Genomic DNA, 56,351 nt, shown 5'->3' with positions numbered 1-56,351 from the left:
CGCTTGACCCCATGTCCGTGTTAGAGGCGCTTGGCACGTGTGGATTAACCCGCGTCTATTGCGAAGGGGGCGGAAGTCTGGCGGCCTCGCTTCTGTTGGCGCATGTGGTGGACGAGCTTGTGGGCTATACCGCCGGGGTGGCGCTTGGGGCCGAAGGGCGGCCGTCACTGGCAGCGATGGGGATTGGTCGGCTGTCTGATGCCCCGCGCTTTGATCTGGTTGAGACACGCGCCATCGGCGGTGACATTCTGCACCGTTGGCGTCAGCGCCAGAGATAGGCGTAGCTGGCGAAAAACCCCTGCAGTTTTGCCAAGAGCCGGGTGCCAAATGTTGCGTTTGAACGTGTGCCAGAAGCCAGACGGTCCACCACCACCTCGACCGGGCAAGCCGTTCCGGTCACCGGGTCGTGGTAGCGTGGATAGTCGATCATGACGGCATGGGTCAGCGCGATCAGATCAGGCCGCGCGGTGCGGCGGTCGGGGATGTCGCCCAGATCGATGGTCAGCCCCCAACCCGCATAGAACGGCGTGCCAAGACAGGTGACTTTTCGCCCGCGCAAAAGGGCTTCGAACCCAAGTGTCGAAGTCATGGTCCAGACCTCGTCCACCGCTTCGATCAGGCCGATAGGGTCGGCATCATCCGCTACCAGATCGGCAAGGGCGCGCGCGTCGTCGGGCGCGATCACGCCTGCGCGCAGTCCTGCTTCGACGTCCGGATGGGGTTTGTAGATAATCACGGCATCTGGATTGTCGGCACGCGCGCGCTGCAACAACGCAAGGTTCGTCGCGATCGCGTCGGTGCCCAAGCGGATCGAGGCGTCGTCTTCAACCTGACCGGGCACCAATATCCGGTGGCCATTGGGCAGGTTTGAAAGCGCAGCGGGCAGGGGGCGGTCGAGGTTGTACTTACCCAAACCCAACTCGGTAATTCGGGCGATCAGACGTTCCGCCCTTGCGCGGGCATAATCGGGCAGAGTGGTCGCATCTGAAATCAATCGTTCCAGCCGACTTTCGCGGGTCGGGTCGTAATAGATGCCCAAATCATCGCGCACCAGCGATAGCGGCGGCACGAGCTCGGCCCCCAACCCGCGCGACCGCAGGAACCCGTCCTCGATCCGCAACAGGGGGGCGTGGGGCAGGTGTTCGGGCTGTGCTTTACCTGCCCACACCATCAAAGGTCGTCCGACATCGGTGGCTCCCTTAGCGGCGCGCGCTGCATTGTCGTCGAAGATCATCGCCGGACCCGCAGCAAAGAAATCCGACAAGGGGCGGCGTTTCCACAGGCGCATCCCGCTGGCGACATAGCCCCTGTGATCCTCGCGCCAAGCGCGGGCGCGGGCTTCCAACGTATCAAGCACTGTCTCAATCTCGCACAGTGTATCGCGAAAGGGGTCGTACCATGTTGGATACAGGATCATCGCACCCGCAAACAATTGCGCGCGGGTCAGCGTGCGTTGGCGGCGATCCACCGGGCGGTCATCCACGGTCAGTCCCCAACCCGCATAGAAGGGCTGGCCGAATACGTTGGGCTTGTGGCCCGCCAAGATGGCTTCGAACCCAAGGCCAGAGCTGACGGTATAAACCGCCTGCGCGCCTTCAAGTAGCGCCCAAGGGCTGACAGGGTTCGCGATCAGCAGCACCTGATCGTTCTCATCCTCTACCCCGTAATGGCCTTCGCGATGGCCCAGCGTGGTTTCGGGGTGGGTTTTGATCAGGATGCGCGCGTCGGGGTGGTTCAGCCGTGCGGCGACCAGCATTTCGCGAAACGTGTTTTCGGACGCGCCTGCATGGGTGATCGAGGCGTCGCCGCGTGTCTGGTCAATCACCAGCACATAAGGCGCGTCGGGCACGGGCAGGGCCGGGTCAAAAGCGTTGTATTTCGACAGATGTGCGCGGCGCATCCTGTCCATCGCATCGCGCGCCCGGCGCAAAATGTCGCTGTTGTCCAAGGGATCCGTCGCCAGAATGTGTTCCAGACGCGATGGCTGCGCGCTGTCGAAATGAACCCCCATATCGTCGATCAAAAGGCCCAACGGCGGCTCGCCCGAGCGGCCGGGCTGGATGGATCGCAGGAACGCATCCTCCACCCGGATGACAGGTGCATCGCGGCGGCTGGCAACGGCCTCGCCCCGCCCGGAGGTTGGGCTTTTGCCCCATGTGCCGACATGTTCGCCCTCTTTCGGCAGGCCGACGCGGACGTCCCAACCCGCCAGCGCAAGAATGCGGCGGATGCGCGATTGGGTCAGAAAACCACCATTGTAAACGTAAAGCCGCCGAAGGGGTGACCCTTCAGCGGCTTTCACGATGTCTTGCGATTGGGCCATACTGCCCTCGGGATTAATTGCTGGACCCGGACACGGCTTGGTTCAGCGACGCGATCGAGCCTGCTGTTGCCAACGACCCGGTCAGTGCGGACAGTAGCTTTGTCCATTGCGTATAGGGCGCTTCGGTCACATAAACCGTATCACCGTCACGGATGATGAAATCACGAGCGGTGAACATGCCGTTGGGTTCAGTCAGGTTCAGCACATAGACCATGCGCTGTGTTCCCCTTAGGTCATTGCGCCCCAGAACATTATTGGCAATGTCGGCGGTTTCGTCACGCAAGATAAACACGCCTTTGGGGTCGGCGGCTGCCGATGAAAGGCCGCCCACTTGTGCAATCGCCTCCATCGCCGACAAGGTTTGTGTCTCAAACCGGACGCGGCTTTGGCCGCCAGTCGCGCCCAATGCGGTGTAAGAGCGTGTGTCTTCTTCGACCAGAATGCGGTCACCGCCGCGCAGGGCGATATTGGTTTGCGGGTGATCGAACAGATCCTGGAACCACACTTCGCCGGTTTGGTTGCCACGGTTGACCTTGATCTTTGCAATCTCGGGTGAAATCGCTACGCCACCAGCCTTGGCCAGCATGGCGTTCAGCGTACGGGTCGGGCGTTCGATCGGATAGACGCCTTGGCCGCCGACAGCGCCTGTGATGGTGACGGTGGAGCCGTCACCGGCAAGGCGTCGCACCAAAACCTGCGGGTCGGGTGTCTGCTCAGCCAGTTTGCGGGTAATGATCCGGCGGATCGCCTCAGGCGAATTGCCTGAGGCTTTGATGCGGCCAGCATAGGGAATGAAAATGAAGCCAGAGCCGTCGACTTGCACCTCTTCCAGCGACGCAGGCGCGCCTGCGGTGGTCAGGATGCCATTGTCCACGTTTTCCCAGATCGAGATGCCCAGCGTGTCGCCCGCCTGAATCGTATCGGATCCGACCAGCGGTGCGTCGGCGAAATTTTTGCTGAAACCCAGTTGCGGAACAACAGCTGTTGCGCGGTTGACGTGATCATTTACCAATACGGTGATGGCGTCATTTGTTCCCTGGTCTGATCCAGCGATCAATTCAGCCCTGTTCGGACCGGTTCGGGGCAATCCACATGCACCGAGCGATACAACCAACGCACAAAGGACCGCTGTGCGGACCCATCTCTTGCCAACGATGTTCACTGCTCGGGCTCCTTCTTTACGTGATGCCTCGATTTATACTCCGCGAACCTACGGGTCAGCGACTTGTGAATCCAGTATTTCCTAGCTGAAGTCCTAATTTACGACGCGCAACTGTTGCCGAGGTGCCGCTGTCCCACGCTTAAGCGCCTGATAGGGATCATCGGCCGCCAGCATCATATCAACCACCTGTCGCAGAAGTTGACGCCGCCCGCGCGACGCGTAATAGCCGCCGGTAACCTGACTGGTTTCCAGCAGATAGTGGCGATAGTCGCGATAGGCGCGGCTGTCAGGGCGGGTCGGCAGGGCGAAGAATTCCTCGATCGGTTGCGTTGAAATAAATTCGGGTTTGTCATAGACGGCAGCGCCAAACACCTTCAACGGCAGACCGCGCCACAACACCTGTTGCGCGGCGGTCGAATTCACCGTCACTGCCGACCGCGCGCCATCCAGCAGCTTCGCCAACTTGCCACCGCGCACATAATGCACACGGTCGCTGACGCCGTATTGCAGTGCTATGCGGCGGATTTCCTTGCGCTGAGGCACGCGCCCATCTTCCAGCGGGTGGGCTTTGAACACAAGGTGATGATGGGTCGGCGCGCCGTTGGCGAATCCTTCAATAACCACTTCAAGAAAGTCAGACATAGTATTGAAAGGGCTGTGCTTTTGAAAGCTCGAGTCATGCTCTAGCTGGAGCAGCGCAAGATGATATGGAAAGCCGCCATACTTGATGCGTAACGTCGCGGCGATACGGTCTGCGGCAATAAATGGCATTAACAAAAGTCGCATCAAATATAGGTTCAGTTCGTGCCCGACGCCAAGCGCCCTGTGCGGGCGGAAGTGGCGATAACGGCGATTCGCAAACATCACGAACCAATGATACAGTGCGCCATAGAAGACATGGTGGCGCATGTCGCCCCAATGGGCAGGCGCTTCCGGGATATCAAGTTCTGCATTGGCCAACGTTTCGCGCATCTGCTCCACGCTCATCTGCATAAGATGCGAATTGCCGTTCGAGCCTTCACGCTCATAGGTGACCCAATAGGGGCGCAGGTAGCCTTCTTCAAACACATGAATGCCCAGCCCGCGCGCGCGCGCAATCTCGACCGCTTGCGCGTGGATTGGGCGGGTGTCGCCGTAAAGGACGATATCGGTGATGGCGTGCTGATCCAGAAGTTCGGCAAACCGGTCAGGCCATGCTGCAGGCGGGTCACGGAAGGGAAGGAAGGTGGCGCGGTCCCGCCAAAACACCTCGTCCCCTTTGTTAAAGCCGACGCGCCACACTTTGGCACCGGCCGCGCGCAGCATTCGTCCCAATTGCCAAAAGAACGGCCCATGCGGACCCTGCAGGAACAGGAAACGTCGTTCTTGGCCGGTGATCATGCTCATCTGGTGTCCATGTGTCTGCTTCATGCCATCTGCCCCGGTTGTCCAAGGGTTAACCCTTTTTTGGACTGCCTTGCCTTTTATTGGAAGGGGAACCTTTCAGTTCTGTTAACCATCCCTTTGGGCGATATTATGGCCGGGCATAGATGTGGCGCACGCGCGCGCAGTGCGAACCGCTTGGCAAGACCGCCGGGGCGCGCTAGGTCAAAGACAACACATGCCGATGGCAAGGAGAGATCATGTTCACAGGCATCATCACCGATATTGGCCGCATCGCCGCGCTGGAGCAAGCGGGCGACATGCGCGCGCGCATCGAAACTGCCTATGACACAAGCGGCATCGACATTGGTGCGTCCATTGCCTCGGACGGGGTGTGCCTGACGGTCGTGGCGCAGGGCGATACTTGGTATGACGTTGAAATATCGGCAGAAACCGTGTCGAAAACCAATCTGGGTGATTGGGCCGTCGGGCATAAGGTAAACCTTGAGCGCGCGCTGAAAGTGGGCGACGAGCTTGGCGGGCATATCGTGTCGGGCCATGTGGATGGCGTGGCCGAGATCACCGCGATGACCGACGAAGGCGACAGCACCCGTGTGCGGTTCCGCGCGCCGTCCGATCTGGCGCGGTTCATTGCGCCCAAGGGGTCTGTGGCACTGAACGGTACGTCTCTGACCGTGAACGAGGTTGAGGGCGACGACTTTGGCGTGAACCTGATTTCACATACGAAAGAGGTGACAAATTGGGGGCAGGCGAAGGTCGGCGACCGGGTGAACCTGGAGATTGACACGCTGGCGCGCTACGTTGCGCGGCTCGCGGACTGCGGGTAACCGGACGCGGTTCTCTTTGACATATTCGGATGCAGGCATATGATCGGCTGAACGCCTGACCCAAGACGGAGCCATCCATGACCCTGATCCGCCCGACCCGCCGTGACCTTCTGCGCTTAGCCGCCATCGCACCCGCCTTCGCCATGCCCGCCACCGCGCGCGCCATGTTGGGGGCGCCGACCGCTGGCAACCCGGCACATTTCAGCTTCACGCTGGGCGACGCGCGACTGACCGTGGTGTCGGATGGCTATTTCTCGCTGCCCGGCAGCGGGCTTGCGATCAACGCGCCCGAGGATGAAAAGATTGCGTTTCTGAAGGATCATTACCTTGATCCCGAACGTGGCTATTCCCACACCAACCACCTTTATATCGAAACTGGCGAGGCACGGGTGCTGATCGATGTCGGCTCTGGCACCCGTTGGTTTGACACGACCGGGCGGTTGATGGGCAACTTGGAAACCGCCGGGATCGACCCAATGGGGATCACCCATGTGGTGATCACTCACGCGCACCCGGACCATATCTGGGGCATTCGCGACGACTTCGACGAACCAATTATCCCCGACGCCGAATACATCATCGGCGAGGCCGAGCGCGCCTATTGGCTGCAGGACGGTCTGGTGGATCAGGTCAGCGCCGAACGCCAGCAATTCGTGGTGGGCGCGGTCAACTCGATCAACGCGGAAGGTGTGGAATGGACTTTGGCAGGTGACGGGACCGAGGTCGTGCCGGGCGTGCGACTGCTCGACAGCCCCGGCCACACGCCGGGCCATCTGTCGGTCATGATCGACAGCGGCGGGCAGCAATTGATCGCCACCGGCGACGCGCTGACCAACGCCTACACCAATTTCGCCCATCCCGACTGGTATAACGAGACGGATGACGACGGCGACATGACGGTGACCAGCCGCCGCAAGATCCTCGACATGGCGGCGTCTGACCGGATTGCTGTGCTGGGCTATCACTTCCCATTCCCCGGCGTGGGCCATGTGCGCCGCGTGGGCGAGGCGTTCCAGTTCGTTCCGGCGCTTTGGCAGTTTTAACTTCCGGCTTGATTTTTCTCTCGTCACACATAACTCTCCCCTTGATTGAGTGGAGAGTTGTTTATGTTCGAGAATGGTTTAGCGCCGAAAACCGACCTGCCAAAAGTCGCGTTGCTGATTGATGGTGAAAATATTTCAAGCGCCTTGGCGGGCAAGATCATTGTCGAGTCCGGCAAGCTGGGCGAATTGCGGCTTCGGCGTGTTTACGGGAATGCCACACTGGTCAAGGGCTGGGACACGGCAACCGGGATAAGGTTGGTGCATTCCGGCACTGGGAAAAATGCAGCCGATATTGTTCTGGCTTTGGACGCCATGGAGCTGAGCTACGAAAGCAAAATAGATGTGTTCGCTCTTGTCAGTTCTGACGGGGATTTCATGCATCTGGCCGATCGGCTGAGGGAGCGCGGTTTTAAGGTGGTTGGGATCGGTGAGAAAAAAGCACCAGATTGTTTTAGGAAATCGTGTAGCTCTTGGGTGACGCTTGCGGCCCCTGTCGCCCCTAAAGCGAATGGTATTTCGGCTACCAAAACAGCAGTCACAAAGACAACGGCAGCGAAACGTCCCACCGATGACAAGGTGGCGAGTAAGGCAGGTGTTAGTTGCTGGGCAGCGATTAGCCCAAACAACCCCGTTGCTCCCTCGTTTGATGATGAAGTGCAGCGGATTGTCCGCGCCCATCCGGAAGGGATCACCATGTCTGGTGTAAACATACAAATACGTTCCGGTCTTTCGGGAAGGATTTCGGATCAGAAGCAGAAAACGTGGGAATCCTATTTCAAAGCTCGTCCAGGCCAATACGCAATCGACAGGTCAGCCTCTCCAAGCCTAATCCGGGACGTTTCCCATGCGGATTCGCGCATTGCGGCCTGTATTGAAGGCCACCCCGATGGCTTGTTGATCGGTCAAATAAACACGCAGATGGTAAAAAACGCTGACGTAAGGCTTGCAGATGTGATGGAAAATACATGGCGGCAGTATTTTAAAGCGCGGCCAAACCTTTATTCGGTGAAAGGTACTGGTCAGGATACTCGGATCAGGCTGAACAAAGCGTGACGTGATACTTTCCCGATTATGGCTTTCCACTGGCAAACGCATCCCGCCTGCGCTAGTCACGGGCGCGAACCTGAGGGGAATGCGCCATGTCTGATCGTAGCACATATGAAACGCCCGGCCCGGTCGAGGCCAGCTTGTCGGATGCCATCTCGTCCGCAGAAGAGATCATCGAAGACGCGCGGGCGGGTCGGATGTATATTCTTGTCGATCACGAAGATCGCGAGAACGAGGGCGATTTCGTCATTCCCGCCGATGCCTGCACCGCCGACGCCATCAATTTCATGGCCACTTACGGGCGCGGGCTGATCTGCCTGCCGATGGAGGCCGCGCGGATCGAAGCGCTGGGCCTGCCGATGATGTCGATGCATAACTCCTCGCGCCACGAAACCGCGTTCACCACCTCGATCGAGGCCCGCGAAGGCGTGAGCACAGGTATCTCCGCCGCTGACCGCGCGTTGACAGTGTCAGTTGCCATCGACCCCGAAAACGGCCCAGCCGAAATCGCGACCCCCGGTCACGTTTTCCCCCTGCGCGCCCGCAATGGTGGCGTGTTGGTGCGGGCAGGGCATACCGAGGCCGCGGTGGATATCTCGCGTCTGGCCGGGCGCACCCCTGCCGGTGTGATCTGCGAGATCATGAACGAAGACGGGACGATGGCACGGCTGCCGGAACTGGTGGACATCGCCCAAAAACATGGGTTGAAGATCGGCACCATTTCGGACCTGATCGCTTATCGCCGCCGTCACGACAATCTGGTGCGCGAGACCTCGCGCGAAAACGTCACCTCGCAATATGGTGGTGACTGGGAGATGCGGATTTTCACCGACCTGACCCACGACATCGAACATGTGGTGCTGATCAAGGGCGACATCACCACGCCGGACCCGGTTCTGGTGCGGACCCATGCGCTGCAGGAAGCGCAGGATGTGCTGGGCCTTGGCCCACGCCCCGCAGATGAGTTGCCCCGCGCCATGCAGATCATCGCGGACGAGGCCAGGGGCGTGGTCTGCCTGTTCCGTGAACCCCGCAAGACATTGCATGCCAATGACGATGATGACGGCCCGCGCACGGTGCGTCAGATCGGGCTTGGCTCGCAAATCCTGTCAGCCCTCGGTCTGCATGATATGGTGCTTCTGACCGACAGCCCTGATACCCGCTATGTGGGGTTGGATGCCTATGGCCTGACCATCACCGGCACTCGCCCTATTCAGAAGGATTGACCCATGGCCAAAGCTGAACAGCATTACGTTCTCGACCGTCCGAGCTTCGATAAGCCGGTGAAACTTCTGATCGTCGTGGCGCCTTACTACAAAGACATTGCCGACAATCTGGTCGCCGGTGCGAAGGCCGAAATCGAAGCCGCAGGCGGTACATGGGATCTGGTCGAGGTGCCCGGTGCACTGGAAGTGCCCACCGCGATAGCGATGGCCGATCGTCTGTCGAATTTCGATGGCTACGTGGCGCTGGGCTGTGTGATCCGGGGCGAAACCACCCATTACGACACGGTCTGCAATGACAGCTCGCGCGCGATCCAGATGATGGGGCTGCAAGGGCTGTGCATCGGCAATGGCATCCTGACGGTGGAAAACCGAAAGCAGGCCGAGGTGCGCGCGGACACCAAAGATCAAAATAAAGGCGGCGGGGCGGCGGCTGCGGCCTTGCATCTGGTCGCGCTTTCGCGCAAATGGGCCGGCGCAAGCAAAGGTATCGGGTTCAAGTCGATCTCGGACTCGATCAAGCTTGCCGGTGACACGAAGGATACCCCAACCGCATGACGCTTTCCGGCAATCAGAAACGCCAGATGAAATCCGCCGCCCGCTTTTTCGCGGTGCAGGCGCTGTTCCAGATGGAAGCCTCGGGGCAAACGGCCGACCGGGTGATGGTTGAGTTCGAAAACCACCGCTTCGGCGAGGAATTCGACGACTATGCGATGGTCGAAGGCGACAGCCGCCTGTTTCGAAAACTGGTCGAGGATGCGCTGACCCATCAGGCGAAAATCGACCAAATGACCGATCGGGCGCTGGTGGCGAAATGGCCGCTGGGGCGTATCGACCCGACCCTGCGCGCCTTGTTCCGTGCGGCAGGCGCCGAGTTAATCCAAGGCGAAGCGCCCCCAAAAGTGGTGATCACCGAGTTCGTGGACATCGCCAAAGCCTTCTTCCCGGAAAGCGACGAGGGCAAATTTGCCAACGCCGTGCTGGATCATATGGCCCGCGAGGCAAAGCCCGAAGCGTTTTAACGCCAAGAGCCAATACCGAACAGGTTAAAGTTCTGAGCGTCCGCCCGCCGACCTTGACCCCTGCGACGCCATGCCTCTTTCGCTTTGGCGCGGCTGCGCTACATTATTATTGGTGCAGCGAAAGGGATTGTCATGCCAAAACTCGTCCGCCTTTACATCAAACAAGTGCTAATCGGGTTTGGCCTGTCTGCAACCTTCGTCGCGTTGCTGCTTTACACAAATGTCGGTAACCTTTGGCACCTCGTCTCAACTTCTGACATCGGTTGGATCGCCGTATTGATGTTGTTCATGTTCAATGGCATCGTCTTTGCGGGCGTCCAGTTTGCCATTGTGATCATGCGGATGGAGCATGACGACACGCCCAAGGGCGGCAAGCGTGAGCCTGTTGCCACGACGATACCAGTGCGCATCGAAGCGCGAGCGCGGCAGCAGTAGATATCGTTTTCCAACATACCCCTGTGACTTTTGACCCAGCAGCTTTTGGGCCGACTCACTGTGATGAATTCGCAGTCTATCGTGAATGAGGTTTCTTATCGCGCCACTTCTGGCGTCTCTGCCAACGCTCTGTGCCGGTCAAACAACCGCACCGCCACCGGCCTCGTGTCTTGTCCCTGAGAAAGAGGTCGCGACCACAGCAGATCAAAAGCAGATCGCCCAACTCTATGCGGCGATTGCGCCCGTTCTCGACACGGTTTTCCGGGGCTTGGGAACGTCGCCCGACAATATGCCAAATATCTGCCTTACTGATCATTCTGGTTCGTCCTTGGGGGAGTATTTTGGGGCAGCGCACACCGTCGTGTTGCACCGTGACATACCCACTTCGCTAAAACAGGGAATTTTGCTTCATGAACTGCGCCACGCTGATCAGTTTCGACGCGGATTTTGCCCTTCAAACGACATCTCAATGGAAGCCAACGCGCGTGCCGTCGCAGCGATGGAGGCCGATGCCAGTGCGATCAGTTTGCTGGCCGCGTGGGAGTTGTCTGGTAAGGGTAATCCGCAGATATGGGAGGCACTTTTGTCTTGGCCCATGCAAAGCGACATCGCCGCACGTTTCGCCCAAGAGATGAAAGCATCGGGGAACACAACCACCGCCGTAACGATGGCGTTTGCACAATGGTATGATCTGGAACTGCGTTGGCATTCATACTATGTCGCCAGCTGCAGTGACTTTCTTGACCGTCAGGACGAAAGCCACCTCTTGCCCAGCTACAACGCTTTGCCCCAGAGCTTCCTGAACGATTTGTGCGTGATGTCTGATGGCACGCCTTATCCGTGCGACGATACGAACAGGCGTGCCAGATCGCGATAGATGCGTCGGCCACCGTGCAGGGCTTGCCCCGAAAAGAAAGCCCTAGGATCACATCTTCTGGATTGACTGGATATAGAACACCAGCTCTAGAATGCGAGCGCGTATCACCTGTTCGCCACCATATGGCCCGTAGGTGTCTCCGATATCCTCAGAATAGCGCGCGCCCCAAATTGGCATCGCTTCTCCTCCATGGCCTCGGACCTGTTGGCGTCCGTCGATGATCTGAAAAACTTTGAGTAACGGAAATACGCCATCGTTCTCTTTTGAGATCAGCGTCAGATTTGTAGGCGGGACGTTCAGGTGCATAGCCATTTCACCGCCGCCAAGGCCGTCAGATCCGTGACACGACTGACAGGAAATGCTGTATTCTTTGGCGCCTATCTCGTGCCCGTCCCCCATCGCGGGTGACAATCCCGCCAATAAGGTAAGTCCGCCGACCATTGCGATAGCCGTTGCTGCTTTGGTGAAATGTGAAATAACATTCATAGAAACTCTCCTCCCTTTCTGCGCCTGCGAAACCTTGCAAAGCGCGGTTGATACGAAAGAACCGATTTGGGAATAAAATGTGTCAGCGAAATCTCAGTCCTTTCCCGTGAACACATCTATTATAAGCCTCGCAGAAATCAGCGCTGTGATCTGGCTCATTGCAGCTAGGGGTGCCGAGGCCTAATTTAATAATTGATAGACAGACTTACTTGCGAGGACACGACCCTATGAGACAATTGATTCAGGCGGGCTTTTGTTTGGCTGCAGCCTTTTTGCCATGTGCGATGCAGGCGCAACCCACAGAGGAGCGGATCATTTGCATCGGAGAGGCAGGCGATACCGTCACGGTCGCGCTTTGGACCCCATCGCAATTTGACCAGCCCCTTCATTGTATCCGCGCCGACTATACGCCCGAAGATGCAGTGTGTGCGCCGAACGGTGGCTGGGGGTTAAGCAGCGACGCCGATGTGCCTGAGTTGGTTGACATCACCAGCGATTGGAAAACTGCCCACACGCATCTTGCTGGGAAAGTCACGGCGATATCCGGGCCGAAAGCCGTTCTGTTTAATGCGCAGCACGGCGTCGGTATCGGAAGCAACCTTAGCTATGAGTGGAAGTTCACCTTGGATAGACGGACGGGCAGTGCAACTTGGTTCACCAAGGATGGCGACAAGTTTGTGTATGCCTGCAACGTCCAAAGCTGAGTTGAAAGCCGTTTCCTAAGGCTTTTCCAGTCGCAACAACCGCCCACCGGACTTATCCTCCAACACCCACAGCGCGCCGTTGGGGCCTTGCTCGACGTCGCGCACGCGTTTGTTCCAGCTGAACCGCTCGGCCTCTTGCGCATTGGTGCCGTCGATCTGAACCCGGATCAGGGCTTTGCTGACAAGGCCGCCGATGAAGGCGTTGCCTTTCCAGTCAGGGAACATCTCGCCGGAATAAATCGCCAGACCCGAGGGCGCGATGCTGGGCACCCAGAACGCGTTCGGGGCAGCAAATTCGGGGCGGGTGTCGTGATCGGGAATGGTTTTGCCGCTGTAATTGTCACCCATCGACACGACCGGCCAACCATAGTTCAAGCCCGGCTGGATCAGGTTCAACTCGTCCCCGTGGCGCGGTCCCATTTCGTGGGTCCAAAGTCGGTCTTCCGCATCAAACGCGATACCCAATAGGTTGCGATGGCCCAACGTCCAGAAGCTTTTCGCAAGCTCGCCCTGATCCTGAAACGGGTTGTCGGACGGGATCGTGCCGTCATCGTTTAGCCGGATGACCTTGCCAAGCGCCATGTCCCAGCGTTGCGCCGGGGTCTGTTCCTGCCGGTCGCCCGAGGTGATGAACAGCTTGCCATCCTGCGCCGACCCATTCGGGCCAAAGGCGATCTTGTGCGAGAAATGGCCCGCACCCGAGCGGTAAGGATACTGGCTCCAAATCCTTTCGATGTCGGACAAGGCAGGCTGATCGCCCAGCGAAAGCGTCCCACGCACCACGACAGCCCCGCGTGTGGCACCGTCATCCTGGCTTTCGATATAGGACAGGTAGATCAAGCTGTTGGTGGCAAATTCCGGGTGCGGCACCACATCGCCTAACCCACCTTGACCGCCCACCACCGGGGTAGGGACGCCGCTGACGGGGCGCGTGGTGCCATCTGTGGACACCAGCCACAATTTGCCCGGTTTTGTTGTCACCAACATTTGCGTGTCGCTGATGAAGCTCATCGCCCAGGGGCTGTCGAAACTGGCGACCGGCGTGGCGATCAACGTGCCGCCTGCTGATCCCTCGACAGTGAACGCATCAGCGGCTTGCGCTGATCCCCAAAAAGCGGTCAGGCTGAACAACAGGGCGACGGCCAGCTTTTTCATGGAATCCTCCGGCAGGTATGATTGCATTGTCGCGAGTAGTTTAGGGCAAAAAAACCAACCCTTGCGAACAAAAGGGCGTGAGGCCACGCTGGCCAGCGTGCGCCATCAGGCGCGGCCGTTTTGAAGAAGGGAAAAGGTGGCGGAACCGCACGCATCCGTCGGGGTCTGAATTCCCGAGGACCTGTATATACAGGTGGGCGCCGGGTAACCGAACCAGGGTCCGGACAGAGCCAGCTCCCTCGGAATTGCTTAAGGCCACTGGAATTGTACCCACGTGGGACGAGAAGGGCAGAAGCCGCCAAAGCCTAGATAGGCTGCGCGGCGGGCCGTTACAAGGGGAGAGATTTGGCACGCCAGCGCCCCCCATTGACATTTTGTTCACCAATTGTTCATGTTGAACCTATGGAGATGCCAAACCAAACCCTGATGCCCGGCCAGTTGCTGGCGCGCGGCGTGTGTCGCCACATGTTAAGCCATGGTTTCGTCACGGTCGAAGAACTGGTGCCGGCGCGTGGTCTGCGGGTCGATGTGATGGCGCTTGGCCCGAAAGGCGAGATTTGGGTGATCGAATGCAAATCTTCGCGCGTTGATTTCACGTCGGACCAGAAATGGCAGGGTTATCTGGAATGGTGCGACCGCTATTTCTGGGCTGTTGACGGCGATTTCCCGACCGAGCTTTTGCCGGACGCCACCGGGTTGATCATTGCAGACAGCTATGACGCCGAAATCATTCGCATGGCACCAGAGGACAAGCTTGCGCCCGCACGCCGCAAGGTGATGGTACAGAAATTCGCCACCCACGCGGCGCGACGTCTGCATGGGTTTCGCGATCCGGGGGTGGCGGGGTTGGTCAATGTGTAAGGGGGCAGGGGCGTTGCCCCTCTGCGCTGCGCGCATTCACCCCAGGATATTTCCGGCCAGAAGAAACAGGTTATTTCTTTTTTGATTTGTCACTGTCGGCCAGGGCGCGGGCCTGTTGGGCGGCGACGCGCAGTTCTTCGGCGATTTCCTCGGCCTCTTCCGGCTCGAAATCCATTGGCAGTTCGACGCCGCCACCTTCGACGTAAAGGCGCACCATCCCAAGCGAAGTTGGTCCGATCTGAAGGTTTGCGTCGATGTTGCTTTCGTCGTTGATGCCCATGTCTGGCCTCCTGAAACTATCACCTTGGGGTTAGAGGCCTTTCGTGCATTTTTCAAGCGGCGACCTCTTGCAATGCCCGCGCGTGGCAGGTAAATGCATCCAGCGTGCCGACATAGCTCAGTAGGTTAGAGCGCTTGATTGTGGATCAAGAGGTCCCCCGTTCGAGCCGGGGTGTCGGTACCATTTCAACCTTTTAAGATATGTGACTTGTGAGGCTGCTCAACGCACCTGAATGCGCTTGATCAGATCGCCAGTGTCTTGATCAAAGATCAGGACTTCATTGCCAGATACAACCGCATACCAGTCTGGCCCGAACGTTATGGCGTCTGCCGTGACACCATCAGGCAGGGTAATCTGGTCGGGCAGGGCAGGTGCAGACATTTGATCGGGCGATGTTTGCGAGAAACGCATGACAACCACGCCCACCAGCACTACAAGGCCCACAATCGTGGTGAGGGTCATGGCCGTCACCAGAGTTTTCAGATAGCGCACGGTGCCGTGGCCCACAGAAGCCTCTAGCGCTGCGTCCAGATCCTGTTCAGGAGTGTCGTTCATGTCGTCCTCGCACCGTATCGTCGCGATCATCATCGCAGAAAACCCGCCCAAGCGCCTTGATAAGGCGATTGCCCGCGATGTGCCAGAGGAAGCAAGCCTGTCGCGGTCGCGGCTGTCGCGTCTGATCGCAAGCGGGGCCGTAATGCGGGATGGGGCCGTCGTGGATGACCCGCGCGCCAAGGTCGCGGAAGGCGAGGTGTTTGAGATCCGCGTGCCGGAAGCCGAAGAAAGCCATATTGGACCTGAGGATATCCCGCTGGATATCGTTTATGAAGATGCCGACCTGATTGTGGTCAACAAACCCGCCGGCATGGTGGTGCATCCCGCGCCCGGCACGCCCACAGGCACGCTGGTCAACGCGCTTTTACACCATTTTGGCGGAGAATTGTCCGGTGTGGGGGGCGAAAAACGCCCCGGCATCGTGCACCGGATCGACAAGGACACATCTGGGCTGCTGGTTGTGGCCAAATCGGATGCGGCCCATCACGGGTTGGCCAAACAATTCGAGGCCCACAGCGTAGAGCGCCATTATCGCGCCGTTACTCATGGTGCCCCCGACAAGGCCGACCCGCGTCTGGGCGGGATCAAAGGGACGAGCTTTGAAAAGGGCAATATCCTGAAAATCACAACCCAGCTCGCGCGCCACAAGACAGATCGGCAAAAACAGGCGGTGCTGTTTTCTGGTGGGCGTCACGCGGTGACCCGCGCACGCACGGTTGAGGTGTTCGGCACCCCCGCCCAAGCCGCGCTGATCGAATGCTGGCTGGAAACCGGGCGCACGCACCAAATCCGCGTGCATATGGCCCATGCGGGTCATGGGCTGATCGGCGATCCGACCTATGGTGGGCGACGCAAGCTGAACGCCAAGGTCATTGGCGAGGCAGGGGTCGAGGCCGCGCGCACTTTTCCGCGCCAAGCGCTGCACGCTGCAACGCTTGGGTTCCAGCATCCGGTCTCGGGCGAAAACTTGAGCTTTGAAGCCCCGATGCCCGCGGATATGGTGGCCCTGATCGAAACATTGCGGGCGGGCATTACAACGACCTGAACGCGGCGGGGCAAAAAAACCTTATGACAGACCTTTCCTGGGGATCTTGGGGTGCAATCTGGGCCGTCCTGCTGTTCATGCTGGACCTTGCAACCATTGCCCGTGCCGTGACGCGTGAACATCGATCAACCGCATCGCGATTGGCATGGAGCGTGGTGATCATGACCCTGCCATTGGTCGGTGTGATTGCGTATTTCTTCCTTGGCGATACCAGCGCGGATCGAAAATCTGAAAAGAAACTCAAATATTTACGCCGCGAACTTCCCAAACTTCCGGCGGGCAATCTGCCGCGCGCCGAGCTTCCGTTGCTGTACCGGCAAGCCTTTGCGCGCGCGGCGTCGGTGAATGGGTTTCAACCGGTGTCGGGAAACCATGCGACCACGACCACCGACAGCAATGAAAGCATCGACTGGTTGGTCGCCGATATCGACGCGGCGACCGATCACGTGCACATGCTGTTCTATATCTGGCTTGCCGATAACAACGGCACCAAGGTTGCCGAGGCCTTGATCCGCGCTGTCGGACGTGGGGTAAAGGTGCGGGTGATCGTTGACGGTCTTGGATCGCGGCGGCTGTTATACGACCCGCTCTGGGCCCGGATGAAGGAGTGCGGTGTTGAGACGGTCGTCGCGTTTGCCTTCCGCTTCCCGTTGATCTCGGCCTTCATACGCAGGTTGGATATTCGCAACCACCGCAAGATTGTGGTGATTGACCATACCATTACCTATGTCGGCAGCCAGAACTGCGCGGACGCGGCGTTTCGGGTAAAGCCCAAATTTGCACCATGGGTCGATATCATGCTGCGCGTCACAGGGCCGGTCGCGTGGCAGGCACAACGCCTTTTTGTGACCGATTGGATGGTTCATGGTGGCGACGACATCGCCGAATGTCTGGATCACACGCCCACCATGGCCGAAGGTGGCTTTCCAGCTGTCATGGCGGGGACGGGGCCTACGGAAAGTGTGCAGGCGGTTCCTGACATGATGCAAATGCTGCTGGCGTCGGCCCAGCATGAGGTGATCATCACCACACCCTACTATGTGCCCTCCGAAGCGCTGCACCAGCAGATTTGCGCGGCTGCCCTGCGCGGCGTCCATGTGCGCCTGAATGTGCCGGCCACCAATGACAGCCTGATCGTCGCGTTTGCGTCGCGCAGCTTCTATCCATCAATGCTGAATGCTGGCGTGGAAATACACGAGTTTCAGCCGGGTCTGCTGCACGCAAAGGTGCTGAGCGTCGACGGAACAGCAGCGCTTGTCGGGTCGCCCAATCTTGATCAACGCAGTTTCGATTTGAACTATGAAAACAGTATGATGCTGGTCGATAAGACCGTCGTGGGTGACATCCGCACTAAGCAAGAGGCGTTCTTTGCCATGTCGGTCCCGGTTCAGCGCGCCGCCGTTGCCGAATGGACCGTGCCCCGGCGCATTTTGATCAACAGCATCGGCATGCTATCGCCGCTTTTGTAATAGGTTTGCAACTTACCGCACGAGGCTGTGAGGTTTCATGTCATCCCCTTCACTTTCGCGGGGTAGGGGTTCATATGTTGTTCACGATATTCGACGACATATCACTTGAATTCGTCAGGCGGGGTCTTATCTCAATGTTAAGCCCCGCAACATTGACGGGACAAGTGGGAGAGAGATCGCCAAGATGAGCAACTATAAAAATCTACCGGCCCCGACGCCAGAAGGCGGATTGAACCGTTATCTTCAGGAAATTCGGAAGTTTCCGATGTTGGAGCCTGAACAGGAATACATGCTGGCCAAACGCTGGGTGGACCATCAAGACCGTGATGCAGCCCACCAAATGGTGAATTCGCACCTGCGTCTGGCGGCCAAAATCGCCATGGGCTATCGCGGCTATGGTTTGCCGCAGGCCGAAGTGATTTCGGAAGCCAATGTGGGTTTGATGCAGGCCGTGAAACGGTTTGACCCTGAAAAAGGGTTCCGTTTGGCGACCTATGCCATGTGGTGGATTCGCGCCTCGATCCAGGAATATATCCTGCGGTCCTGGTCGCTGGTGAAGCTAGGCACGACCTCGGCGCAGAAAAAGCTGTTTTTCAACCTACGCAAAGCCAAGGCCCGCATCGGCGCGTTGGAAGAAGGCGACCTGCGCCCGGAAAACGTGGCCCGCATCGCCAATGACTTGAACGTCACCGAAGCCGAAGTGATTTCAATGAACCGCCGCCTGTCGGGTGGGGATGCATCGTTGAACGCAACCGTGTCTGCGGATGGTGAAGGATCCATGCAATGGCAGGATTGGCTGGAAGATGAAAGCGCGGATCAGGCCGGTGATTATGCCGAGCAGGACGAACTGACAGTCCGTCGCGAGCTTTTGGCGCAGGCGATGGATGTGCTGAACGACCGCGAAAAAGACATTCTGACTCAGCGACGTTTGCAGGACAAGGCGATCACGCTTGAAGAACTGTCGGGCGTCTATGATGTCAGCCGCGAACGCATTCGCCAGATCGAAGTGCGCGCCTTTGAAAAGCTGCAAAAACGGATGCAGGATCTTGCCGCCGAAAAAGGGTTGCTAGAGGAAGCCTGACACTTCGCGCCTGTTGTTTACGATCTGACCGACCCGCGTTACGCTTGGTCGTTCATTTCATTTTTGGGGGACGAGCGATGGGCGATGTGCTGAACTGGGGTATTCTGGGGGCGTCAAATTTCGCGCTCAAACAGATGGGCCCCGCAATCCATGCGGCGCCCAACGCGCGGCTTGTGGCGCTCGCGACCTCGAACGCAGAAAAATCAATTGGATTTAAGGCGTTCTGTCCTGATCTGAATGTCCACGACAGCTATGAGGCGTTGCTGGCTGACGCGGATGTCGATGCGGTCTACATCCCGCTGCCCAACCACCTGCATGTGAAATGGGCGCAGAAAGCCGCGCGGGCAGGCAAGCATGTGTTGGTCGAAAAACCAATTGCCATGAAAGCCGAAGAAATTGACACACTGATCGCCCTTCGCGACGAAACTGGCCTGCTGATCGCCGAGGCCTATATGATCGTCCACCACCCGCAATGGCTGCGCGCCCGCGACTTGGTGCAATCCGGCGCAATCGGTCAGGTTGATCACGTCGACACGGCGTTCAGCTATGATAACCGGGCCGACGTGAACAATGTGCGCAACAAGCCCGACATGGGCGGGGGCGGCATTCGCGATATCGGCGTCTATACCTATTCCTCGGTCCGGTTCGTCACAGGGGCCGAGCCCACTGATCTATCGGCGCGCATCAAGACAGAAAACGGCGTGGACACCTGGGCGCAGGTGGTGGGCGAGATGGCCGGGCCGCTGGGGCGGTTCACATACTCCGCCATGACCTCAATGCGGCTTTGCCCGCGCCAAGAGGTGGTGTTTCAAGGCGAAACCGGCCAAATCCGTCTGACCGCGCCCTTCAATGCGGGCATATTCGGGCAGGCCGAACTTGAGCTGCGCCGCCATGATGGCACCCGCACCATTGAAAATTGGCCGCAGGCGAACCAATATATACTGCAGGTCGAGAATTTCGGCCGCACGGTGCGCGACGGGGCGGATTATCCATGCCCGCTGGAATTTTCGCGCGGCACACAAGCCATGATCGACCGCGTTTTTGACGTGGCCGTTGATATTAGCTGACGGAGGCAACAATGGCAGGCGGTTGGGCGCGCGACGGCGCGGTTCAGGAACAAATCGACGCTTCGATTCAAGATGAGTTGGCGCGGATGCGGGTTAACAAGCCCCCCGTGGGTGAAAGCCGCACCCATTGCGCCGAATGTGAAGAAGAAATCCCCGAGGCGCGACGCAAAGCAATCCCCGGCGTGAAACTGTGCATCGATTGCATGCAAGATCGCGACGCCGCCTTTAAGTCTCGCCCCGGTTTTAACCGGCGTGGCTCAAAGGACAGTCAGTTGAAGTGAGTGGCAAATGAGCCCCATCCATGATGTGGTGGGGCCGGTATGCCGCAACGGGCTCTTCAAGCGTTGCCCGAACGCAGCGCGGCTCGGCAACCTAACACTCGGAGAACAGTCAATAAACGGTTTGCAGTTGGAGCAAGCAGCGGCAGTGATTTGTCGGAAATCTCAAAAAATGCTATTATGGGAAGGTATTTTCAGAAGGAGATACCTCAATGAAACGCTTTTTTTCCAAAGTTTTTTCCAGTTTACGACCAGTTAATTTGCTTGCCTTGCTCGCCGTATCGCTGTTGGCCACACCAGTTTATTCGGCCACCGTTACCTATGATATCGCGATGGGGGGCCAGAATAGGACCTTCACCGCGCCAATGGGGGGCGGGGCTGTCGGCGACTTCTCGATTACCCTTGGGGGCGTCACGTTTGACACGCCAGACGCTGTAATGCCGCCGCTTTATGATCCTGTAGACAATGACATCGCAGCGGCGGGCAGTTTGTTCGGTTATTTCTCGAACTCGGTCGCCGCGCCGGGCTGTCCGGTCGGCAATTGTGTGTTGGAGTTTGAAACGGCCGTCGACAATATGACCCCGCCCGCCTTTGCCGCCTTCAATGCTGTTGCATTCGATGGGATCATATCGGCCGGTTTCTATGTCATCACGGTGGCTCCGGTGCCCATTCCTGCGGGGTTGGTCCTGTTGATCACCGCGCTTTTGGTGATGATCGGGCTGCGCAAGTTTGGCCGTGCGCAATGGCGGACGCATCGACCTGCATTAGCTTAGGTATGACCGGTCCGGTCAGCTGGGCGGTAGGGGCGCTGCCTCTTGCTCTGTGTGAAATGTCACGTTGTCTGACTTTTTCGTCCCAACATTAACCTGTAGGGCCTGCAAGCTCTTAGTATTGCAGTGAAAATTGGGCGGTGAACTGGTATTTGACGATGTGAAAAATGTTTTGTGTAAGTCACTTGCCTGAGATGAAACAAACTCACTCTGTCGGCAACCAATAGGCTCTCATTTCGGGGCTGAGATTGTGCCAGCTTATTTCAACAGGAGATTATTATGTATGTATTTAAAGCACTAACAGGATCGCTTTTTTCATAAGCGCGGCCTTTTTTGTTGCCCCAGCAGTTTATGCCGGAGACCCGCCGCAGACTGTTGATGAAAAGTTGCCGGGCAACCCAAAGCCCACTGCATGTGTCGACGAACGCCCGAAGGTGCAGACGACATGGGCGAGATCGTGGAAGACAAGGTCACGGAATCTTTTTTGGAACACCTTGATCACGAGGGGGTTTGAGACGACGGCAATTGCAATAGTACTGTGTTTAACTGCTAGACGAGTGATGCGTGAACCTAACCCTTTCAGTGCAAACCGGTCCTGCCGCCGCAGAGAGGCGATGGAAACAGCTGCGCGCCAGGCATGGGCGTTACCCTGCTTGACTGGCATCCCGGTAAGGGGTCAGAAACCCGGCTTTGCAAGTCATTGTTGGTCGGCTTTCCACACCCTGCGTCTTCGGCTGCGAATATTATTGGTCAGGAAGAGCCGGTCAGACAAACTGTGTCCGTGCGTCGTCGGAAAAAATCAAGGCGCCGTAAATTCAGCGCCTTGATAAAATCTGTCTTGGAAGGTTGGACTTATTCTTCCATCGCCTCCAGCTCGTCGATGAAGCCTTCGATCATCGCCAGCCCCTTGTCCCAGAATTTCGGGTCCGAGGCGTCAAGGCCGAACGGGGCCAGAAGCTCCTTGTGGTGTTTTGATCCGCCGGCTTTAAGCATCTCGAAATACTTGTCCTGGAAGTCCGCGCCGCCGTCTTCATAGACCGCATAAAGCGCGTTCACGAGGCCGTCGCCAAATGCATAGGCATAGACATAGAAGGGCGAATGGACGAAATGCGGGATGTAGGACCAGAAGGTTTCGTACCCATCCATGAATTCAAACGCCGGGCCAAGGCTTTCGCCCTGAACGCTCATCCAGATTTCGTTTATCTGGTCGGGGGTCAATTCACCACCTGCGCGGGCTTCGTGCAGTTTGCATTCGAAGTCATAAAACGCGATTTGGCGCACGACCGTGTTAATCATGTCCTCAACCTTGCCCGCCAGCAGGACCTTCTTTTCAGCGGTGGTCTTGGCCTCGTTCAGCAGTTTTCGGAAGGTCAGCATTTCGCCGAAGACCGATGCCGTTTCGGCCAGCGTGAGCGGGGTGGATGACAGCATCTCGCCCTGATCGGCCGCCAGCACTTGATGAACGCCGTGACCCAGTTCATGCGCCAGAGTCATCACGTCACGCGGTTTGCCCAGATAGTTCAGCATCACATACGGGTGTACATTGGTCACAGTCGGATGGGCGAACGCGCCCGGCGCCTTGCCCGGCTTCACCCCCGCGTCGATCCAGCCTTTCGAGAAGAAGGGCGACGCGATCTCGGCCATGCGCGGATCGAAGTCGGCATAGGCGTCCATCACGATTTTCTCGGCCGCAGGCCAATCGACCAGCTTGTCGTCCTCCATCGGCAGGGGCGCGTTGCGGTCCCAGACCTGCATCACGTCCAGCCCCAGCCATTTGCGCTTTAGCTCATAATAGCGGTGGCTCAGGCGCGGATAGGCGGCGACCACGGCGTTGCGCAAGGCTTCGACCACTTCGGGTTCGACATGGTTGGCAAGGTGCCGCCAGGTCTGTGGGGTGGGCATCTTGCGCCACGTATCCTCGATATCTTTTTCCTTGGCCAAGGTGTTGTGAACGCGTGAGAAAAGTTTGATGTTCTCGCCCAGAACGCGGGCGATTTCGCGCGACGCGGCTTCGCGGGTTTCACGGTCTTGGTCGGTCAGAAGGTTGGCTGTCGCCTCAAGACCACGTTCCTCACCGTTCACCGTGAACATCAACGCCGCGACGGTTTCATCAAACAGAGTGTTCCAAGCGGACGCGCCGACCGAGGATTTATCATGCAGAAACTGCTCCAACTCGTCGGACAGTTGATAAGGCCGCATTGCGCGCAGGCGGTCGAAGATGGGTTTGTAACGGGCCAGCGCTGCGTTGTTGGCAAACCAGCCGTCCAGCACCGCGTCGTCAATCCGGTTCACCTCAAGCGAGAAAAAGACCAGCGGCGCGGTGAACACGGTGATCTTTTCCTGACAGTTCTGGAAAAACTGCGCCCGGTCTGCGTCGGTGGTTTGCTGGTAATAGCGCAACCCGGCGAAGGACATGATGCGCCCGCCGATCAGATCGATCTTTTCGTAGGCCTCTATGCAGCTCAACATTCCGGCGGCGTTCAGATCGGCCAGTTTGCCCTGATAGGTCGCGGCAAATTCCGCACAAGCCTTTTCCAGCCATGCCAGATCGCGATCCAGTTCGGGCGCTTCTTGTGATGCATAAAGGTCCGACAGGTCCCATTCGGGCAGCCCATCCAGCGGCATATCACCGGTTTGTGCATTGGCATCGCGGACGGGGAAGGGAAAGGTGGTAAGCATCGGACCTCCGGTTGTTGTTCGGACCAAGACATAAGGCGGGGGCTGGGCAGTTGCAATCCGCCCCGGTCGGGCGTGCAGCTAGCCGCAACAAAGGGCGCGAATTGGCCGATTTTCCCCGTCTAGGGGTTTTGACCCGGCCCATTGGTCCCTTTATAGGAGGGAAGCAGTTTTTTTAAGGACGCGTGCGTGATCAGATTCATTCTTGGCATTTTCGGTGCCGTGTTTACCGGCATTACGCTGGCCATCTTCATGGCTGCGCTGGCGATTGGCGGCGTTTTCTGGATGTATTCCAGGGACTTGCCCAGCCACGAGCAGCTTGCCAACTACACACCCGCCACCATCAGCCGGGTCTATTCGGGCGAAGGCCAGTTGATGGACGAATTCGCGCGCGAACGTCGCTTGTTCGTCCCGTCCGATGAGATTCCTGCCCTTGTGAAACACGCCTTTATCTCGGCCGAGGATAAAAACTTCTATACACATGCCGGTTTTGACCCCCGCGGCATCGCGGCGGCAGCGATTGAGGCCGCGCGAGGGGGCAAGCTGCGCGGTGCGTCCACCATTCCGCAGCAGGTGGTGAAGAACTTCCTGCTCAGCTCGGAACGCTCAGCCGAGCGCAAGATCAAGGAATTGATCCTGTCGGTCCGTCTGGAAAGCACCTTGTCCAAGGATGACATTCTGGCGCTGTATTTGAACGAGATTTTTCTGGGCCAGAATTCCTATGGGGTGTCTGCGGCGGCGCAGACCTATTTCAACAAGACGCTGGACGAGTTGGAGCCGCACGAGGCAGCCACGCTGGCCTCGATGCCGCAAGCGCCCAGTAACTTTCACCCAGTGCGGGCGAAGGAACGTCTGTTGTCGCGGCGCAACTACGTGCTGCGCGAGATGTTCCAGAACGGGTATCTGGACAAGGCGGTTTATGAGGCCGAGGTGGCGAAGCCGCTGCGTTCCGTTCAAAACGGCGACTTCCCGGCGTTCCGCGAGGCGCTGCCGCCACGTGATTACTTCTCGGATGAAATTCGTCGCCAGCTAAGCCGCGATTTCGGGGAAGAAGAATTCTTCACCGGCGGTATGACCGTGCGTGCGACCGTCGATCCCAACTTACAGGATGTGGCGGCCAAAAGCCTGCGCGTCGGCCTTGAAGGATACGACCGCAGCCGTGGCGTCTGGCGCCCCACCGGGGTGAAGCTGCCGCAAGAAATGCTGGGATCGGAAGACGCTTGGCGTGCCGCATTGGCCGAAGCACGCTTCCCGCGCGACGTTGAGGGCTGGCACCCTGCTGTGGTTCTGGAAGTGGGCGGAAATGACGCGCGCATCGGTATTGAAGGCGTGGATGAAGACGAAGATGGCCACTGGATTCCGGCCAAGGACGTGACATGGGCGCGTCGCCTTCAGGAAGATGGCAGCCTTGGGCGCCGGGCCCAGGTTGCAGGTGATTTGGTGAAAGTGGGCGAGGTCGTTCATGTGCGCCAGATGACCAGTGATGAGGACGGAAGTTTCATTCGCTGGACCTTGCGTCAGGTGCCGGAAGTGCAGGGCGGTTTTATGGCGATGGACGTGAACACGGGCCGTGTTCTGGCGATGCAGGGCGGGTTCAGCTATCAGCATTCGGTGTTCAACCGCGCCACCCAAGCGACGCGCCAGCCGGGGTCAAGCTTCAAACCCTTCGTCTATGCCGCCGCGTTGGACAGCGGGTTTTCCCCTGCCACCATCGTGATCGATGCACCGATCGAGGTTGTCGCGGGCGGCAAGATCTGGCGACCCAAGAACTATTCGAACCGTTTCTATGGCCCGACGCCCCTGCGCACCGGGATCGAACAGTCGCGCAACCTGATGACCGTGCGCCTGGCGCAGGAAATCGGGATGGACACGGTGGCGGGCTATGCCGAGCGGTTCGGCGTTTATGACCGGATGAACCAGTTTCTGGCGAACTCACTGGGCGCGGAAGAGACGACGTTGTTTCGGATGGTTGCCGCCTATGCGATGTTTGCCAATGGCGGCGAACGGGTGGAGCCGACACTGGTTGACCGCGTGCAGGACCGTTGGGGCAAGACCATCTATCGCCACGACAGCCGCCAATGCGCCGATTGCAGTGATCCCGCCCTAAGTGCTGGGCGGGCGCCGCAGATCGTGTCGGATCGGGAACGTGTGATGAACGCGATCACCGCCTATCAGTTGACGTCGATGTTGCGGGGCGTGGTTGAACGCGGCACGGCGCGCAGCGTGGTTAACCTGCCAGTGCCCACGGCGGGTAAGACCGGCACGACAAACGACGAACGGGACGCCTGGTTTGTTGGCTTTACGTCGAACATCGTTGCTGGCTGCTATATTGGTTATGATCGCCCGCGCTCGATGCCCGGCACCTCCGGCGGTGGCATGTGTGGTCCGGTGTTCCAGCGCTTCATGCTGGAAGCGATCAAGGAATATGGCGGCGGTGAATTCAAAGTGCCGCCGGGCGGCCATTTCATTAAGATCGACCGTTTCACCGGCGCACGCCTTGCGCCGGATGCCTCGGGCGATCACGTGGTGGCCGAATATTTCCGCGACGGGGAAGAGCCGCTGTTTGGTGTGATGTTTGATGGTGGCTTTGCGATGGGGGCCAACCTGCCCATGTTTGATCGCGGCGAATCCGATGAGGGCACGACGAAAGTCCAGACCTCGACCGGGAAGACCGTTGTGGTGCCGGGCAAAGCAGATTTCGGGTCGCTATCATCTGGCGGGCTTTATTAGGCCGATAGTTGGATGGACCCATCTGCGAGCGTTAACCATTCATCTGCCATCTGACGCATTTTGCCCATTGTCATTCCGGCCCCGGACCACGTATGGTCCAAGTAAGGTGGATCGCGCGTTCGCGCCCGACCACCGACAAGAGTTTCGCTGTTTTGTCGACCGAACGCAGGCCTATGCCGCAGATCGGGACGGAATAGACCGAGAATGCCCCGGAACGCACCCAATTTGGGCTGGCTGCCGGAGCGAGAAATTGACGATCAAAGTCCGTTGCACCCAAAAGGGCATAGTCTTTGATCCGAAAATCCGCCCGATGTCTGACAACAGGCCGGGCACCTGAATGGGTCGCACATGGGCTTTCTGGCAAAGCCAGGTCCCGCAAACGCGACCGGAGAAGAAACGCGATGATGCGTCAGAGGATCGAGCAAGCACAGTCGGCAGGGCGCAAGCCCCTCGCCGCGTTGCCGCATTCCACGTATCGCTTCGCCCTGACAAGTCACCCTGAAAACCGTGCGCTTCCGCCAGGAAGGGCGCGCCGATTGGGGTGCAGAAAGAAAACATGGCTAAGAAGATGCTTATCGACGCCACCCACGCGGAAGAAACCCGCGTTGTGGTGGTGGATGGAAACAAGGTCGAAGAATTTGACTTCGAATCCGAAAACAAACGCCAACTAGCAGGCAACATATATCTGGCAAAAGTGACGCGGGTCGAACCTTCGTTGCAAGCGGCCTTTGTTGACTATGGCGGAAACCGTCACGGCTTTTTGGCGTTCTCAGAAATCCACCCAGACTATTATCAGATCCCCGTTGCGGATCGCGAAGCGCTTTTGGAAGAAGAGCGCGCCTTTGCAGAAGCAATGGCGTCCGAGGATGAAAAACCTCGCTCGCGCCGCCGCCGGTCGCGGTCCCGCGGTCGCTCGCAGGCGGAAGAGGCCAAAACCGATGACGCGGTGGCGACCAAAGAGGTTGACGCCACTGCGGAAACCTCTGGGGAAGCGACTGGGTCGGGCATGGATGTGATCGACCTGGACGACGCCAACGGTGATCCGCTTGAGGGTCAATCACCGATGGAGCTGGTTGGCGAAACGCCGGTTGAAGAACCCACCGATGACGCCAGCACCGATGTTTCTGATGACGACGCCGTCACCGATGCGGATACGTCAGATCAACAAGACAGCGACGATTCCGACGACGACGACGATGATGATGATGCGCCGCTTGATGCGTCTGAAAAAGACGACCAGATCGAAAGCGTTGCCGATGACGATGCGGCTGAGGATATTCGCCCACGCCGCAAACCGCGCGCCAAGCGTTATAAGATCCAAGAAGTGATCAAAGTGCGCCAGATCCTTCTGGTGCAGGTCGTGAAAGAGGAGCGTGGCAACAAAGGCGCCGCTCTGACCACCTATCTGTCGCTGGCAGGCCGTTACTGTGTCTTGATGCCCAATACCGCACGTGGCGGCGGGATCAGCCGCAAAATCACCAATGCCCCCGACCGCAAGAAACTGAAAGAGATCGCGGCTGAGATCGACGTGCCGAAAGGTGCGGGCCTGATCGTGCGCACCGCAGGGGCCAAGCGCACCAAGTCGGAAATCAAGCGCGACTATGAATATCTTCAACGGTTGTGGGAACAGATCCGTGAACTGACGCTGAATTCGTCGGCCCCCGCCAAGATCTATGAAGAAGGCAACCTGATCAAACGCTCGATCCGCGATCTGTATTCGCGCGAGATTGATGAGGTGTTCGTGGAAGGCGAGGCCGGGTATCGCACCGCCAAGGACTTCATGAAAATGATCATGCCGTCCCATGCCAAAAACGTGAAATTGTATCACGAGCAAATGCCGCTTTTCGCGCGCTATCAGGTGGAAAGCTATCTGTCGGGAATGTTCAGCCCCACGGTTCAGCTGAAGTCCGGCGGCTATATAGTGATCGACGTGACGGAAGCGCTGGTCGCTATCGACGTGAACTCTGGTCGGTCGACGAAAGAAGGCTCGATCGAGGAAACGGCGCTGAAGACCAACCTTGAGGCCGCAGAAGAAGTGGCACGCCAACTGCGTCTGCGTGACCTTGCTGGCCTGATCGTGATCGACTTCATCGATATGGATGAACGCCGCAATAACAATGCGGTCGAAAAGCGGCTGAAAGACAAGCTGAAAACCGACCGCGCGCGCATTCAGGTGGGCCGCATCTCGGGCTTCGGGTTGGCGGAAATGTCCCGCCAACGTCTGCGGCCCGGTATGATCGAGGCGACAACCCAGCCCTGCAACCACTGCCACGGCACAGGTCTGATCCGATCAGATGACAACCTAGCTTTGTCGATCCTGCGTCAGCTGGAAGAAGAAGGCGTGCGTCGTCGGTCGCGTGAAGTTCTGGTGAAAGCGCCGGTTGGCATCGTCAACTTCCTGATGAACTACAAACGTGAACATATCGCGCAGATTGAAGCGCGTTACGGTATGGCCGTGCGCATTGAGGCCGACCCGTTCCTGATCTCGCCCGATTATTCGATTGAGAAGTTCAAGACCGCGACCCGCACCGTTCCTGAAGTCTCGGCCCAGGTTGTGTCGGTCGACGCGTCATTGATGGATGACATCGACGATGCCGATGTGGTTGAAGAGGCCGAGGTGGTTTCGGAAGCAAACGGCGAGGAAGAGATCAAGCCGAAGAAGCGCCGTCGTCGACGTCGTCGGCGCAGGTCGTCCAACGGCGAAGATGGCCGTCAGGACAACCAGAATGGCGACAACGCTGCCGAGAATAGCGACAATAGCAGCAACGGCGAGGCCAAGGTTGCCTCCGACGCAGAGGGCGAGGCGGACAAGCCTGTGCAGGACGCCGACGAGAAACCCAAGCGCAAGCGCGCACCGCGTCGACGGGCCAATAAGGCTGATGAAGTTTCGGCTGATGCGTCTGAGGCCGAAGTTCCGGCAGAAGGTGTGGCAGAATCTCCTGCAGTAGACGCCGAAGCTGTCGCCAAACCCAAACGTGCCCCTCGCAAACGGGCGGCCAAGCCCAAGGCCGAGGAAGCTGTGAGCGATGCAACGGCAGAGGCGGACGCGGACGAGACACCCGCCGAAAAGCCGGCCCGCAAGTCGCGCGCCAGAAAGCCTAAGGCAGAGGCCGCTGAAGCCGCTTCGTCGACCGAGGTCGCGACAGACGAGGATGCCAAGCCTAAAAAGGCCACGCGCAAACGTGCCCCCGCAACCCGGAAGAAAAAGACGGAGGATGCGACACCTGCTGCCGCTAGCGAGTCAGACGCGAAACCGGCCCAGGCCCCGGAAAAAGCGCCCGAGCCTGTGATGGCCAGCGCCGAACCTGCTCCGGCAGCCGAGGCAAAACCAGAAGACCCACCAAAGCCGAAACGTAAAGGCTGGTGGTCACTGGGTGGCTAAGCGTTGAGCACAGGAAGGCCGGGCAATGTCCGGCCTTTCTTACGTCTTAGCCCTTGCGGATAAAGTAATGGGTAACCTCGCCGTGCTCCTGCTGGCTCACAAGCGTGTGTCCCTGTTCGGCGCAGAAATGCGGCACGTCAATCACTGCAGCAGGGTCGGTTGCTTGCACGCGCAAAACCTGACCCTTTTCAAGCGATTTCAAACGCTTGCGGGCTTTAAGCACGGGCAGGGGGCATAGCAGCCCCATTGCGTCAAGATCGTCGTCAAACTCCATATCTTTCCATAGGCGGTCGGCGTGGGTCTGTCTATCTGTTGGAGACCGCTAAACTGCACCAATATGTCGCGCAGTTGTGACGAACATGCAGGTGACGCCATCCTAATTGCGCGCTATGTGGAGGATATGTTTGGATTTGAACTCATCGACGCGAGCCTGCTTCCGGCTTTGATCATTGCCTTTGTCGCCGGAATTCTGAGCTTCCTCAGCCCGTGCGTGCTGCCCATTGTGCCGCCCTATCTGGCCTATATGTCAGGGGTCAGCATTGGTGAAATGAGCGAAGGGAAATCTGCGTCGCGCAAAGCCACCCTTGCCGCGCTTTTCTTCGTTATGGGGCTGTCTACGGTCTTTCTGTTCCTCGGCTTCGCGGCCTCGGCATTCGGGGCTTTTTTCCTGCAAAATCAAACGATTTTCGCGACCTTTGCAGGTATTGTCGTGATGGTGTTCGGCGCGCATTTTTTGGGCGTCATCTCGATCCCCTTCCTAAACCGCGACGCGCGGATAGATGCGGGCGATCAGGGCGGCAGCGCCTTTGGGGCCTATGTTCTTGGCCTTGCCTTCGCCTTTGGCTGGACCCCCTGTATCGGTCCGCAACTCGGCGCGATCCTATCGCTTGCGGCATCCGAAGGCTCCGTCGTGCGGGGCACCACGTTGTTGGCGATCTATGCCGCCGGATTGGGTATTCCGTTCCTTCTCGTCGCCGCGTTCTTCCCGCGCATGACCCGCCTGATGAATTTCATGAAGCGCCATATGGAACGGATTGAGCGGATCATGGGCCTGTTGTTGTGGACCATTGGTTTGATGATGCTGACCGGTGGGTTCTCGCGCTTCTCATATTGGTTGCTTGAAACCTTCCCGGCGCTGGCCGTGCTGGGCTGACCGCCGGGCCTATCAGATAAGGGCTTAATGTTGCCCGACTATCCGGCTAATGTTCGGGGGAAATCAGTCAGGCTGGGCCCATGGAAAAACACGACGCCCCCCCATCCCACACCACCCAAGAGGTGCGCCGCCGCCGGGTGTTCTACATCCCCGGCTACGATCCGATTCACCCCCGCAGATACCGTGAGCTTTACCGAAAGGAAGGTGCGGCACAGGCGGCGATCTCTGGCTATCAGATCGGTCTGATCGGACGACAAGGGCCGGGCACCTATGGCTGGCAAGTGACGGGCCGGATCGACGGCGCCGAGACCGAGGCAGAATTCGATGTGCTGTTCTGGTCTGACATTGTGCGCGACAGTATGGACCTGAACATCGCGCAGACCTATTTGCTGATGGCACGCACGGCGTGGACCTATGTCAGCTCGGGCGCATTGTGGCGGCTCATGCGTCTGCGCAAAGGGCCTGTGATCGCCGCGCTTTACCCGGTGGGGATGTTGATCCTGCAATTGGTGCTGGCGCTGCTTCTGGGCCACATTCTCGGTTTTACTGCCGCGTTTGTTGCTGGACATCTGACGCTGATGTCCGAAGCGATGGTTGTCGGATATTGGGTCGTCCTCTGCCTAACCGTGATCGTTCTGCTCAAGTGGTTTCGCAAGATCGACAACAAGCTTTATGTCTACTACCTGATGCATGACTACGCCTATTCCGCGCGTCTGAAAGGGGCGAATTCACCCGAGTTAGAGGCGCGCATGGCACTGTTCGCCGACCAGATCGCCGAGGCGCTGAACTCCGATGTCGACGAGGTTCTGGTGATCGGGCACAGCTCAGGCGCACATCTGGGCGTGTCGATATTGGCAGACCTCCTGCGCGCCGGGCACGTGCCGGATGGTGGCCCGGAGCTTGCCTTTCTGTCCCTTGGCCAAGTGGTGCCGATGGTCAGTTTCCTGCCTGACGCGCACAGGCTGCGACGCGATTTGCATGAACTCAGCGCTCAGTCCCTGATTGCGTGGGTTGATGTGACCGCTCCCGGCGATGGCTGCGCCTTTGCGCTGTGCGACCCTGTCGCCGTGTCCGGTGTCGCGCCGGAAACTGGGAAGCGCTGGCCGCTGGTCCTGTCTGCCGCGTTTACCAAAACCCTTAGCCCCGCGCGCTGGAAAGAATTGCGCTGGCGTTTTTTCCGCCTCCATTTCCAATACTTATGCGCGTTCGATCGACCCGGTGATTATGACTATTTCCAAATCACAGCGGGGCCGCTGACATTGGGGCACCGGTATAAAGACCGCCGACCCTCGGCCAGCCGAATCGAAACGCCTGTGTCGAAATACACGGGTATGGCGCCGTGACAGATCGCATCCCCCCCAAACCCCCGTCACGCGACGAGCGGGTGTCGTTGTGGCGATACGCGAAGCTGTTTCGCCGCGATATCCTGTCGGCGCAGCCCGCGCGCCTGTATCGCGCATGGATGGCCGAGTTCCGCACGCCGTTTTTCCGTAGCTATCTGTGCAACGACCCGTCGCTGGTTGATCTGGTGCTGAAGAAACGGCCTGACGATTTTCCAAAATCCGACCGTATACGTGAAGGCTTGGCCCCGCTGCTGGGCAATTCAGTCTTTGTCACCAATGGCGAGGTCTGGAAACGCCAACGCCGCATCATTGACCCGGCGTTTGAAGGGGGACGGCTGAAAGAGGTGTTTCCCGCGATGTGGGACGTCGCGGTGGCCACCGTGGACCGTTTGCACCCTTTGGCCAACGGCACCCCGGTCGAGGTTGAATCTCACGCGAGTCACGCGGCAGCAGACGTTATTTTCCGCACGCTCTTTTCGATCCCGATAGAAAATCAGACTGCTGCGCAGGTGTTCGATAAGTTCCGGGAACACCAGCGCGCGCAACCTGTGTTAAATCTCGGCGCGTTGTTGCCCCTGCCGCGCTGGATGCCGCGTTTCCACAGCCGCAAAACCAAGCAGACCGCAAGCCAGATACGCTGGTTGATCCGCGACCTGACCGCTGCGCGTCAGGTTGCAATCGACCAAGGCACCGCACCCGACGACCTTGCCACCAAGATTATGACAACAACCGACCCTGACACCGGCGACAGGTTCGACACCGCTGAGATGGTCGATCAGGTGGCGATTTTCTTCTTGGCTGGGCATGAAACCAGCGCGTCGGCCTTGGCGTGGGCGCTGTATTTGCTGGCGCTGTATCCCGATTGGCAGACCCGCGTCGCCGAGGAAGCACAGGCGCAGATTGACCCGGAAAAAGCTGAATTTTCTGTGATGTCCAAACTACGCCTATCACGTGACGTGTTTCGCGAAACGTTGCGCCTGTATCCGCCCGTGCCGATGATGGTCCGCGAGGCACGCTGCCCCGAGCATTTCCGGGGCCGTGATGTCCCCAAAGGCAGCCAGGTCGTGCTGAGCCCTTGGCACCTCCATCGCCACGAACGCCTGTGGGATCAACCCGATGATTTCGACCCCGGCCGGTTTCAGACCGAAAACGGGAAGGCGTGCCTGCGCAACGCCTATATACCGTTTTCCAGCGGGCAGCGGGTCTGCCCCGGTGCCGGATTTGCGATGATTGAGGGGCCGCTGATCTTGTCGATGTTGGTGCGCAGTTTCCGCTTCGCACTGGTTGCAGATCGTCCAGCAAACCCCGTCGCGCATCTGACCGTGCGCGGGAAAGATGGGATATGGCTATCGCTGACGCCCAGATAATGGTCGCCGATCCTCACCGAAAACCTACTCTACGGTGACCAGACGCCACCTTTTCCCCCCTATGATTGCCTTGTTGTCGGCCATTATGTCCCCATCTCAGTTGCACGAACAGTCCTGGGGGAGGATGCAATGATCCAGTTTTATTCAAGTTTCAACAAGCCGGATGGCGCGCGCAATCAACGCTTTTTGAAGTCCTATACGCTTGCCGTCCCGGCGTGGCGCAAGACCATTGTGCAGTTTGAGACTGAAGAGAACGATGAAGGCTTGTCGCGAAACGAGGTTGAAGAACTGTTCTCAGATATCTTGCAGCGCAAATCCGATGATGATTGCCTGACCCCTCAGGATGCAAAGCAACTTCGCCATGACACACGTTTGCGCCAAGCCTTGACCGCCCAACACTAATCTATGGGCGGTTGTCTGTGGTGGTTCAGTACATAGACGCGGATGGCCGAGGCCAACCCCCGGTCCACACCGCGCGCCTCGTCCACCTCAGCGGCCAATGCGTTCAGGGGCAGGCCGCGCGCCTTTGCGATGTCGCGGAATGCTTGCCAGAACTCCGGCTCTAACGATACCGATGTCCGGTGCCCGTGCAGGGTGAGGGAGTGTTTTTCTGGCCGTGCGCTCATGTCTTGTCTGACTGTGTGTCGCCGTCGCGTTTGTGACCGTTGAGGTCGCGGGCCAACTTCTCAGCCCGCGCTTTATCCAGCTGTTTGTCTGCCAATGTGCGCCCAAACTTCACGGCATTTTCATTGGCTTGGGCACGCTTCTTCACGCGGTTCTTCGCCTTGCGATGTTTGGACAGGCTGACCGGTTTCCCCATCAGGCCTTGGGGCCGATCATCTGTTCGGGGCGCACGACTTTGTCGAAGGTTTCTGCATCCACGAAGCCAAGCGCGATGGCCTCTTCCTTCAGGGTGGTGCCGTTCTTATGCGCGGTCTTGGCCACTTTCGTTGCGTTGTCGTAACCGATCGTCGGGGCCAGGGCCGTGACCAGCATCAGGCTTTCCTTCATCAGCTTGTCGATGCGGGGTTCGTTGGCTTGAATACCGTTTAACATCCGTTCGGTGAAGCTGTCGGCGGCGTCGCCCAGAAGCTGGATCGACTGAAGCAAATTATAGCTCATCATCGGATTATAGACGTTCAGTTCGAAATGCCCCTGCGAACCGGCGAAGGTCATCGCCGCATTGTTGCCCATGACATGCGCGGCAACTTGGGTCAGCGCCTCGGCCTGTGTGGGGTTCACTTTGCCCGGCATGATCGACGAGCCGGGTTCGTTTTCCGGCAAGATCAACTCGCCCAGACCCGAGCGTGGGCCGGAGCCAAGGAAACGGATGTCATTGGCGATTTTGTAGCAGCTGCCTGCCACTGTCGCCAAAGCGCCCGACATGAAGACCATCGCGTCATGGGCGGCCAGAGCCTCGAACTTGTTGGGGGCGGTGACGAAGGGCAGGTCGGTGATGCGCGCCATGTTGGCGGCAACCTCTTCGCCCCAACCAACCTTGGTGTTAAGCCCGGTGCCGACGGCGGTGCCGCCTTGGGCAAGCTCATAGATGCCGGGCAGGGCAAGCTTCACCCGCGCGATCCCTTGACGGATCATGTGGGCATAGCCCGAAAATTCCTGCCCCAAGGTCAGAGGCGTCGCGTCCTGCGTATGGGTGCGCCCGATCTTGATGATGTCTTTGAACTCAGCCTCTTTGGCCTCAAGGCCCGCCAGCAGTTTTTCCAGACCGGGCAGCAGCACGTCACGCACAGACATCGCGGTGGCGATGTGCATGGCGGTGGGGAAGGTGTCGTTTGACGACTGGCCCATATTGCAGTGATCATTGGGGTGCACGGGTTCTTTCGACCCGATCACGCCGCCCATGATTTCAATCGCGCGGTTTGCGATCACCTCGTTGGCGTTCATGTTGGACTGGGTGCCGGACCCGGTCTGCCAAACGACCAACGGAAAGTTGTCGTCAAACTTGCCGGCAACCACTTCACCCGCCGCCTGAATGACCGCGTCGGCAATTGCTCCGTCCATCGCACCGGATTTCTTGTTTGCTTCGGCACAGGCCTGTTTGATCACGCCAAGGGCGCGCACAATGGCGACGGGCTGACGCTCCCACCCAATGGGGAAGTTCATCAGCGAGCGCTGCGTCTGCGCGCCCCAATATTTGTCTGCGGGAACCTCTAGTGGGCCAAAGCTGTCGGATTCGGTGCGGGTCTGGGTCATATCTTGGCGCCTTTGTTATAAAACCGTCGCTGTTGTACCCGATTGTACACCGATTTCAATGCTGGTAGCGCCCGAACCGCCCGTATTTTGAGTGGTTTTGACGCTGAAATTCGAACGCCCTGAACCCATCGCCAGTGACCTGTTGGCCATTACTTGCGGAAACTGTCCAAGCTGACGATTTCTGCCTTTTTGGGTGTAACTTCGGCTTTTTCGGCATCCGGCGTGACGCGTTCGGGGTCTTCGACCGGCGAGTCCTCTTCTGCCAACTCGCCATCGTCGCTGGCTACATGAAGATCGGGGTGGTGTTCGTCCTGCATTTCAAAGCGCAAGCCAAATTCGACCGAGGGATCGACGAAAGTGTTGATCGCGTCAAATGGCACGAAAAGAGTTTCGGGCGCATCGCCGAAATTCAGCGTGACGGAAAAGCCCTCATCGCCGACATTCAGGTTCTCAAACCAATGTTGCAAAACGATGGTCATGTCGTCGGGGAAGCGATCGTTCATCCAATCGGCAATCTCGACCGCATCGTGGTTGGTGTCGAAATTTATGAAAAAATGATGCTCGCCGGGCAAACCGGTCTTTGACACGTTGTCCAGCACCTTGCGGATCAAGTCACGCATGGCGTCATGCATCAGGTTTCCATAGTCGATGGTGTCGGACATGTATGTTCTCTCCCGTGGGGTTGGGTCCAGAATAAGGGATTCGGCGGTGAAGAAAAGGCGCAAGATGGTTAAGGGCAGAGCATGGGAAGACCCGCGCCGACACCGGCCATGATCGCCAGGGTCAGCGGCAGGGACAAGCGGAGTCGTAACAGCAAGAATGCGGCAAGGCTGGCAAGGGCAACGGCAGCAAGGTTCAGGCTGGAAATGACAGGCAGGGTGGGGGCAAAGGCGGTGTCGGCGCGCGTTACGTGTTCGAAAAAGACGTGCAGTGCAAACCAGAGCGACAGGTTGGCGATCACGCCCACGACAGCCGCTGTGATGGCGCTGAGGGCGGATGTCAGGCGGGGCCGTGTGGTCAGCCATTCAACATGGGGGGCTGCGGCGAAAATCCACAGAAAGCAGGGTACGAAGGTGGCCCAAAGGGTCATCGCGGCGGCGGCCAGCGCAAATGCCGGCCCCGACAGCGTGTACCCGGCCATGTAGCCCACAAATTCCGTCACAAGGATCAGCGGCCCGGGGGTGGTTTCGGCCAAGCCTAATCCGTCCATCATTTGTGCGGGGGTCAGCCAGCCGTGGGTGTCTACGGCCTCTTGCGTCATATAGGCCAACACTGCGTAGGCACCACCAAAACTGACGACGGCGAGTTTTGAGAAGAACAGGCCAATCTTTGCAAGCGTGGCCGCCCCCGATGCGTAGGATACGGCAATGGGGGCAAACCAAAGCGATAGCCAAAGGGTGGCGCGCAGTAGCGTTTGTCGAAGCGATGTCGGTCGGGCTGGCGCTTGCGCCGCACTTGCACCCGATTTCGCACGCCACATCATACCGTAGGCGGCGGCAATCAGGATCACCAATGGGAAGGGGGCGTTAAAGGCATAGAGTGCGACGAAGGAGGCAAGCGCAATCACCCAATGGTCCGCGCGTTTCAGCGTTTTTCGAGCCAGCCGCAGGACGGCCTGGCTGACGATAATGACCACGGTGGCTTTCACGCCCAGAAACAGCGCCTCGATCACCGGGAGCCGTCCCCAATTGGCATAGGCAAAGGCCAGCGCCAGCATGACCGTGGCCCCCGGAAGAACGAACAAAAGCCCAGCGATCAATCCGCCAAGAACACCACGCAGCCGCCAACCAGCGTAGGTGCACAGTTGCATCGCCTCGGGACCGGGCAGCAGCATACAGAACGACAGGGCGTTCAGAAATTGCTGTTCGGTCAGCCAGGGACGATCGTCGACCAATTCCCGGTGCATCACAGCGATCTGCGCGGCAGGTCCACCAAAGGACATAAGCCCAATGCGAGTGAATACGCGGATCAGATCAGAAAGGCTTGGCGTCATGGCCGGATAGGGCCTTGATCCGCCCGCCGTGGCAAGCAAAACCTGTGTTAGGCCGCAATTCCTTCGCCAGACAGGCACAAGGCAAGGCTGTCGGGGGGCAGGTAGCCGAGCTGTTCAAAGAACGTCAGGAAATCAATTTGATTATAGGCTTCGACAACCTGCCCATCCTTAACGCGCGCCATGATCTGGCCAGTTGTTTGTACGGGCAAGCGATCTGCCAGTGTAACAGCGAAAACGGTGAACGTCGCCCAGACCCAGTCGCCCATTGCAACGTCGCGATCAAAGCGAATTTCGCTGATTTCGACCTGTGCCAGAACGGCTTCGGCCAACACCCGGAAGTCATCGGGTCCGACGCCGAAATCCATCACGCCCTGCGCTTCAATGTCGGGCGTGAACAAGCGGTCAATCGCGTCAAGGTCTTGCTGGACCCAGACCGTGTCATACCATTCTTTCAGAAGCTCTAATGAGGGCATGCGACGCTCCTTCCAATATCGTTGTTTGCGAGTTCTCTCATCTGCAAATCTATGGCGGAACGATTAATGATATGTAACCAGCGCCCGAAAAAGCGCCGTCACTGCCGAAATGAAAAAGGAAGTGCAGGCTTCTGTTGCCAGGTGCCTGCGAACCCCGCCTTACGCTGCTAGGCGCAAGGGCTTAAATCGGCAACTCGAACTGCTTACGCAGCCAGAGCCATAGCCGGAGCTTTGTTGTCATTTGCAACTAGCTTTAGTGAACCGATAACGGTGGTATCTCACCGAGACAAAGCAAACCCCTTTAGACGTCCGTCGATCCTATTTCGTCCCCATGATCCCCAAATGAGGGATGTTTGGTGGAGACGCCGGGTACCGCCCCCGGGTCCGATCCGCTTATTACGAGCGCGTTTATGTCCATAGTCCCCGAAGGGACATGAAACATATAGGCGATGATGGCAGCAAAGAGAAGACGTTGGCACGAAATTTATCTTGGCCATGGGCAGATGGGCATAGGCTCTGCACCTTAGGATGCGCCCCCCGGATGGCGGTTTGCAGCCGAACACCAGCAAGAAAATTCTCAGCAAGTTATCGCGGTACTGGCGGGTGTGTTCTGGCAGTGGAAAGCCGGTTTTTCGGCGCTGATCCGCCACGCGTTGAGGCGAGGGGTTGGGCAGGGTCTGTGTACGGAACCACTCACATGGAACCAAAGGAGAAACTCCCATGTCTCTACCAAACCAATACGAACAGCAGATGCTGGACCTGATCAATAAGGAACGCGAAGGCGCCGGATTGAACCAGCTGACATTCAACGGGCTGTTGAATGAGTCCAGCGAAGATCACAGCAAATGGATGCTGGACACGAACCAGTTTTCCCATACCGGTGAAGACGGATCGTCGCCGGGCGAGCGGATGGCCGATGCGAACTATCCGTTCGAAGGCAATTTCGGATCGGGCGAGAATATCGCGTGGCAAAGTGAACGCGGTGAAGAGGGGATCGCGGATGACGTGGTCCAGCTGCACGAGGGGCTGATGCAGAGCCCGGGGCACCGCGCGAACATCCTTAGCCCGACCTTCACCGATATCGGCATTGGTATCGAAGAAGGAGCGTTCACCGAAGGTGGCCTGACCTATGATGGTGTGATGGTGACCCAGAACTTTGGCAATACGGATGCCGACACCTCTGAGCCGACGCCTCAGCCTGACCCGCAACCTGAGCCTGATCCGCAACCTGAGCCTGATCCGCAACCTGAGCCTGATCCGCAACCGGAGCCGGACCCGCAGCCAGAACCGGATCCCCAACCTGAGCCGGAGCCAGAAACGCCCGACCAGCCTTGGGATGTTTCATGGTTGTTTGAGGCTGATCGCGATGGCGACGGTGAAAGCGATATTTTCGTGTTCGTGGAAAATGTCGACGATAGCCAAGATTTGCAGGACGGCATTGACTGGTTGATCGAGCAATTGGGCAATTGGGACTATGATGACGATGATGCGGGCGTTAACACCGCCGACATAGACACGGACGTCCCAGAGGCCGGGGCAACCGAGGTTGCGGATGCCAGCCAAGATGGTGATACGACCGACGGTCAGGATGTGTTCCCTGCCTGCTGGATGTATGGCGTCGCCTAATCGTTCCTGTGTCTGACCCGGCTTGCCATCGCGCAGGCCGGGTCTTTCTTTGTCTTCACCGAGCGGTTTCAGGCATGGCCGAGCGTGTGCGGGCAATTATTGCCAAGCCAATCCGTGCTCGGAGATAGGCTATCTGCGGTCTTTGGATTGGGTCAGCCGACTGCGGCCAAGCTCGACTGTATATTCTGCAAGCTGCCCCAGGCTGGCTTCGGCGGTCGGGCCATCTTGACCCTCAATTGCATCTGCCAGTTGCGTGTGAAACTCAACGATCCGATCCCGATCCCTCTGTGTATAGGTGATCATGTTCATCAAGGGCTGCATCGCCTCGACCGCGCCCGCCAGTTGATAGGACAGCACCGGATTGCCCGCGCCATCGACCAATGCGCGGTGAAAGGCCACGTCAGATGCACAGAACGCCTCGTCCGTCAGGCCGGGCTGGGTTTGGCGGTGGATTTCGGCGCGCATGGTGGCGAGGTGATCTGCGGTGCGACGCTGGGCCGACAGGGGGGCACAAGCGCGTTCCAGTGCATAGCGGGCTTCGCAGGCAGTTTCGAAATCCACTTGGTTCATCGACAGCAGCAAGGTTGAGGTGGTGATTTGCTGGCCGTAGGCTTCCTCAAACGACATTCGGTTCACGAACGCCCCACCGGATGCGCCGCGTTGGGTGCGGATCAGGTTTTGGGCAGCAAGGCGTTTCAGTGCCTCACGGACGGTAGAGCGTCCAACACCAAATTTGTCGCACAACTCGGCCTCGGATGGCAGGCGCTGATCGACCAGCAGGCTGCCGTTGATAATTGCGTCGCGAATGGCCTCGGCAATCTGCTTTGAGAGGTCCTGATTGTCGTCCAGATCAGTTTTCACGCTACGTCGCCTCTTAATTGTCTGACAATTCATTTGCCGGAACGGCAATTGTCAGACATTATCATTCCGACTCGCAAGATGGGGGAAGCATGTCCGTTTCGTCAAGGATAAGAACCATGAGCGCGCCGCATTGGCTGGCGCTGTTCGGGTTGATCCTTGTGGGGTGGGGGCTGCTTTATGCGATGGCGCTTCCGCCGGACGCGCTGGAATTGTCGCGCATCTATGGGGCGGACTTCTGGCGGTCGCTTTGTCTGGTTGAACCCGACAAGGCTGGGTTCCTTGGGCTCTTCGCCATGTGGGCGGTGATGTCGGCGGCGATGATGGCCCCGACCGCCTTGCCGACCTTCGCCACCTATGACGACATGATCGCCTCGGGCGCGGGGTCACGGCGCGGGTTTGGGGAATTGGTCTCGGGCTATCTGGTCATTTGGCTTGGCTTTGCCGTAATCGCTGCTGCGGGACAGTTGATGCTGTTTCGCGCGGGGCTGTTGTCGCCTCTGGGTCAAAGCATCTCGCCTTGGCTCACGGGTGCGCTGTTGATCGGGGCAGGGGCCTATCAGTTCTCGACCCTCAAAGACGCCTGCCTGTCGAAATGCCGCCAGCCGATGAGTTTCTTCATGCAATACTGGCGCGAGACGCGGTGGAACGACGCAGCCCTTGGCCTGCGCCTTGGTGCGATCTGCCTTGGTTGCTGCTGGGCGCTGATGCTTTTGGGCTTTGTCGGCGGGGTGATGAACCTTGCCTTCATGGGGCTCGCCACTCTCATCATGATTTTTGAAAAACTGCCGGATCTTGGCCGCTATCTGACCCGCCCCTTGGGCTGGGCGCTGATCGCGGGCGGGGTCTTGGTGCTTGTCCAGGGAGGATAACATGGACGGAACACAAGTCGGTCAGGTCGAATGGACCATCAAAGGGGAGCTGATCCTCAACTGTAACTGCACGGTCTTTTGCCCGTGTGTGGTGAGCCTTGGCAAACACCCGCCCACAGAAGGGCATTGCCAGACATGGGGCGGGGTGCGGATTGATAGCGGGCAATACGGCGATATTGACCTGTCAGGCTTGAACCTCGGTCTGATGATCGAAATCCCCGGCAATATGGGGCGCGGCAACTGGAAAGTGGCGCTGTTCGTCGATGAGCGCGCCAGTGACGATGCCTATGAGGCGCTGGTCACCATCTTCTCGGGTGCTGCCAAAGGCACGACGGGGCTGTTCCAAATGTTGGTGGGCGAATTCCTTGGCGCAGAACGCCAGCCGGTCACGTATGAGACCGAGGGCAAGACCCGCCACATCACGGTGGGGCGCAAGATCGACGGCGTCGTGCATCCGGTTGGCGGGGCGGACCCGGACGAGGATATTGTCATCCGTAACACCCAATACTGGATGGGGCCGGACATCACCGTCGCCACAGCCACCAAAGGCAAGCTGCGCGCGCATGGGCGGGTGTGGGACTTCGATGGCCGCTCGGCCGAGATCTGCCAGATCGACTGGAAAGGTCCCGGTCGCTAAGGCGGCCGGAGTTCTGGCACGGAAGCTCGACCCATGGCCCTGATCTCACCCTCCCGCCGCTTGCGGCGCACGCCCTTCAGCCCCGGTGTCGAAGCTGCCGGGGTGAAAGGCTATACGGTTTACAATCACATGCTGCTGCCGACTGTTTTTCGGTCGGTGGAAGAGGATTATCGCCACCTGAAAGACGCTGTGCAGGTCTGGGATGTGGCCTGCGAACGGCAGGTCGAGCTGCGCGGCCCGGATGCCGCCCGCCTGATCCAGATGCTGACCCCGCGCGACCTGTCAAAGATGCAGGACGGGCAGTGTTTCTATGTGCCTATGGTCGATGAAACCGGGGGCTTGCTGAATGACCCTGTGGCGGTGAAGCTGGATGACAACCGGTTCTGGATCTCGATCGCGGACAGTGATCTTCTGTTTTGGGTCAAGGGGCTGGCCTATGGGTTTCGGCTGGATGTGCTGGTGGATGAACCCGACGTCTCGCCCTTGGCCATTCAAGGGCCGAAGTCCGACGATCTGGCGGCGGCTGTCTTTGGCGACGCGGTGCGCGATATCCGGTTCTTCCGCTACAAGCGGCTGGCGTTCCAAGGGCGCAGCCTTGTGGTGGCGCGCTCGGGCTATTCTAAGCAGGGCGGGTTTGAGGTTTACGTCGAAGGCGCTGACATCGCCATGCCGCTGTGGAACGCGCTGATGGAGGCGGGCAAAAGCATGGATGTGCATGCCGGCTGCCCCAACGGGATCGAACGGATCGAGGGCGGGCTTTTAAGCTATGGTAATGACATGACCCGCGAAAATACCCCGCACGAGGCCGGGCTTGGGCGCTTTTGTTCGACCCAAAGCGCGCTGGGCTGTGTCGGGCGCGATGCGCTTTTGCGCGTGGCCAAGGAAGGCCCTGTGCAACAAATACGCGCAATCGAGATTTTGGGTGGCGTGCCCCCGTGTGATCGGGCGTGGCCCCTGATGGATGGGGATAAGCAGGTGGGGCAGGTGACTTCGGCCGCGAACTCGCCTGATTTCAACACCGGTGTCGCCATAGGTATGGTGCGTATGACCCATTGGGATACGGGCACCGAACTTGATGTGATGACGCCTGACGGGCCGCGTGCCGCGACCGTCTATGACACTTTCTGGATATAGGGAAACAACGATGTTTAAAGCACTTGTGATGGAGCAGAATGACGACGGGCTGGCCTCGGCAGAGATCAAGGAACTCAGCGAGGATCAACTGCCCGAAGGCAACGTGACCGTCGCCGTCGAATACTCGACCGTGAACTATAAGGATGGGCTGTGCATGTCGCCCAAGGGCGGCGGGCTGGTGCGCAATTATCCCCATGTGCCGGGGATCGACTATGCGGGCACCGTCGAGACCTCAGATGACGACCGCTACACGCCCGGCGACAAAGTTGTCCTAACCGGCTGGCGTGTGGGCGAGGTGTCGTGGGGCGGGTATGCTCAGAAGGCCCGGATCGCGGCAGACAAGCTGGTGCCGTTGCCCAAGGGGCTGGACACGCGTCAGGCGATGGCCGTGGGCACGGCGGGCTTCACGGCGATGCTGGCCGTGATGGCGCTGGAAGATCACGGATTGAAACCGGGGCAGGGACCGGTGCTGGTCACGGGGGCTGCTGGTGGCGTCGGCTCGGTTGCGACCGCCATTTTGGCCAATCTGGGTTACGAGGTCGCCGCCGTCACCGGGCGCCCCGATCAGGCGGACTATCTGAAAGGCCTTGGTGCCACCACCATCGTGCCGCGCGAAGAGCTGAACGAGACCGTCAAGCGCCCACTTGAGGCCGAGACTTGGGCTGGTTGCGTGGATGCCGTGGGCGGCGACATGCTGGCGCGCGTCTTGGGTCAGATGAAATACGGGGCGAGCGTGTCGGCGGTTGGTCTGGCCGGTGGCGCTGGGCTGCCTGCCACAGTCATCCCGTTCTTGTTGCGTGGTGTGAACTTGCTGGGCATCGACAGTGTGATGCAGCCTTACGAGAACCGCCTGCGCGCCTGGACACGGATTGCGAGTGATCTGCCGATGGACAAGCTTGAAGCGATGGTCCAACCCGCAACGCTGGCGGACCTGCCGGGCCTTGGCGCGGATATCCTGAAAGGTCAGGTCAAGGGGCGCGTGGTTGTCGATGTGAACGGCTGACGGCTGTTGTGACCACCCGCCATGTGCCTCTGCATGAGGCGGTTGGTCGCGGTGCGAAATGACGCATTCTTTTCTTGGAATGTAAGGCCTAGGTCATGTGGTGAGGCGCACAGCCTCGCCCGCTCCGTGTCTGTTCGACGCCGGGCCGGGTTCACCCGTTTTCAAGGATAGATCACATGACCAAATTCTCGATCAAAACCACCCTGACCGCCGCCGCCCTTGGGCTGGCAGCGTTTGCTGGCACGGCCCATGCCGATGAAGCGGACACGCTTGTCACGATCCTGACCGCGCCCGAAGCCCAGACCCAGATGATGGCCATGGTGCTGACCATGAAATCTGCCGAACAAGGGGCCATGCCTCATGTGATGTTGTGCGGTCCCGCTGCTGATCTGGCGCTGAAAGAGGCCCCTGAAAGCGCAACCGCCCCGCAAAAACCGCTGGGCGTTGGCCCGCAGCAATTGATGCAAAAGATCATGGGCCTGCCCGGTGCCAAGGTTGAGGTTTGCGCGATCTATCTGCCCAACAAAGGCGCAGGGCCCGAGGTGCTGCTTGACGGTGTCACCGTCGCTGCGCCCGACGCCATGGCCGCCGCGATGCTGGACGCTGATGCGCGGATGAGCTTCTAAACAAAAAGGGGCGAGGCCGGTTTTGGCCTCGCCCCCGCTAATGCCAGTGCCCGTGGCAAAGTTCAGCCTTGACCGGTTGCCAGTTGGCGGATAGCCAAAAAGGGTCCGGGATCAACGTGTTGGCATCAACCAAAACACCCGACTGCCTTGGGGAGAGCCCCTTTGGCTGGCTGGAAGACCTGCCAGATCAGCATGTGCGCCTGATCTGTCAGGCGCACCCCGCGAATGACAGACGTGAAGGAGCCACCTTATGGCTGAACTGGACATCAACTGGGTGCGGGCACAGTTTCCCGCCTTTGCCGAGCCAAGCTTGCAGGGGCAGGCGTTCTTTGAAAACGCGGGCGGGTCATATACATGCAAGCCCGTTATCGACCGGCTCACACGCTACTACCACCAACGCAAGGTGCAGCCCTACGGCCCCTATGAGGCCTCTCGCTTGGCGGGCGAGGAAATGGACGAGGCGCGCCGCCGTTTGGCCGCCATGATGGGTGTTGAAACGGATGAGCTGAGCTTTGGCCCCTCGACCACCCAAAATACCTATGTGCTGGCGCAGGCGTTTCGGCAGTACCTGACGCCCGGCGACGCAATTGTCGTGACCAATCAGGACCACGAGGCGAATACCGGCCCTTGGCGCCGTTTGGCTGACGAGGGGTTAGAGATCCGCGAATGGCAGATTGACCCCGACACCGGGCATTTGGACCCAACGAAGCTGGATGATCTGCTGGGTGACGGCAAGGTGAAACTGGTCTGCTTCCCCCATTGCTCGAACGTGGTGGGCGAGGTGAACGATGTGGCGGCCATCTGCGCCAAGGCCAAGTCCGCCGGGGCGTTCACTTGCGTCGATGGCGTCAGCTACGCGCCGCATGGGTTGGTGAATGTCGATGCGCTGGGCGCGGATGTCTATCTGTTCTCGGCCTATAAGACCTATGGCCCGCATCAGGGGATCATGGTGATCCGCCGCGCGCTGGGCGACGTCCTACCCAACCAGGGACATTTCTTCAATGCGGACGCGCTTTACAAAAAGTTCACCCCTGCGGGGCCGGATCACGCGCAAATCGCGGCCTCGGCGGGGATGGCAGATTATTTCGAGGCGCTGGCGACCCATCACCGCATCACCGGCAACCCAGCGACGATCGCGGCAGGGGCACATGATTTGATGCGTGCGCATGAAGCGCGCCTTTTACAGCCGCTGCTGGATTACCTGACATCGAAGAACTCGGTTCGGCTGTTGGGGCCCGCACAGGCGGAAAACCGCGCGCCAACGGTGGCCGTTGCTGCACAAGCGAACGGAGCGGACCTTGCCGAGCGGCTTGCCCCGCTGGGTATCATGGCCGGGGGCGGGGACTTCTATGCCACCCGCGCCTTAAGGGCGCAGGGCGTGGACCCGGATCACGGGGTTTTGCGGGTCAGTTTCACGCATTACACATCAGAGGCTGAGGCAACGAAATTGATCGAATCTCTTGATAGTGTTCTCTAATAAAAGTGAATATTGTCAGATAATTATGATGTATTGCTAACGCAATAACCGCAAATGTTCCGCGTAAGGTGCCAGATATCAATTTCAAATTGCGGGCCACGGGTCACGCAGGCGCGCGGCAAACCCAATCGGCCGCGCATGGCAATAGTGATCTTGGCACGCTGACCCCAAGGTTCGCCGCGTAGACCTTGGGCAGACCGTCTTCATGCCCTTCGCACCCGCAGCAACGCGTACTGCACCTGCATAGCGACCATCTTGTCAGGCCCGGCGTCTCCGTCCTAGCCTTGTCATAGTGGGTCAAGACGATGGGGGGCGATATGATCCTGACCAGCACAGCGGGGCAGAAAGACCTGCCTCGGTATTTCGTAAATGTGTTCGAGACAGCGGGCCGGATGAACCGGGGCCGCCTAGATTTCGTAATGCCGGATGGTCGCAGATTTCGTGCAGACGGCGCGCATCCGGGTTATGTCGCTGAGCTGCATATTCACGACAACGACGTTTTCGCGCGCCTGATCCGCGAGGGCGATCTGGGTTTTTGCGATGCCTATATCGACGGTGGCTGGTCAACGCCGGATCTGCAGGCCTTTCTGGACTTGCTGCAAGATGACAACGACGTTCTTTATGACGGTTTTCCCGCCCAGATTTTCCTGCGCGCCTATGAGCGACTGCGCCATCTGATGAATTCGAATACCAAGAGCCGGGCGAAAAAGAACATCAGCTATCACTATGATTTGGGGAATGATTTCTATGCGCTGTGGCTGGATGACACGATGACCTATTCCTCGGCGCTGTTCAGAAGCGGGCAGGACAGCCTTGAGAAAGCACAGGAGCAGAAATACGCCTTGATGATAGATCAGATGGGGGTCGGGCCGGGTGATCATGTTCTGGAAATTGGCTGCGGTTGGGGCGGGTTTGCCGAACATGCGGCGCGCAAAGGTATCCGGGTGACCGGGTTGACCATCAGTCAGGAACAGCACGATTTCGCGGTTGAGCGTCTGCGCAAAGCCGGGCTGTCCGATCTGGTCACCATCAAGCTGCAGGACTATCGCGATGAGACGGGTCTTTACGACGGCGTCGCCTCGATCGAGATGTTTGAGGCGGTGGGCGAGAAATACTGGCCGGTGTATTTCAACACGGTGCGCAAATGCCTGCGCCCCGGCGCGCAGGCCGTTTTGCAGATCATCACCATCACCGAAAAACGCTTTGAGGTCTATCGGAAAGGCGTTGATTTCATACAGAAATACATCTTTCCGGGTGGGATGTTGCCATCTAAGACTGCGCTGAAGGCCGAAGTTGAAAAAGCCGGGCTGGCCTTCCGCGATCAGGTCGCTTTTGGGGAAAGTTATTCAGCGACGCTGAGGCGGTGGCACGATGTGTTCAACGCCAAATGGGCGCAAGTTTCCGCCCTTGGATTTGACGATCGGTTCAAGCGCATGTGGAATTTTTACCTAACCTCGTGTGCAGCGGCGTTTCAGTCCGGCAATTGCGATGTTGTGCAGGTCACTTTGGCAAATCCTGAATAACACCGACACATCGAGAACGTGCCTTCGGCACTACAGCGCATAAGATCATGGTCAACGCGCCATAAAATGGCCATAACCCCCTGCAAAAACTGCCACGCAAAGGCAGAACGCGCAGGAGTATGAAATGCCAACAGCCGCAAAACTTGTCGCCGCAGCTATTCTGGCCGTTACCGGCTGGTTCTGCGCCGAGCTGATAAAACCGCTGATGGAAGAAGGGCGCGATCTTTCGAAATTGTCGCCAATCTGTGCTGCGGTTGGTCTGGTCGTTGGTTGGAAATACCTTGGGCCGCGGGCAGATCGCCGCCTGGGCAGTGTTGGTGCCAATGCGTTCACCACCGCTTTGGTACAGACGGGATTGACGCTTTTCATCTTTGCATTCACGGTCATGATCAAGCAAAGCCTGCGCAAGGCGTATGACGGCCCGATCGAGGCGTTGCAGGATATTTTCATGATCAGCGTCGATTTTTTCCAGAAGTATTTCACGTTCGAAGTGATCGGTGCGGTGCTGCTTGGGGGCGCGCTGGCGTCTTGGTGCGCTATCAATGCGGCTCGCAAGTGGGGCTGACCACGTGACCACCATGTTTTTCTATGGCACTTTGTGCCATCTGCCCTTGCTCGAGCTTGTGCTTGAGGGCGAAACTTATCGCGCGCGCCCCGCAAGATTGACAGGTTACCGCGTAAGCTGGGTCAAGGATCAGCCTTTTCCAACCATCGAAGCCGACGCTGGTGCAAGCGCCGAGGGCTTGTTGGTCGAGGGCTTGACAGAGATGGCCAAAGCCCGATTGGATTTCTATGAGGGCGGCTTTGACTATGCACTGAAAGACGTGGTCGTGACGCCGGACGATGGTGCTGAGCAGGTCGCCGCGAAGGTTTATTTCCCCACGCCCGGCCTGTGGACCCCGGCAGCCCCGTGGTCTTTGAGCGACTGGGTGGCAGGTTGGGGTGATGTGACGCTGGAGGCGGGGCAGGAGGTCATGTCCTATTTCGGCGACGTCTCGCCCGAGGTGGTTGCGCAGCGCTTCGCGATGATCCGCACCCGTGCGGCAAGCCGGGTTCGTGCGCGCGCCAGCACAACGCCGACCACGCTTCGCGCGGCCTTTGGGGCAGGGGATATAGACATCCACGCAAGCCACCGACCCTATTCGCGCTTTTTCACTCTGGATGAACAAGACCTGTCGTTCCGCCGCTACTCTGGCGAAATGGGCGAGACCGTGAACCGGGCGGCGTTTGTCGGCGGGGATGCGGTTATTGTGCTGCCCTTTGACCCGGTGCGTGACAATGTGATGTTGGTCGAACAATTTCGGATCGGGCCACATATGCGCGGCGACCCGCATCCTTGGACGTTAGAGCCCATCGCGGGGCGCATTGATGCAGGCGAAACACCGCAAGACAGCGCCCATCGCGAAGCCCAAGAAGAAGCGGGACTGAAGCTTGATCGCCTGCTGCCGCTGCCACATCACTATCCCAGCCCCGGTTCCAACACAGAATACTTCTATACCTATGTGGCGCTATGTGACCTGCCTGATGCGGCCGCCGGGATCGGCGGTGTCGCCAACGAGGCCGAGGATATTCGCAGCCACGTCATCCCATTTGAACGCCTAATGGATCTGGTGAACAGCGGCGAGGCCGCCTGTGGCCCGCTGGTGCTGTGCGCGCTTTGGTTATCGCTGAACCGTGATGATCTTCGCGCGGGAAGCTGACCGCGGCCCCTTGAACCCCCCATTGCCAACCCCTACAGATTGTGGGGAAACCGCGACAAATGGGGCATGACATGGATATCAAACAGGACCTAGAGGCGACCGTTGGCAACACGCCACTGATCCGGCTGAAAAAAGCATCCGAGGAAACCGGCTGCGAAATTCTGGGCAAGGCTGAATTCATGAACCCCGGCCAGTCCGTCAAGGACCGCGCGGCGCTGTATATTATCAAGGATGCGGTGGCGCGGGGCGAATTGAAGCCCGGCGGCACTATCGTCGAAGGAACGGCGGGCAACACCGGCATTGGTTTGGCGCTGGTCGGGGCCTCGATGGGGTTCAAGACGGTGATTGTAATCCCGGAAACCCAGTCCGAGGAAAAGAAAGACATGTTGCGGCTGGCTGGCGCTGAACTGGTGCAAGTGCCCGCCGCCCCGTATCGCAACCCGAACAACTTCATCCACTATTCGCGCCGTCTGGCCGAGAAGCTGGCAAAGACCGAACCCAATGGCGTGATCTGGGCCAACCAGTTTGACAATGTCGCCAACCGCGTCGCGCATGTCGAAACCACTGGCCCGGAAATCTGGGAACAGACTGGCGGCAAGGTCGATGGCTTTGTCTGTGCGGTCGGGTCCGGCGGCACGCTGGCGGGTGTCGGCATGGTGCTGCAACCCAAAGGCGTGAAAATCGGCATCGCTGATCCGATGGGGGCAGGGCTTTACAGCTATTACACCACCGGCGAAATCGCGATGGAGGGAAGCTCGATCGCAGAAGGCATCGGGCAGGTGCGGATCACCAAGAACCTTGAAGAGTTCACCCCCGACATGGCGTGGCAAGTGCCGGATGAAGAGGCGTTGCCGATCATTTTTGACCTGTTGCAAGACGAAGGTCTGTGCCTTGGCGGCTCGTCCGGCATCAACGTCGCCGGCGCGATCCGTATGGCGAAAGAAATGGGGCCGGGCCATACAATTGTGACCGTCCTGTGCGACTATGGCACGCGCTATCAATCCAAACTGTTCAACCCGGAATTCCTACGCGAAAAAGAACTGCCGGTTCCTGAATGGCTGGATCGTGGCCCCGTCATGCTTCCCGAGGTATTTGAGGAGGTCGAATGACCCGCATTCTGACGGCCGGCTTTGCGGCCATTTTCCTTTTTCTGACCGCGTTTGGCGCGCTGGCGCAAGACAAGGATGCGGCGGCTGAAACCCGCATCCCGGCCTATGTAGTTGCGGCGGACGGCTCGCCCGATTACGCCGCTTGGGACCGAACGGCCGAGCGAGTCGAGGGTGCGATCGAACTTGGCCGCGCCTCAGACCAGGTGTTGGAAGGATTGCGGGTTGAACTGAACGACTGGCGCACGTTGTTCGCCGACGCGCAGAAAGAAAATTCGATCCGCATCAACACTTTGAAGATGCAACTGTCGACACTCGGCCCTGAGCCCGAAACGCCCGGTGCCGAACCGGCAGTGCTAACCCAGCGCCGGAGCGAGCTGACCGAGAAATTGAACGCGGCCCAACTTCCAGTGCAAGAGGCCGAAGGGGCATATTCCCGCGCCGATGTACTGATCGGGGAAATTGACGCACTTGTGCGGTCGCGCCAAACCGACCAGATGCTGGCATTGGGGCCAAGCCCGCTCAATCCGGCGCTTTGGCCGACGGCGCTGTCCGACCTGAAACTGACAACAGACCGTGCCATCGCCGAAACGCGCAAGTCCTGGGGAAGCGAGGCCCAGAGCAAGGACCTGCGCGCCGATCTGCCGCTGACTCTGCTTTTGCTGGCGGTCGCCCTGGTGCTTCTGATCCGCAGCCGATTGTGGATCATGCGGCTTGGCAGCAAAGTGCGTGACCGGCGCAAGGGTCCGTCACGCGGCGTTGTTGGCTTTCTTATGTCCATCGGCCAAGTCGTAGCGCCTGTGATCGGGATATACACCCTGATCGAAGCGCTGAACCGGGTCGGGGTACTGGGGCTGCGGGGGCAGGTGATCGCCGACGCGTTGCCTTGGTTCGGCTTCGTTCTGTTTGGCGGCCTTTGGATCGGCAATCGGGTGTTCATATCCGATGGCGATGGTGTCAGTCTGGTCCATCTGGCGCGCCCTAGCCAACGCATCGAGGCGCGCGTCAATGTCGCCCTGTTGGGGGCGTTGCTTGGCCTGTGGCCGATCCTGACAAAACTATCTGATCACGAAGGTTATTCCAGCGGCACATTTGCCGTTCTGGGTTTACCCGCGATCGTTGCTGCTGGTTATCTTTTGGTTCGGATGGGGCGGATTTTGCGGCGGCACATCCTTGCCCACTCTGACGGCGATACAAAGACTTTCCGCGAACGGGCTGTAGTTTTGATGGGTCGGGTTTGCGAAATGGTGGGCTTTGCCTCGCCCGTTCTGGCGGCAATTGGCTATACGACTTTAGCGTCGTCAATTCTATTCCCGACAGTTTTAACCATGGGCGTCATCGCCGTTCTGGCGCTATTGCATGTGTTCTTCACCAACCTTTACGGTGTTATACGCAACCTTGATGAAGAGGCGGCCGCGCAGGCATTGGTGCCGGTGTTGGTGACATCAACGCTGGTGCTTTTATCGATGCCCATTCTGGCATTGATCTGGGGCGTGCGCCCCACCGAGCTGACCGAGCTTTGGACCACCTTCCAAGAAGGCTTCCAACTGGGCGAGGCGCGGGTCACCCCGCGCACCTTCATGATTTTCGCGCTGATCTTCGCAGTGGGCTATGTGGCGACCCGTGCCACACAATCCGCCCTTCGCACCTCGATCTTGCCGAAAACGAAGCTCGACAAGGGCGGGCAGAACGCCATTTCCGTCGGCGTCGGTTATCTGGGCCTGTTTCTTGCGGCGGTCGTTGCAATCACGACGGCGGGGATCGACCTCAGCTCAATCGCTATCATCGCCGGGGCGTTGTCGGTCGGCATTGGTTTTGGCCTTCAGACCATTGTGTCCAACTTCGTATCTGGCATTATTTTGTTGATCGAACGCCCGATTTCCGAAGGCGACTGGATCGAGGTGGGCGGCCATATGGGCTATGTGCGCGACATTTCGGTGCGCGCCACCCGGATCGAAACCTTCGATCGCACCGATGTGATCTTGCCCAATAGCGACCTTGTGTCGGGTGTTGTGACGAACTACACCCGCGGCAATTCCATCGGGCGTGTGATCGTGCCGGTTGGTGTTGCCTACGGCTCTGACACCCGCCGGATCGAGGCGATATTGCAAGAGATCGCCGAAAACCACCCGATGGTCACCGTGAACCCATCCCCCTCGGTCGTGTTTCAGGGGTTCGGTGCCGATAGTCTCGATTTTGAAATCCGCGCGATCCTGAGCGATGTGAACTACATGCTTTCGGTCAAAAGCGAGATCAACCACGAGATCGCCCGCCGATTTATGGAAGAGGGTATCGAAATTCCTTATGCGCAACGCGACATCTGGATTCGCAACCCCGAAGCGCTGACCGGATCGCCCGCCGCCCCTGCAGCCCCAACAGCGCCTACCGCGCCCGTGGCAGACAAGCCCGCCAAGCCGCCGTCCAAAGAAGCGCTGACGGTTGATGACATGCATGAGTCCGACAATAGTGACGGTGACGGTGACGGTGACGGTGACGGTGACGGTGATGACTGATGCGCTGTTCCGCCAAGACGCCTATCTGCGACAGTCTAAGGGCATCGTCGTGGCTCATGCCGACCGCGGCGTGGTTCTGGATCAAGCCGTTTTCTATCCGACCGGAGGCGGACAGCCCGGCGACCGTGGCCGTCTGACATGGGAAGGCGGGGCGATGGAGGTCGTGAACACGCTGAAAGCAGACGCCGACGACATCGCGCTTGTGCCCGCCGACGGCGACGCATTGCCACCCATCGGCGTGCAGGTGAGCCAAACCCTTGATTGGGACCTTCGTGCGCGTCACATGCGGATGCACACGGCGCTGCATCTTCTGTCAGTCATCATTCCACTGCCGGTCACCGGCGGCCAGATTGGCGCCGAAAAATCGCGTCTCGATTTCGCGATGGAGGATCCGCCAGAGGATAAACAAGCGTTGGAAGACGCGCTGAACACGCTGATCGCGCGTGATCTGGAAGTCTCCGAGCGCTGGATCACCGATGCAGAGCTTGCGGCCAATCCGGGTCTGGTCAAAACGATGTCCGTGCAGCCGCCCAAAGGGGCCGGGCGCGTGCGTCTGGTGCGGATCGGTAAGGGTGACGAGCAGATTGACCTGCAACCCTGCGGCGGCACCCATGTTGCTCGCAGTTCCGAAATCGGGCGTATCCGGTTTGGTAAGGTCGAAAAGAAAAGCCGCCTGAACCGGCGATTCAGCATTCATTTAGACGATTGACGATCCCAGCGGGGAGGGTTTGATGAAACCGCAAATCGTTTGCCAGATGGATGGTCCACATTTCTGCCATCCTATCTGAACCACGCGCCGAGTGATCATCAGCCCGGATATGACGCTGCCATGGCATAACGACCATGATACCGCCCTTTGGCACGTTTTCAACCATCTCGCAACAAGGACGATGGCGTGTATGGCTGGCCAAACGAGGGCTGGCTGCCCGCCAGATTGAGGCCCCGCAATATCCTGAGGGAAAATCGCAATGACGCCTTGAACCCGCTTGGGCTTTTGCTGTAGCAACGCCCTCGGAGCGGTGGCCGAGTGGTCGAAGGCGCACGCCTGGAAAGTGTGTAGGCGGGGAACCGTCTCGAGGGTTCGAATCCCTTCCGCTCCGCCACTCACCCCAACTTCTGTCAGAAAAGACGCTATTTCCTTTTTTGATGACGACTTTCCGGGGTCTTTCGCTGTGCCATATGCGTGGGAGACACCCGTGCCCCAGTCGATCAGGGTCGTAACTCTCGGCCGTCTCCGCCGCCAGCATTACGCGCTTCGGTCAGGCCTGTTTTCCCTTCTAAAAGGAACATTTACAGCGGGAACAGGGAATGAACCGCGTATTCCCACGTATACCTGCGCGTGATCTGTGCGCAAAGTTCCATCGACAGGTCATAGTCAGCCAACCCAAATTCTTCGACGAAGCGCGTCACCGGCATCAGCCAATAGCCCTTGGTGAATATGCCAGCCACGCCTTCGAGCGGCTTGCCAAGCGATTTGGACAGGATTTTCGCAGCCTTGGCGTGGTCCGGGGGCAATTGACGCCTTATGGCATCTGCCATCAAGAACACACGATCCTTGAGCCCAAAGGTGGCACACCGGCCGCCACTTCATCCGCAAACCGTAACACGTCGAAGTCGGGATAATTCTGTTGGATCTCTTCACCGAGCCGCACCGCACAATCGCGGTCGAACCAGTGCTTATGTTCTTGGCCATGGCTTTCTCCGATCCTATTGCGGCAGCGCAGAGGGGTCATAGCCGCTCGCGAACTCTTGCGACGGCGCAATCGGTGTCACAAGATCGACCAGTACGCCGTTTGGATCGCGATAAATTGCATGGCGCTGACCATGTGGTTCATCGCGCAATTCCTGCGCCACACTTACACCTGCTTTGTGAAGCCGTTCGTGTTCGCCGTCTATATCGGCAACTTCAAAAGTAAGGATAACGCCTTTGGTTTTACCTCGACCTTCGTGCGGAATTGTATCGTGATCATACCGCAAGATGGCGAGGTTGATCGCGTCGTTTTCTTCGCTTTGCAGGTGGACATACCAGTCGCTCTCAAACATCGCTTTGAAACCAAAGTGCTGTGAATAGAAAGCAGCGGTCGCGCCGACATCCTGGACCTGAATGAGTGGATAATACTGAATTGTGTTCATGGTGCCCTCCCATTAAGTTAAATACAAAGTGTATGTAACATGATAATTTAAAACATGCAAGTTGTATGTAAATGAACTATCGTCAGCGCTAACCATCTCGTGAGGAGCGATCCATGACCAACGAAGCCGAAGCCTTGCCGCACCGAACTCAAGCGCAAAGACGCGCCGAAACACGTGGCTTGCTTTTGAATGCTGCAAGAGAGCTTTTCTTGTCGAAAGGCTATGACCAGACGGGGATGCCAGAGATTGTTAAGAAAGTGGGCCTTACGCGCGGTGCTCTTTATCATCATTTTGACAGCAAGGCCGATTTGTTCAAAGCCGTCGCCGAAACAGAGGCACAGTCGATTGGGCATGCGATTGGCTTGGCAACAAAAGATGTGGCGGACCCGGATGAAGCGATGGCCGTCGGAACCAATGCCTACTTTGATGCGATGGCAGCTCCGGGCAGGGCGGAGATATTGCTGGTGCTCGCCCCCGCAATCATGGGGCCAGAGGCGGCCGAGAAGTTGACTGCTTCGGAAGGACGCGCAGAGCTGCGCGCCGGGCTATCGCAAGCGATGCCCAAACTGAAAGCCGCAGAGTTGGATGCCCTGACCGACATTCTTTCCGCAGCCTATGATCGGGCCGCGCTTCAAATTGCCGAAGGTGGAAATAAGGACACTTACACTGCAGCCCTTTCGCTCGTTGTGCGAAAATTACTGGCGGCCTGATGCCTGTCG

General features: G+C 58.6%; 55 protein-coding genes, 2 tRNA genes and 1 other RNA gene (1 of these 58 cut by a window edge). 39 read left to right on the top strand and 19 right to left on the bottom strand.

Annotation, left to right across the window (positions count from 1 at the left end; genetic code table 11):
• Positions 1-278: the 3' end of a bifunctional diaminohydroxyphosphoribosylaminopyrimidine deaminase/5-amino-6-(5-phosphoribosylamino)uracil reductase RibD gene (gene ribD, locus MUY35_RS08325; protein ID WP_248365658.1), read on the top strand. The gene continues 823 nt to the left of window position 1, outside the view; only the last 278 of its 1,101 coding nucleotides appear in the window; its start codon lies beyond the left edge, outside the window; it ends in the stop codon at positions 276-278.
• On the opposite strand, the gene MUY35_RS08320 is transcribed toward ribD, so the two are convergent.
• The 3 genes from MUY35_RS08320 to MUY35_RS08310 form a co-directional block, all read right to left on the bottom strand.
• Complete coding sequence (locus MUY35_RS08320) at positions 263-2,323, bottom strand: capsular polysaccharide biosynthesis protein (protein ID WP_248365657.1); 2,061 nt, start codon at positions 2,321-2,323, stop codon at positions 263-265. The genes ribD and MUY35_RS08320 overlap by 16 nt on opposite strands.
• A 13-nt stretch (positions 2,324-2,336) precedes the next feature.
• A complete protein-coding gene (locus MUY35_RS08315) occupies positions 2,337-3,437 on the bottom strand; it encodes a polysaccharide biosynthesis/export family protein (RefSeq protein WP_248365727.1) in 1,101 nt (366 codons plus the stop codon).
• A gap of 141 nt (positions 3,438-3,578) precedes the next feature.
• A complete protein-coding gene (locus tag MUY35_RS08310) occupies positions 3,579-4,895 on the bottom strand; it encodes a capsule biosynthesis protein CapA (RefSeq protein ID WP_248365656.1) in 1,317 nt (438 codons plus the stop codon).
• 212 nt (positions 4,896-5,107) lie between these two features.
• Between MUY35_RS08310 and MUY35_RS08305 the strand changes: the two genes are divergently transcribed.
• The 8 genes from MUY35_RS08305 (at position 5,108) to MUY35_RS08270 (ending at position 11,342) form a co-directional block, all read left to right on the top strand.
• Positions 5,108-5,695, top strand: coding sequence for a riboflavin synthase (locus MUY35_RS08305; protein WP_248365655.1), 588 nt, complete (start codon positions 5,108-5,110; stop codon positions 5,693-5,695).
• Positions 5,696-5,772: 77 nt separating this feature from the next.
• Positions 5,773-6,738, top strand: a complete 966-nt coding sequence (locus MUY35_RS08300) for an MBL fold metallo-hydrolase (protein ID WP_248365654.1) — start codon at positions 5,773-5,775, stop codon at positions 6,736-6,738.
• 63 nt (positions 6,739-6,801) lie between these two features.
• Positions 6,802-7,791 (top strand): NYN domain-containing protein, encoded by a 990-nt coding sequence (locus MUY35_RS08295; RefSeq protein ID WP_248365653.1) that lies wholly within the window; start codon positions 6,802-6,804, stop codon positions 7,789-7,791.
• A gap of 86 nt (positions 7,792-7,877) precedes the next feature.
• Positions 7,878-9,011, top strand: a complete 1,134-nt coding sequence (gene ribB / locus MUY35_RS08290) for a 3,4-dihydroxy-2-butanone-4-phosphate synthase (protein WP_248365652.1) — start codon at positions 7,878-7,880, stop codon at positions 9,009-9,011.
• 3 nt (positions 9,012-9,014) lie between these two features.
• Positions 9,015-9,566 carry a 6,7-dimethyl-8-ribityllumazine synthase gene (locus tag MUY35_RS08285; protein ID WP_248365651.1) on the top strand — a complete coding sequence of 184 codons (552 nt, stop codon included), beginning with the start codon at positions 9,015-9,017 and terminating at the stop codon, positions 9,564-9,566.
• Entirely contained in the window at positions 9,563-10,030 is a 468-nt protein-coding gene (gene nusB / locus MUY35_RS08280; RefSeq protein WP_248365650.1) for a transcription antitermination factor NusB, read from the top strand. Before MUY35_RS08285 ends, nusB begins: the two co-directional genes overlap by 4 nt.
• Before the next feature lie 132 nt (positions 10,031-10,162).
• Positions 10,163-10,465, top strand: coding sequence for a hypothetical protein (locus tag MUY35_RS08275; RefSeq protein WP_248365649.1), 303 nt, complete (start codon positions 10,163-10,165; stop codon positions 10,463-10,465).
• Between the two features lie 85 nt (positions 10,466-10,550).
• Positions 10,551-11,342, top strand: coding sequence for a DUF6782 family putative metallopeptidase (locus MUY35_RS08270; RefSeq protein ID WP_248365648.1), 792 nt, complete (start codon positions 10,551-10,553; stop codon positions 11,340-11,342).
• A gap of 48 nt (positions 11,343-11,390) precedes the next feature.
• Here the strand turns inward: MUY35_RS08270 and MUY35_RS08265 are convergent, their stop codons facing one another.
• Positions 11,391-11,828, bottom strand: a complete 438-nt coding sequence (locus tag MUY35_RS08265) for a cytochrome c (RefSeq protein WP_248365647.1) — start codon at positions 11,826-11,828, stop codon at positions 11,391-11,393.
• Positions 11,829-12,055: 227 nt separating this feature from the next.
• On the opposite strand from MUY35_RS08265, the gene MUY35_RS08260 reads away from it, so the two are divergent.
• Positions 12,056-12,532 (top strand): hypothetical protein, encoded by a 477-nt coding sequence (locus MUY35_RS08260; RefSeq protein WP_248365646.1) that lies wholly within the window; start codon positions 12,056-12,058, stop codon positions 12,530-12,532.
• Between the two features lie 15 nt (positions 12,533-12,547).
• Here the strand turns inward: MUY35_RS08260 and MUY35_RS08255 are convergent, their stop codons facing one another.
• Positions 12,548-13,687 (bottom strand): PQQ-dependent sugar dehydrogenase, encoded by a 1,140-nt coding sequence (locus MUY35_RS08255; RefSeq protein ID WP_248365645.1) that lies wholly within the window; start codon positions 13,685-13,687, stop codon positions 12,548-12,550.
• 408 nt (positions 13,688-14,095) lie between these two features.
• Here MUY35_RS08255 and MUY35_RS08250 point away from each other — a divergent pair, with 408 nt between their 5' ends.
• On the top strand, positions 14,096-14,548 hold the full coding sequence (locus MUY35_RS08250) for an MmcB family DNA repair protein (RefSeq protein WP_248365725.1): 453 nt from the start codon (positions 14,096-14,098) through the stop codon (positions 14,546-14,548).
• A gap of 70 nt (positions 14,549-14,618) precedes the next feature.
• Here MUY35_RS08250 and MUY35_RS08245 read toward each other — a convergent pair whose 3' ends face one another.
• The gene (locus tag MUY35_RS08245) at positions 14,619-14,828 is read right to left on the bottom strand and encodes a DUF6324 family protein (protein WP_248365644.1); all 210 of its coding nucleotides are present in this window, start codon (positions 14,826-14,828) and stop codon (positions 14,619-14,621) included.
• Positions 14,829-14,934: 106 nt separating this feature from the next.
• Here MUY35_RS08245 and MUY35_RS08240 point away from each other — a divergent pair.
• Positions 14,935-15,011 (top strand) — tRNA-His (locus tag MUY35_RS08240).
• Positions 15,012-15,047: 36 nt separating this feature from the next.
• On the opposite strand, the gene MUY35_RS08235 is transcribed toward MUY35_RS08240, so the two are convergent.
• Complete coding sequence (locus MUY35_RS08235; RefSeq protein ID WP_248365643.1) at positions 15,048-15,383, bottom strand: DUF6476 family protein; 336 nt, start codon at positions 15,381-15,383, stop codon at positions 15,048-15,050.
• On the opposite strand from MUY35_RS08235, the gene MUY35_RS08230 reads away from it, so the two are divergent.
• From MUY35_RS08230 to MUY35_RS08205, 6 genes are all read left to right on the top strand, one after another.
• Entirely contained in the window at positions 15,382-16,428 is a 1,047-nt protein-coding gene (locus MUY35_RS08230) for an RluA family pseudouridine synthase (protein WP_248365642.1), read from the top strand. The two genes, MUY35_RS08235 and MUY35_RS08230, sit on opposite strands and share 2 nt — an antisense overlap.
• A gap of 23 nt (positions 16,429-16,451) precedes the next feature.
• A complete protein-coding gene (gene cls, locus MUY35_RS08225) occupies positions 16,452-17,897 on the top strand; it encodes a cardiolipin synthase (RefSeq protein ID WP_248365641.1) in 1,446 nt (481 codons plus the stop codon).
• 184 nt (positions 17,898-18,081) lie between these two features.
• Positions 18,082-18,978 (top strand): RNA polymerase sigma factor RpoH, encoded by an 897-nt coding sequence (gene rpoH, locus MUY35_RS08220; RefSeq protein WP_248365640.1) that lies wholly within the window; start codon positions 18,082-18,084, stop codon positions 18,976-18,978.
• A 77-nt stretch (positions 18,979-19,055) separates the two neighbouring features.
• Entirely contained in the window at positions 19,056-20,045 is a 990-nt protein-coding gene (locus tag MUY35_RS08215) for a Gfo/Idh/MocA family oxidoreductase (RefSeq protein WP_248365639.1), read from the top strand.
• Between the two features lie 11 nt (positions 20,046-20,056).
• Positions 20,057-20,326 (top strand): DksA/TraR family C4-type zinc finger protein, encoded by a 270-nt coding sequence (locus tag MUY35_RS08210; RefSeq protein ID WP_248365638.1) that lies wholly within the window; start codon positions 20,057-20,059, stop codon positions 20,324-20,326.
• Between the two features lie 209 nt (positions 20,327-20,535).
• Positions 20,536-21,096 (top strand): hypothetical protein, encoded by a 561-nt coding sequence (locus MUY35_RS08205; protein WP_248365637.1) that lies wholly within the window; start codon positions 20,536-20,538, stop codon positions 21,094-21,096.
• Positions 21,097-21,945: 849 nt separating this feature from the next.
• On the opposite strand, the gene MUY35_RS08200 is transcribed toward MUY35_RS08205, so the two are convergent.
• Complete coding sequence (locus tag MUY35_RS08200) at positions 21,946-23,772, bottom strand: M3 family oligoendopeptidase (RefSeq protein ID WP_248365636.1); 1,827 nt, start codon at positions 23,770-23,772, stop codon at positions 21,946-21,948.
• Positions 23,773-23,958: 186 nt separating this feature from the next.
• On the opposite strand from MUY35_RS08200, the gene MUY35_RS08195 reads away from it, so the two are divergent.
• Both MUY35_RS08195 and MUY35_RS08190 read left to right on the top strand, forming a co-directional pair.
• The gene (locus MUY35_RS08195; protein WP_248365635.1) at positions 23,959-26,499 is read left to right on the top strand and encodes a PBP1A family penicillin-binding protein; all 2,541 of its coding nucleotides are present in this window, start codon (positions 23,959-23,961) and stop codon (positions 26,497-26,499) included.
• A gap of 556 nt (positions 26,500-27,055) precedes the next feature.
• Positions 27,056-29,881 carry a ribonuclease E/G gene (locus MUY35_RS08190; protein ID WP_248365634.1) on the top strand — a complete coding sequence of 942 codons (2,826 nt, stop codon included), beginning with the start codon at positions 27,056-27,058 and terminating at the stop codon, positions 29,879-29,881.
• Between the two features lie 46 nt (positions 29,882-29,927).
• Here MUY35_RS08190 and MUY35_RS08185 read toward each other — a convergent pair whose 3' ends face one another.
• Positions 29,928-30,155: a sulfurtransferase TusA family protein gene (locus tag MUY35_RS08185; RefSeq protein ID WP_248365633.1), complete on the bottom strand. Its 228-nt coding sequence runs from the start codon at positions 30,153-30,155 to the stop codon at positions 29,928-29,930.
• A gap of 126 nt (positions 30,156-30,281) precedes the next feature.
• On the opposite strand from MUY35_RS08185, the gene MUY35_RS08180 reads away from it, so the two are divergent.
• From MUY35_RS08180 to MUY35_RS08165, 4 genes are all read left to right on the top strand, one after another.
• Positions 30,282-31,034, top strand: a complete 753-nt coding sequence (locus MUY35_RS08180; protein ID WP_248365723.1) for a cytochrome c biogenesis CcdA family protein — start codon at positions 30,282-30,284, stop codon at positions 31,032-31,034.
• An 80-nt stretch (positions 31,035-31,114) separates the two neighbouring features.
• Positions 31,115-32,377: a hypothetical protein gene (locus MUY35_RS08175; protein WP_248365632.1), complete on the top strand. Its 1,263-nt coding sequence runs from the start codon at positions 31,115-31,117 to the stop codon at positions 32,375-32,377.
• Positions 32,374-33,744: a cytochrome P450 gene (locus MUY35_RS08170; protein ID WP_248365631.1), complete on the top strand. Its 1,371-nt coding sequence runs from the start codon at positions 32,374-32,376 to the stop codon at positions 33,742-33,744. The genes MUY35_RS08175 and MUY35_RS08170 overlap by 4 nt, the downstream gene beginning before the upstream one ends.
• Before the next feature lie 129 nt (positions 33,745-33,873).
• On the top strand, positions 33,874-34,146 hold the full coding sequence (locus MUY35_RS08165; RefSeq protein WP_248365630.1) for a hypothetical protein: 273 nt from the start codon (positions 33,874-33,876) through the stop codon (positions 34,144-34,146).
• Here MUY35_RS08165 and MUY35_RS08160 read toward each other — a convergent pair.
• The 7 genes from MUY35_RS08160 to ssrA all read right to left on the bottom strand — a co-directional run bounded on the left by MUY35_RS08160 (position 34,143) and on the right by ssrA (position 38,896).
• Positions 34,143-34,370, bottom strand: a complete 228-nt coding sequence (locus MUY35_RS08160; RefSeq protein WP_248365629.1) for a ribbon-helix-helix domain-containing protein — start codon at positions 34,368-34,370, stop codon at positions 34,143-34,145. The genes MUY35_RS08165 and MUY35_RS08160 overlap by 4 nt on opposite strands.
• Positions 34,367-34,564, bottom strand: a complete 198-nt coding sequence (locus MUY35_RS08155) for a DUF4169 family protein (protein WP_248365628.1) — start codon at positions 34,562-34,564, stop codon at positions 34,367-34,369. Before MUY35_RS08155 ends, MUY35_RS08160 begins: the two co-directional genes overlap by 4 nt.
• The gene (gene fumC, locus MUY35_RS08150) at positions 34,564-35,958 is read right to left on the bottom strand and encodes a class II fumarate hydratase (protein WP_248365627.1); all 1,395 of its coding nucleotides are present in this window, start codon (positions 35,956-35,958) and stop codon (positions 34,564-34,566) included. Before fumC ends, MUY35_RS08155 begins: the two co-directional genes overlap by 1 nt.
• 149 nt (positions 35,959-36,107) lie before the next feature.
• Complete coding sequence (locus tag MUY35_RS08145; RefSeq protein WP_248365626.1) at positions 36,108-36,620, bottom strand: ClpXP protease specificity-enhancing factor SspB; 513 nt, start codon at positions 36,618-36,620, stop codon at positions 36,108-36,110.
• Positions 36,621-36,688: 68 nt separating this feature from the next.
• Positions 36,689-37,951: a chromate efflux transporter gene (chrA, locus tag MUY35_RS08140; RefSeq protein ID WP_248365625.1), complete on the bottom strand. Its 1,263-nt coding sequence runs from the start codon at positions 37,949-37,951 to the stop codon at positions 36,689-36,691.
• A 47-nt stretch (positions 37,952-37,998) separates the two neighbouring features.
• The gene (locus MUY35_RS08135) at positions 37,999-38,424 is read right to left on the bottom strand and encodes a nuclear transport factor 2 family protein (protein ID WP_248365624.1); all 426 of its coding nucleotides are present in this window, start codon (positions 38,422-38,424) and stop codon (positions 37,999-38,001) included.
• 120 nt (positions 38,425-38,544) lie between these two features.
• Positions 38,545-38,896: a transfer-messenger RNA gene (gene ssrA / locus MUY35_RS08130) on the bottom strand.
• A 248-nt stretch (positions 38,897-39,144) separates the two neighbouring features.
• On the opposite strand from ssrA, the gene MUY35_RS08125 reads away from it, so the two are divergent.
• Positions 39,145-40,050, top strand: a complete 906-nt coding sequence (locus tag MUY35_RS08125; RefSeq protein ID WP_248365623.1) for a CAP domain-containing protein — start codon at positions 39,145-39,147, stop codon at positions 40,048-40,050.
• 129 nt (positions 40,051-40,179) lie between these two features.
• Here the strand turns inward: MUY35_RS08125 and MUY35_RS08120 are convergent, their stop codons facing one another.
• The gene (locus tag MUY35_RS08120; protein WP_248365622.1) at positions 40,180-40,911 is read right to left on the bottom strand and encodes a FadR/GntR family transcriptional regulator; all 732 of its coding nucleotides are present in this window, start codon (positions 40,909-40,911) and stop codon (positions 40,180-40,182) included.
• A 116-nt stretch (positions 40,912-41,027) separates the two neighbouring features.
• Between MUY35_RS08120 and MUY35_RS08115 the strand changes: the two genes are divergently transcribed.
• The 13 genes from MUY35_RS08115 to MUY35_RS08055 all read left to right on the top strand — a co-directional run bounded on the left by MUY35_RS08115 (position 41,028) and on the right by MUY35_RS08055 (position 54,602).
• On the top strand, positions 41,028-41,780 hold the full coding sequence (locus tag MUY35_RS08115; RefSeq protein WP_248365621.1) for a DUF2182 domain-containing protein: 753 nt from the start codon (positions 41,028-41,030) through the stop codon (positions 41,778-41,780).
• A 1-nt stretch (position 41,781) separates the two neighbouring features.
• Positions 41,782-42,417, top strand: coding sequence for a DUF1326 domain-containing protein (locus MUY35_RS08110; RefSeq protein ID WP_248365620.1), 636 nt, complete (start codon positions 41,782-41,784; stop codon positions 42,415-42,417).
• A gap of 33 nt (positions 42,418-42,450) precedes the next feature.
• On the top strand, positions 42,451-43,551 hold the full coding sequence (locus MUY35_RS08105) for a dimethylsulfoniopropionate demethylase (protein WP_248365619.1): 1,101 nt from the start codon (positions 42,451-42,453) through the stop codon (positions 43,549-43,551).
• A 10-nt stretch (positions 43,552-43,561) separates the two neighbouring features.
• Complete coding sequence (acuI, locus tag MUY35_RS08100; RefSeq protein ID WP_248365618.1) at positions 43,562-44,554, top strand: MDR family oxidoreductase; 993 nt, start codon at positions 43,562-43,564, stop codon at positions 44,552-44,554.
• Positions 44,555-44,730: 176 nt separating this feature from the next.
• A complete protein-coding gene (locus MUY35_RS08095; protein ID WP_248365617.1) occupies positions 44,731-45,180 on the top strand; it encodes a hypothetical protein in 450 nt (149 codons plus the stop codon).
• A gap of 250 nt (positions 45,181-45,430) precedes the next feature.
• The gene (locus MUY35_RS08090; protein WP_248365616.1) at positions 45,431-46,657 is read left to right on the top strand and encodes an aminotransferase class V-fold PLP-dependent enzyme; all 1,227 of its coding nucleotides are present in this window, start codon (positions 45,431-45,433) and stop codon (positions 46,655-46,657) included.
• Between the two features lie 317 nt (positions 46,658-46,974).
• On the top strand, positions 46,975-48,180 hold the full coding sequence (locus tag MUY35_RS08085; protein ID WP_248365615.1) for a cyclopropane-fatty-acyl-phospholipid synthase family protein: 1,206 nt from the start codon (positions 46,975-46,977) through the stop codon (positions 48,178-48,180).
• Between the two features lie 124 nt (positions 48,181-48,304).
• Positions 48,305-48,745 (top strand): TrgA family protein, encoded by a 441-nt coding sequence (locus MUY35_RS08080; RefSeq protein ID WP_248365614.1) that lies wholly within the window; start codon positions 48,305-48,307, stop codon positions 48,743-48,745.
• Positions 48,746-48,758: 13 nt separating this feature from the next.
• Complete coding sequence (locus tag MUY35_RS08075) at positions 48,759-49,880, top strand: NUDIX domain-containing protein (protein ID WP_248365721.1); 1,122 nt, start codon at positions 48,759-48,761, stop codon at positions 49,878-49,880.
• 71 nt (positions 49,881-49,951) lie between these two features.
• Positions 49,952-50,989 (top strand): cysteine synthase A, encoded by a 1,038-nt coding sequence (locus tag MUY35_RS08070; RefSeq protein WP_248365613.1) that lies wholly within the window; start codon positions 49,952-49,954, stop codon positions 50,987-50,989.
• On the top strand, positions 50,986-53,499 hold the full coding sequence (locus tag MUY35_RS08065; RefSeq protein ID WP_248365612.1) for a DUF3772 domain-containing protein: 2,514 nt from the start codon (positions 50,986-50,988) through the stop codon (positions 53,497-53,499). The genes MUY35_RS08070 and MUY35_RS08065 overlap by 4 nt, the downstream gene beginning before the upstream one ends.
• The gene (locus tag MUY35_RS08060) at positions 53,492-54,208 is read left to right on the top strand and encodes an alanyl-tRNA editing protein (protein WP_248365712.1); all 717 of its coding nucleotides are present in this window, start codon (positions 53,492-53,494) and stop codon (positions 54,206-54,208) included. The genes MUY35_RS08065 and MUY35_RS08060 overlap by 8 nt, the downstream gene beginning before the upstream one ends.
• A gap of 304 nt (positions 54,209-54,512) precedes the next feature.
• Positions 54,513-54,602, top strand: a tRNA-Ser gene (locus MUY35_RS08055).
• A 187-nt stretch (positions 54,603-54,789) separates the two neighbouring features.
• On the opposite strand, the gene MUY35_RS08050 is transcribed toward MUY35_RS08055, so the two are convergent.
• Positions 54,790-55,038: a hypothetical protein gene (locus MUY35_RS08050; RefSeq protein WP_248365611.1), complete on the bottom strand. Its 249-nt coding sequence runs from the start codon at positions 55,036-55,038 to the stop codon at positions 54,790-54,792.
• 168 nt (positions 55,039-55,206) lie between these two features.
• Entirely contained in the window at positions 55,207-55,632 is a 426-nt protein-coding gene (locus MUY35_RS08045; RefSeq protein WP_248365610.1) for a VOC family protein, read from the bottom strand.
• Positions 55,633-55,745: 113 nt separating this feature from the next.
• Here MUY35_RS08045 and MUY35_RS08040 point away from each other — a divergent pair, with 113 nt between their 5' ends.
• Entirely contained in the window at positions 55,746-56,342 is a 597-nt protein-coding gene (locus MUY35_RS08040; protein ID WP_248365609.1) for a TetR/AcrR family transcriptional regulator, read from the top strand.
• Positions 56,343-56,351: the final 9 nt, after the last annotated feature.

The sequence above is a fragment of the Aliiroseovarius sp. S1339 genome (assembly GCF_023195695.1).
Classification (GTDB): domain Bacteria; phylum Pseudomonadota; class Alphaproteobacteria; order Rhodobacterales; family Rhodobacteraceae; genus Aliiroseovarius.
This window is presented reverse-complemented; position numbering and strand designations above follow the sequence as displayed.

Excerpts from the sequence above, each read along its gene's own strand:
- MUY35_RS08320 (WP_248365657.1), bottom strand. The coding sequence starts at position 2,323 with ATGGCCCAATCGCAAGACATCGTGAAAGCCGCTGAAGGGTCACCCCTT.
- MUY35_RS08310 (WP_248365656.1), bottom strand. The coding sequence starts at position 4,895 with ATGAAGCAGACACATGGACACCAGATGAGCATGATCACCGGCCAAGAA.
- MUY35_RS08305 (WP_248365655.1), top strand. The coding sequence starts at position 5,108 with ATGTTCACAGGCATCATCACCGATATTGGCCGCATCGCCGCGCTGGAG.
- MUY35_RS08300 (WP_248365654.1), top strand. The coding sequence starts at position 5,773 with ATGACCCTGATCCGCCCGACCCGCCGTGACCTTCTGCGCTTAGCCGCC.
- MUY35_RS08295 (WP_248365653.1), top strand. The coding sequence starts at position 6,802 with ATGTTCGAGAATGGTTTAGCGCCGAAAACCGACCTGCCAAAAGTCGCG.
- ribB (WP_248365652.1), top strand. The coding sequence starts at position 7,878 with ATGTCTGATCGTAGCACATATGAAACGCCCGGCCCGGTCGAGGCCAGC.
- MUY35_RS08285 (WP_248365651.1), top strand. The coding sequence starts at position 9,015 with ATGGCCAAAGCTGAACAGCATTACGTTCTCGACCGTCCGAGCTTCGAT.
- nusB (WP_248365650.1), top strand. The coding sequence starts at position 9,563 with ATGACGCTTTCCGGCAATCAGAAACGCCAGATGAAATCCGCCGCCCGC.
- MUY35_RS08275 (WP_248365649.1), top strand. The coding sequence starts at position 10,163 with ATGCCAAAACTCGTCCGCCTTTACATCAAACAAGTGCTAATCGGGTTT.
- MUY35_RS08270 (WP_248365648.1), top strand. The coding sequence starts at position 10,551 with ATGAGGTTTCTTATCGCGCCACTTCTGGCGTCTCTGCCAACGCTCTGT.
- MUY35_RS08265 (WP_248365647.1), bottom strand. The coding sequence starts at position 11,828 with ATGAATGTTATTTCACATTTCACCAAAGCAGCAACGGCTATCGCAATG.
- MUY35_RS08260 (WP_248365646.1), top strand. The coding sequence starts at position 12,056 with ATGAGACAATTGATTCAGGCGGGCTTTTGTTTGGCTGCAGCCTTTTTG.
- MUY35_RS08255 (WP_248365645.1), bottom strand. The coding sequence starts at position 13,687 with ATGAAAAAGCTGGCCGTCGCCCTGTTGTTCAGCCTGACCGCTTTTTGG.
- MUY35_RS08250 (WP_248365725.1), top strand. The coding sequence starts at position 14,096 with ATGCCAAACCAAACCCTGATGCCCGGCCAGTTGCTGGCGCGCGGCGTG.
- MUY35_RS08245 (WP_248365644.1), bottom strand. The coding sequence starts at position 14,828 with ATGGGCATCAACGACGAAAGCAACATCGACGCAAACCTTCAGATCGGA.
- MUY35_RS08230 (WP_248365642.1), top strand. The coding sequence starts at position 15,382 with ATGTCGTCCTCGCACCGTATCGTCGCGATCATCATCGCAGAAAACCCG.
- MUY35_RS08235 (WP_248365643.1), bottom strand. The coding sequence starts at position 15,383 with ATGAACGACACTCCTGAACAGGATCTGGACGCAGCGCTAGAGGCTTCT.
- cls (WP_248365641.1), top strand. The coding sequence starts at position 16,452 with ATGACAGACCTTTCCTGGGGATCTTGGGGTGCAATCTGGGCCGTCCTG.
- rpoH (WP_248365640.1), top strand. The coding sequence starts at position 18,082 with ATGAGCAACTATAAAAATCTACCGGCCCCGACGCCAGAAGGCGGATTG.
- MUY35_RS08215 (WP_248365639.1), top strand. The coding sequence starts at position 19,056 with ATGGGCGATGTGCTGAACTGGGGTATTCTGGGGGCGTCAAATTTCGCG.
- MUY35_RS08210 (WP_248365638.1), top strand. The coding sequence starts at position 20,057 with ATGGCAGGCGGTTGGGCGCGCGACGGCGCGGTTCAGGAACAAATCGAC.
- MUY35_RS08205 (WP_248365637.1), top strand. The coding sequence starts at position 20,536 with ATGAAACGCTTTTTTTCCAAAGTTTTTTCCAGTTTACGACCAGTTAAT.
- MUY35_RS08200 (WP_248365636.1), bottom strand. The coding sequence starts at position 23,772 with ATGCTTACCACCTTTCCCTTCCCCGTCCGCGATGCCAATGCACAAACC.
- MUY35_RS08190 (WP_248365634.1), top strand. The coding sequence starts at position 27,056 with ATGGCTAAGAAGATGCTTATCGACGCCACCCACGCGGAAGAAACCCGC.
- MUY35_RS08185 (WP_248365633.1), bottom strand. The coding sequence starts at position 30,155 with ATGGAGTTTGACGACGATCTTGACGCAATGGGGCTGCTATGCCCCCTG.
- MUY35_RS08180 (WP_248365723.1), top strand. The coding sequence starts at position 30,282 with ATGTTTGGATTTGAACTCATCGACGCGAGCCTGCTTCCGGCTTTGATC.
- MUY35_RS08175 (WP_248365632.1), top strand. The coding sequence starts at position 31,115 with ATGGAAAAACACGACGCCCCCCCATCCCACACCACCCAAGAGGTGCGC.
- MUY35_RS08165 (WP_248365630.1), top strand. The coding sequence starts at position 33,874 with ATGATCCAGTTTTATTCAAGTTTCAACAAGCCGGATGGCGCGCGCAAT.
- MUY35_RS08160 (WP_248365629.1), bottom strand. The coding sequence starts at position 34,370 with ATGAGCGCACGGCCAGAAAAACACTCCCTCACCCTGCACGGGCACCGG.
- MUY35_RS08155 (WP_248365628.1), bottom strand. The coding sequence starts at position 34,564 with ATGGGGAAACCGGTCAGCCTGTCCAAACATCGCAAGGCGAAGAACCGC.
- fumC (WP_248365627.1), bottom strand. The coding sequence starts at position 35,958 with ATGACCCAGACCCGCACCGAATCCGACAGCTTTGGCCCACTAGAGGTT.
- MUY35_RS08145 (WP_248365626.1), bottom strand. The coding sequence starts at position 36,620 with ATGTCCGACACCATCGACTATGGAAACCTGATGCATGACGCCATGCGT.
- chrA (WP_248365625.1), bottom strand. The coding sequence starts at position 37,951 with ATGACGCCAAGCCTTTCTGATCTGATCCGCGTATTCACTCGCATTGGG.
- MUY35_RS08135 (WP_248365624.1), bottom strand. The coding sequence starts at position 38,424 with ATGCCCTCATTAGAGCTTCTGAAAGAATGGTATGACACGGTCTGGGTC.
- MUY35_RS08125 (WP_248365623.1), top strand. The coding sequence starts at position 39,145 with ATGTCTCTACCAAACCAATACGAACAGCAGATGCTGGACCTGATCAAT.
- MUY35_RS08115 (WP_248365621.1), top strand. The coding sequence starts at position 41,028 with ATGAGCGCGCCGCATTGGCTGGCGCTGTTCGGGTTGATCCTTGTGGGG.
- MUY35_RS08110 (WP_248365620.1), top strand. The coding sequence starts at position 41,782 with ATGGACGGAACACAAGTCGGTCAGGTCGAATGGACCATCAAAGGGGAG.
- MUY35_RS08105 (WP_248365619.1), top strand. The coding sequence starts at position 42,451 with ATGGCCCTGATCTCACCCTCCCGCCGCTTGCGGCGCACGCCCTTCAGC.
- acuI (WP_248365618.1), top strand. The coding sequence starts at position 43,562 with ATGTTTAAAGCACTTGTGATGGAGCAGAATGACGACGGGCTGGCCTCG.
- MUY35_RS08095 (WP_248365617.1), top strand. The coding sequence starts at position 44,731 with ATGACCAAATTCTCGATCAAAACCACCCTGACCGCCGCCGCCCTTGGG.
- MUY35_RS08090 (WP_248365616.1), top strand. The coding sequence starts at position 45,431 with ATGGCTGAACTGGACATCAACTGGGTGCGGGCACAGTTTCCCGCCTTT.
- MUY35_RS08085 (WP_248365615.1), top strand. The coding sequence starts at position 46,975 with ATGATCCTGACCAGCACAGCGGGGCAGAAAGACCTGCCTCGGTATTTC.
- MUY35_RS08080 (WP_248365614.1), top strand. The coding sequence starts at position 48,305 with ATGCCAACAGCCGCAAAACTTGTCGCCGCAGCTATTCTGGCCGTTACC.
- MUY35_RS08075 (WP_248365721.1), top strand. The coding sequence starts at position 48,759 with ATGTTTTTCTATGGCACTTTGTGCCATCTGCCCTTGCTCGAGCTTGTG.
- MUY35_RS08070 (WP_248365613.1), top strand. The coding sequence starts at position 49,952 with ATGGATATCAAACAGGACCTAGAGGCGACCGTTGGCAACACGCCACTG.
- MUY35_RS08065 (WP_248365612.1), top strand. The coding sequence starts at position 50,986 with ATGACCCGCATTCTGACGGCCGGCTTTGCGGCCATTTTCCTTTTTCTG.
- MUY35_RS08060 (WP_248365712.1), top strand. The coding sequence starts at position 53,492 with ATGACTGATGCGCTGTTCCGCCAAGACGCCTATCTGCGACAGTCTAAG.
- MUY35_RS08050 (WP_248365611.1), bottom strand. The coding sequence starts at position 55,038 with ATGGCAGATGCCATAAGGCGTCAATTGCCCCCGGACCACGCCAAGGCT.
- MUY35_RS08045 (WP_248365610.1), bottom strand. The coding sequence starts at position 55,632 with ATGAACACAATTCAGTATTATCCACTCATTCAGGTCCAGGATGTCGGC.
- MUY35_RS08040 (WP_248365609.1), top strand. The coding sequence starts at position 55,746 with ATGACCAACGAAGCCGAAGCCTTGCCGCACCGAACTCAAGCGCAAAGA.